57 protein-coding genes and 1 pseudogene are annotated in these 57,671 nt (G+C 36.9%); 37 read left to right on the top strand and 21 right to left on the bottom strand.

Translation table 11 applies throughout. From position 1 onward, the window contains the following. Positions 1 to 25: 25 nt before the first annotated feature. From BR72_RS12035 to BR72_RS12010, 6 genes are all read left to right on the top strand, one after another. Positions 26 to 265, top strand: coding sequence for a YuzB family protein (locus BR72_RS12035; protein WP_035433351.1), 240 nt, complete (start codon positions 26 to 28; stop codon positions 263 to 265). 221 nt (positions 266 to 486) lie between these two features. Continuing rightward, on the top strand, positions 487 to 1,353 hold the full coding sequence (gene dapF / locus BR72_RS12030) for a diaminopimelate epimerase (protein WP_035433350.1): 867 nt from the start codon (positions 487 to 489) through the stop codon (positions 1,351 to 1,353). 41 nt (positions 1,354 to 1,394) lie between these two features. Then, positions 1,395 to 1,748: a HesB/IscA family protein gene (locus BR72_RS12025; protein WP_035433349.1), complete on the top strand. Its 354-nt coding sequence runs from the start codon at positions 1,395 to 1,397 to the stop codon at positions 1,746 to 1,748. Between the two features lie 455 nt (positions 1,749 to 2,203). Continuing rightward, complete coding sequence (locus tag BR72_RS12015; protein WP_035433347.1) at positions 2,204 to 3,457, top strand: ATP-binding protein; 1,254 nt, start codon at positions 2,204 to 2,206, stop codon at positions 3,455 to 3,457. Between the two features lie 86 nt (positions 3,458 to 3,543). Continuing rightward, entirely contained in the window at positions 3,544 to 3,714 is a 171-nt protein-coding gene (locus BR72_RS26730) for a hypothetical protein (RefSeq protein WP_177206951.1), read from the top strand. A 482-nt stretch (positions 3,715 to 4,196) separates the two neighbouring features. After that, on the top strand, positions 4,197 to 5,534 hold the full coding sequence (locus tag BR72_RS12010) for an amino acid permease (protein WP_035433345.1): 1,338 nt from the start codon (positions 4,197 to 4,199) through the stop codon (positions 5,532 to 5,534). 160 nt (positions 5,535 to 5,694) lie between these two features. Here BR72_RS12010 and BR72_RS27670 read toward each other — a convergent pair. Continuing rightward, positions 5,695 to 5,831: pseudogene (locus tag BR72_RS27670) on the bottom strand (IS4 family transposase); the annotation flags it as partial. A gap of 252 nt (positions 5,832 to 6,083) precedes the next feature. On the opposite strand from BR72_RS27670, the gene BR72_RS25605 reads away from it, so the two are divergent. Then, a complete protein-coding gene (locus BR72_RS25605; protein ID WP_081904872.1) occupies positions 6,084 to 6,230 on the top strand; it encodes an FbpB family small basic protein in 147 nt (48 codons plus the stop codon). A gap of 245 nt (positions 6,231 to 6,475) precedes the next feature. On the opposite strand, the gene BR72_RS12005 is transcribed toward BR72_RS25605, so the two are convergent. After that, positions 6,476 to 6,928, bottom strand: a complete 453-nt coding sequence (locus BR72_RS12005) for a 2-thiouracil desulfurase family protein (protein ID WP_035433344.1) — start codon at positions 6,926 to 6,928, stop codon at positions 6,476 to 6,478. Between the two features lie 98 nt (positions 6,929 to 7,026). Between BR72_RS12005 and BR72_RS12000 the strand changes: the two genes are divergently transcribed. Next, positions 7,027 to 7,917 carry a helix-turn-helix domain-containing protein gene (locus tag BR72_RS12000; RefSeq protein ID WP_035433343.1) on the top strand — a complete coding sequence of 297 codons (891 nt, stop codon included), beginning with the start codon at positions 7,027 to 7,029 and terminating at the stop codon, positions 7,915 to 7,917. Between the two features lie 16 nt (positions 7,918 to 7,933). On the opposite strand, the gene BR72_RS11995 is transcribed toward BR72_RS12000, so the two are convergent. The 4 genes from BR72_RS11995 to BR72_RS11980 form a co-directional block, all read right to left on the bottom strand. Then, complete coding sequence (locus tag BR72_RS11995) at positions 7,934 to 9,184, bottom strand: MFS transporter (RefSeq protein WP_035433342.1); 1,251 nt, start codon at positions 9,182 to 9,184, stop codon at positions 7,934 to 7,936. 172 nt (positions 9,185 to 9,356) lie between these two features. Next, positions 9,357 to 9,674: a magnetosome magnetite crystal formation protein family gene (locus tag BR72_RS11990; RefSeq protein ID WP_035433341.1), complete on the bottom strand. Its 318-nt coding sequence runs from the start codon at positions 9,672 to 9,674 to the stop codon at positions 9,357 to 9,359. A 183-nt stretch (positions 9,675 to 9,857) separates the two neighbouring features. Next, on the bottom strand, positions 9,858 to 10,334 hold the full coding sequence (locus tag BR72_RS11985; RefSeq protein WP_420482255.1) for a GyrI-like domain-containing protein: 477 nt from the start codon (positions 10,332 to 10,334) through the stop codon (positions 9,858 to 9,860). Between the two features lie 262 nt (positions 10,335 to 10,596). Further along, the gene (locus BR72_RS11980) at positions 10,597 to 11,586 is read right to left on the bottom strand and encodes an NAD(P)/FAD-dependent oxidoreductase (protein WP_035433339.1); all 990 of its coding nucleotides are present in this window, start codon (positions 11,584 to 11,586) and stop codon (positions 10,597 to 10,599) included. 572 nt (positions 11,587 to 12,158) lie between these two features. Between BR72_RS11980 and BR72_RS11975 the strand changes: the two genes are divergently transcribed. From BR72_RS11975 to BR72_RS11920, 12 genes are all read left to right on the top strand, one after another. Further along, a complete protein-coding gene (locus BR72_RS11975; protein WP_035433338.1) occupies positions 12,159 to 13,367 on the top strand; it encodes an NAD(P)/FAD-dependent oxidoreductase in 1,209 nt (402 codons plus the stop codon). A 187-nt stretch (positions 13,368 to 13,554) separates the two neighbouring features. Then, positions 13,555 to 14,052, top strand: a complete 498-nt coding sequence (locus BR72_RS11970; RefSeq protein ID WP_035433337.1) for an NUDIX hydrolase — start codon at positions 13,555 to 13,557, stop codon at positions 14,050 to 14,052. A gap of 15 nt (positions 14,053 to 14,067) precedes the next feature. Further along, positions 14,068 to 14,385 carry a YuiB family protein gene (locus BR72_RS11965; protein ID WP_035433336.1) on the top strand — a complete coding sequence of 106 codons (318 nt, stop codon included), beginning with the start codon at positions 14,068 to 14,070 and terminating at the stop codon, positions 14,383 to 14,385. 85 nt (positions 14,386 to 14,470) lie between these two features. Next, the gene (locus tag BR72_RS11960; RefSeq protein WP_035433334.1) at positions 14,471 to 15,097 is read left to right on the top strand and encodes a 3D domain-containing protein; all 627 of its coding nucleotides are present in this window, start codon (positions 14,471 to 14,473) and stop codon (positions 15,095 to 15,097) included. Positions 15,098 to 15,184: 87 nt separating this feature from the next. Further along, positions 15,185 to 15,565, top strand: a complete 381-nt coding sequence (locus BR72_RS11955) for a DUF309 domain-containing protein (RefSeq protein ID WP_035433332.1) — start codon at positions 15,185 to 15,187, stop codon at positions 15,563 to 15,565. Positions 15,566 to 15,627: 62 nt separating this feature from the next. Beyond that, positions 15,628 to 17,115: a leucyl aminopeptidase gene (locus BR72_RS11950; protein ID WP_035433330.1), complete on the top strand. Its 1,488-nt coding sequence runs from the start codon at positions 15,628 to 15,630 to the stop codon at positions 17,113 to 17,115. A gap of 163 nt (positions 17,116 to 17,278) precedes the next feature. Continuing rightward, positions 17,279 to 19,006, top strand: a complete 1,728-nt coding sequence (locus BR72_RS11945; RefSeq protein WP_035433328.1) for a phospho-sugar mutase — start codon at positions 17,279 to 17,281, stop codon at positions 19,004 to 19,006. 486 nt (positions 19,007 to 19,492) lie between these two features. Then, entirely contained in the window at positions 19,493 to 20,377 is an 885-nt protein-coding gene (galU, locus tag BR72_RS11940; RefSeq protein WP_035433327.1) for a UTP--glucose-1-phosphate uridylyltransferase GalU, read from the top strand. Between the two features lie 140 nt (positions 20,378 to 20,517). Then, positions 20,518 to 21,522 carry a glycosyltransferase family 2 protein gene (locus tag BR72_RS11935; protein WP_035433324.1) on the top strand — a complete coding sequence of 335 codons (1,005 nt, stop codon included), beginning with the start codon at positions 20,518 to 20,520 and terminating at the stop codon, positions 21,520 to 21,522. A 12-nt stretch (positions 21,523 to 21,534) separates the two neighbouring features. Further along, complete coding sequence (locus tag BR72_RS11930) at positions 21,535 to 21,957, top strand: GtrA family protein (RefSeq protein WP_035433322.1); 423 nt, start codon at positions 21,535 to 21,537, stop codon at positions 21,955 to 21,957. Between the two features lie 80 nt (positions 21,958 to 22,037). After that, positions 22,038 to 24,734, top strand: a complete 2,697-nt coding sequence (locus tag BR72_RS11925; RefSeq protein ID WP_035433320.1) for a YfhO family protein — start codon at positions 22,038 to 22,040, stop codon at positions 24,732 to 24,734. 128 nt (positions 24,735 to 24,862) lie between these two features. Then, complete coding sequence (locus BR72_RS11920; protein WP_035433319.1) at positions 24,863 to 27,409, top strand: YfhO family protein; 2,547 nt, start codon at positions 24,863 to 24,865, stop codon at positions 27,407 to 27,409. 28 nt (positions 27,410 to 27,437) lie between these two features. On the opposite strand, the gene BR72_RS11915 is transcribed toward BR72_RS11920, so the two are convergent. From BR72_RS11915 to BR72_RS11895, 5 genes are all read right to left on the bottom strand, one after another. Further along, positions 27,438 to 28,814, bottom strand: a complete 1,377-nt coding sequence (locus BR72_RS11915; RefSeq protein WP_035433318.1) for an O-antigen ligase family protein — start codon at positions 28,812 to 28,814, stop codon at positions 27,438 to 27,440. A gap of 12 nt (positions 28,815 to 28,826) precedes the next feature. Then, on the bottom strand, positions 28,827 to 29,894 hold the full coding sequence (locus BR72_RS11910) for a glycosyltransferase family 4 protein (RefSeq protein ID WP_035433316.1): 1,068 nt from the start codon (positions 29,892 to 29,894) through the stop codon (positions 28,827 to 28,829). Further along, positions 29,887 to 31,443, bottom strand: coding sequence for a murein biosynthesis integral membrane protein MurJ (gene murJ / locus BR72_RS11905; RefSeq protein ID WP_035433314.1), 1,557 nt, complete (start codon positions 31,441 to 31,443; stop codon positions 29,887 to 29,889). Before murJ ends, BR72_RS11910 begins: the two co-directional genes overlap by 8 nt. A gap of 226 nt (positions 31,444 to 31,669) precedes the next feature. Further along, positions 31,670 to 32,260, bottom strand: coding sequence for a biotin transporter BioY (locus BR72_RS11900; RefSeq protein ID WP_035433312.1), 591 nt, complete (start codon positions 32,258 to 32,260; stop codon positions 31,670 to 31,672). A gap of 49 nt (positions 32,261 to 32,309) precedes the next feature. Then, positions 32,310 to 33,053, bottom strand: coding sequence for a DUF3298 and DUF4163 domain-containing protein (locus BR72_RS11895; RefSeq protein WP_035433310.1), 744 nt, complete (start codon positions 33,051 to 33,053; stop codon positions 32,310 to 32,312). Between the two features lie 91 nt (positions 33,054 to 33,144). Between BR72_RS11895 and BR72_RS11890 the strand changes: the two genes are divergently transcribed. After that, positions 33,145 to 33,522: a hotdog fold thioesterase gene (locus BR72_RS11890; protein WP_035433309.1), complete on the top strand. Its 378-nt coding sequence runs from the start codon at positions 33,145 to 33,147 to the stop codon at positions 33,520 to 33,522. 140 nt (positions 33,523 to 33,662) lie between these two features. Here BR72_RS11890 and BR72_RS11885 read toward each other — a convergent pair whose 3' ends face one another. After that, on the bottom strand, positions 33,663 to 35,039 hold the full coding sequence (locus tag BR72_RS11885; RefSeq protein ID WP_035433307.1) for a glycine--tRNA ligase: 1,377 nt from the start codon (positions 35,037 to 35,039) through the stop codon (positions 33,663 to 33,665). A gap of 403 nt (positions 35,040 to 35,442) precedes the next feature. Continuing rightward, positions 35,443 to 36,126, bottom strand: coding sequence for a DNA alkylation repair protein (locus BR72_RS11880; RefSeq protein ID WP_035433306.1), 684 nt, complete (start codon positions 36,124 to 36,126; stop codon positions 35,443 to 35,445). A 405-nt stretch (positions 36,127 to 36,531) separates the two neighbouring features. On the opposite strand from BR72_RS11880, the gene BR72_RS11875 reads away from it, so the two are divergent. After that, positions 36,532 to 37,020 (top strand): hypothetical protein, encoded by a 489-nt coding sequence (locus BR72_RS11875; protein WP_035433305.1) that lies wholly within the window; start codon positions 36,532 to 36,534, stop codon positions 37,018 to 37,020. Positions 37,021 to 37,062: 42 nt separating this feature from the next. Here BR72_RS11875 and BR72_RS11870 read toward each other — a convergent pair whose 3' ends face one another. Continuing rightward, entirely contained in the window at positions 37,063 to 38,388 is a 1,326-nt protein-coding gene (locus tag BR72_RS11870; RefSeq protein WP_035433301.1) for an ArsB/NhaD family transporter, read from the bottom strand. 401 nt (positions 38,389 to 38,789) lie between these two features. Here BR72_RS11870 and kapD point away from each other — a divergent pair, with 401 nt between their 5' ends. After that, positions 38,790 to 39,413, top strand: a complete 624-nt coding sequence (gene kapD, locus BR72_RS11865) for a 3'-5' exonuclease KapD (RefSeq protein WP_035433298.1) — start codon at positions 38,790 to 38,792, stop codon at positions 39,411 to 39,413. A 45-nt stretch (positions 39,414 to 39,458) separates the two neighbouring features. Here the strand turns inward: kapD and BR72_RS11860 are convergent, their stop codons facing one another. After that, a complete protein-coding gene (locus BR72_RS11860) occupies positions 39,459 to 39,842 on the bottom strand; it encodes a kinase-associated lipoprotein KapB (protein ID WP_035433295.1) in 384 nt (127 codons plus the stop codon). 212 nt (positions 39,843 to 40,054) lie between these two features. Between BR72_RS11860 and BR72_RS26725 the strand changes: the two genes are divergently transcribed. From BR72_RS26725 to BR72_RS11830, 7 genes are all read left to right on the top strand, one after another. Next, positions 40,055 to 40,222 (top strand): hypothetical protein, encoded by a 168-nt coding sequence (locus BR72_RS26725; RefSeq protein ID WP_177206990.1) that lies wholly within the window; start codon positions 40,055 to 40,057, stop codon positions 40,220 to 40,222. Positions 40,223 to 40,324: 102 nt separating this feature from the next. Then, complete coding sequence (locus BR72_RS11855; protein WP_035433294.1) at positions 40,325 to 40,879, top strand: superoxide dismutase family protein; 555 nt, start codon at positions 40,325 to 40,327, stop codon at positions 40,877 to 40,879. Positions 40,880 to 41,276: 397 nt separating this feature from the next. Continuing rightward, positions 41,277 to 41,951: a response regulator transcription factor gene (locus tag BR72_RS11850; protein WP_035433291.1), complete on the top strand. Its 675-nt coding sequence runs from the start codon at positions 41,277 to 41,279 to the stop codon at positions 41,949 to 41,951. Further along, positions 41,948 to 43,300, top strand: coding sequence for a HAMP domain-containing sensor histidine kinase (locus BR72_RS11845; protein WP_035433289.1), 1,353 nt, complete (start codon positions 41,948 to 41,950; stop codon positions 43,298 to 43,300). The genes BR72_RS11850 and BR72_RS11845 overlap by 4 nt, the downstream gene beginning before the upstream one ends. A gap of 195 nt (positions 43,301 to 43,495) precedes the next feature. Beyond that, positions 43,496 to 44,566: a hypothetical protein gene (locus BR72_RS11840; protein ID WP_051957308.1), complete on the top strand. Its 1,071-nt coding sequence runs from the start codon at positions 43,496 to 43,498 to the stop codon at positions 44,564 to 44,566. Positions 44,567 to 44,871: 305 nt separating this feature from the next. After that, positions 44,872 to 45,252, top strand: a complete 381-nt coding sequence (locus BR72_RS11835; RefSeq protein ID WP_035433288.1) for a hypothetical protein — start codon at positions 44,872 to 44,874, stop codon at positions 45,250 to 45,252. 218 nt (positions 45,253 to 45,470) lie between these two features. Beyond that, positions 45,471 to 45,965, top strand: a complete 495-nt coding sequence (locus BR72_RS11830; protein ID WP_035433286.1) for a GyrI-like domain-containing protein — start codon at positions 45,471 to 45,473, stop codon at positions 45,963 to 45,965. 40 nt (positions 45,966 to 46,005) lie between these two features. Here the strand turns inward: BR72_RS11830 and BR72_RS11825 are convergent, their stop codons facing one another. Further along, positions 46,006 to 47,184, bottom strand: coding sequence for a MalY/PatB family protein (locus BR72_RS11825; RefSeq protein ID WP_035433284.1), 1,179 nt, complete (start codon positions 47,182 to 47,184; stop codon positions 46,006 to 46,008). A gap of 115 nt (positions 47,185 to 47,299) precedes the next feature. Between BR72_RS11825 and BR72_RS11820 the strand changes: the two genes are divergently transcribed. Then, complete coding sequence (locus BR72_RS11820; RefSeq protein ID WP_035433281.1) at positions 47,300 to 47,551, top strand: DUF1871 family protein; 252 nt, start codon at positions 47,300 to 47,302, stop codon at positions 47,549 to 47,551. A gap of 69 nt (positions 47,552 to 47,620) precedes the next feature. Here BR72_RS11820 and BR72_RS11815 read toward each other — a convergent pair whose 3' ends face one another. Further along, the gene (locus BR72_RS11815; RefSeq protein ID WP_035433278.1) at positions 47,621 to 48,460 is read right to left on the bottom strand and encodes an alpha/beta fold hydrolase; all 840 of its coding nucleotides are present in this window, start codon (positions 48,458 to 48,460) and stop codon (positions 47,621 to 47,623) included. Between the two features lie 142 nt (positions 48,461 to 48,602). Here BR72_RS11815 and BR72_RS25600 point away from each other — a divergent pair, with 142 nt between their 5' ends. Further along, positions 48,603 to 49,514, top strand: a complete 912-nt coding sequence (locus BR72_RS25600) for an AraC family transcriptional regulator (RefSeq protein ID WP_081904870.1) — start codon at positions 48,603 to 48,605, stop codon at positions 49,512 to 49,514. A 163-nt stretch (positions 49,515 to 49,677) separates the two neighbouring features. On the opposite strand, the gene BR72_RS11805 is transcribed toward BR72_RS25600, so the two are convergent. Continuing rightward, positions 49,678 to 50,646, bottom strand: coding sequence for a 2-hydroxyacid dehydrogenase (locus BR72_RS11805; protein WP_035433276.1), 969 nt, complete (start codon positions 50,644 to 50,646; stop codon positions 49,678 to 49,680). A 113-nt stretch (positions 50,647 to 50,759) separates the two neighbouring features. Here BR72_RS11805 and BR72_RS11800 point away from each other — a divergent pair, with 113 nt between their 5' ends. The 3 genes from BR72_RS11800 to yugI all read left to right on the top strand — a co-directional run bounded on the left by BR72_RS11800 (position 50,760) and on the right by yugI (position 52,945). Beyond that, the gene (locus BR72_RS11800) at positions 50,760 to 51,257 is read left to right on the top strand and encodes an Lrp/AsnC family transcriptional regulator (protein WP_035433273.1); all 498 of its coding nucleotides are present in this window, start codon (positions 50,760 to 50,762) and stop codon (positions 51,255 to 51,257) included. Continuing rightward, the gene (locus BR72_RS11795) at positions 51,254 to 52,444 is read left to right on the top strand and encodes an aminotransferase (protein ID WP_035433271.1); all 1,191 of its coding nucleotides are present in this window, start codon (positions 51,254 to 51,256) and stop codon (positions 52,442 to 52,444) included. The genes BR72_RS11800 and BR72_RS11795 overlap by 4 nt, the downstream gene beginning before the upstream one ends. A gap of 156 nt (positions 52,445 to 52,600) precedes the next feature. Beyond that, positions 52,601 to 52,945 carry a S1 domain-containing post-transcriptional regulator GSP13 gene (gene yugI, locus BR72_RS11790; RefSeq protein ID WP_035433269.1) on the top strand — a complete coding sequence of 115 codons (345 nt, stop codon included), beginning with the start codon at positions 52,601 to 52,603 and terminating at the stop codon, positions 52,943 to 52,945. Positions 52,946 to 53,119: 174 nt separating this feature from the next. Here the strand turns inward: yugI and BR72_RS11785 are convergent, their stop codons facing one another. Further along, positions 53,120 to 53,353 (bottom strand): DUF378 domain-containing protein, encoded by a 234-nt coding sequence (locus BR72_RS11785; RefSeq protein ID WP_035433268.1) that lies wholly within the window; start codon positions 53,351 to 53,353, stop codon positions 53,120 to 53,122. A 262-nt stretch (positions 53,354 to 53,615) separates the two neighbouring features. Here BR72_RS11785 and BR72_RS11780 point away from each other — a divergent pair, with 262 nt between their 5' ends. Together BR72_RS11780 and BR72_RS11775 are read left to right on the top strand one after the other, a co-directional pair. Continuing rightward, a complete protein-coding gene (locus BR72_RS11780) occupies positions 53,616 to 54,968 on the top strand; it encodes a glucose-6-phosphate isomerase (protein ID WP_035433267.1) in 1,353 nt (450 codons plus the stop codon). Positions 54,969 to 55,157: 189 nt separating this feature from the next. Next, on the top strand, positions 55,158 to 55,568 hold the full coding sequence (locus BR72_RS11775) for a YugN-like family protein (RefSeq protein ID WP_035433265.1): 411 nt from the start codon (positions 55,158 to 55,160) through the stop codon (positions 55,566 to 55,568). Here BR72_RS11775 and BR72_RS11770 read toward each other — a convergent pair. Together BR72_RS11770 and BR72_RS11765 are read right to left on the bottom strand one after the other, a co-directional pair. Continuing rightward, positions 55,558 to 56,553: an ion channel gene (locus tag BR72_RS11770; RefSeq protein ID WP_035433262.1), complete on the bottom strand. Its 996-nt coding sequence runs from the start codon at positions 56,551 to 56,553 to the stop codon at positions 55,558 to 55,560. The genes BR72_RS11775 and BR72_RS11770 overlap by 11 nt on opposite strands. A 108-nt stretch (positions 56,554 to 56,661) precedes the next feature. Beyond that, the gene (locus BR72_RS11765) at positions 56,662 to 57,348 is read right to left on the bottom strand and encodes an MgtC/SapB family protein (protein ID WP_035433260.1); all 687 of its coding nucleotides are present in this window, start codon (positions 57,346 to 57,348) and stop codon (positions 56,662 to 56,664) included. Positions 57,349 to 57,671 lie beyond the last annotated feature (323 nt).

Raw genomic sequence — 57,671 nt, 5'->3', positions numbered from 1 at the left:
GAAATAGATACAGGAGGGATTAAGGTTGATTAAACCGTTAATTGAATTTTGTGTTGGCAACCTTGCGAGCGGTGCACAAAAGGCACGTGAACAATTGGAGAAAGATCCAAATTTAGATGTGATTGAGTACGGGTGTCTTGGGTATTGTGGCGTTTGCTTTGAAGGACCATATGCACTTGTAAACGGTGAAGTTGTCAAAGGCGAAACACCGGATGAACTTGTGAAAAATATATATGATTATTTAGATGAAAACCCAATGTTTTAGGGCGTTGCAATGAGGCAGCGTCTTTTTCAATTGAATGTATTAGGAGATATAAAAAAAGAAAGCCCTTTTGTTGAAGGGCTTTTTGCTTACACTATATGTGTAAGCACGACATTGTTACACCAAAATTGTCGTTGAATATGAGAAACGGGGGACATTCTTATTGTTTTCCAAAAGCGCTCATTTTATACTTATAACAATCAAAAATTTTGGAGTGAAAAACAATGGCACAATTTTCTTTCACAAAAATGCACGGACTTGGGAATAACTACATTTATGTAAATATGTTTGAAGAACAAATTGCAGAAGAGCATCTTGCACAAGTTGCTGAAAAAGTATCGGATGTGAATACTGGAATTGGTTCTGACGGAATGATTTTGATTTGCCCATCTGACGTTGCGCCTGTGAAAATGCGTATTTTTAATAAAGACGGTTCAGAAGGAAAAAGCTGCGGGAATGGACTGCGCTGCGTTGCAAAGTACGCATACGAGCATAAACTAGTAGAAGAGACTGTTTTCACAATCGAAACATTAGCAGGAATCGTCACAGCAAAAGTAAAAGTTGAAGGTGAAATTGTAACTTCGGCTACAGTTGATATGGGGGCACCTAGGTTAAAACGCGTTGATTTACCGATGTTAGGTGAAGGGGAAACGCCGTTTATTCGTGAAGATTTCCTTTATAATAATCACCGCTATACATTTACAGCTGCCTCAATGGGAAATCCGCATGCTGTTATTTTTGTAGAGGATATTGAAGAAGCACCGCTGACAACGTTAGGACCTGTATTAGAAACACATGAGATGTTTCCAGAAAGCGTAAACGTCGAATTTATTGAGGTACTGAATGATCGTGAAATGCATTTTCGTGTATGGGAACGCGGCTCTGGCATTACACAAGCATGCGGAACAGGAGCATGTGCTGCAGTTGTAGCGGCAATCTTAAATGGAAAGATGAAGCGAGGCCAAGAAATCACGGTTCATTTAGCCGGCGGAGATTTAATGATTACATGGACAGAAGAAGGAACAGTTCTTATGAATGGTCCAGCAGAAGTCACTTGCAGCGGTGTATATTATTATAAGATTGAAGAGTAAAGATGTATAATAGAACGAGAGAAGAAAGGAAGGTGGATTCTATGATTACTGTAACAGAACAAGCAGCATATCAAATTAAAGATATGTTAAAAGACGCTGAAGAAGGAGAAAGATACGTTCGCCTTGCTGTACACGGCGGTGGATGTAGCGGTCTTTCTTACGGTTTAGGATTTGAAAGAGAACCAAATGAAGACGACACAGTACTTGAGTTTTTCGGTGTTGAATTTGTTATTGATAAAGAAAGTACTCCAATTGTAAAAGGAGTAAAAATCGATTATAAACAATCGATGCTTGGCGGCGGATTTACAATCGATAATCCAAATGCTATCGCATCATGCGGCTGCGGATCATCATTCCGCACAGCGACGAATGCTGGTAAGCCTGAGGAATGTTAGCACCAGATAACATTTGCATAGTGTGCATTTATAATGATTGATCATACAAACCTTCTTGACGGTGAATGACAAAATTCATTCGTTAAGAGGGTTTTTATTTTGCTTAGAACGAAAAGGGGGAAAATGGCGAAAAAAGTAGAAATTCGAGCTTTTTTGTTGTTATTTGCTTATTTTCATGTTAAGATGAATAATCATATAGAAGAGAAGATGGTTTTTCTTTTTAAATTGACAGAATTTTCTGTAATTATTTCCGTGTGGCTTTTCCCGTTTCCTCTTCCTTGTATGTCTCTACACCGAATGAATATAAACAATAAAAAGCACTTATACCTATCTATTATTTTTAACATCAGAAAACATAACGAACTAGCAAATTCGAATAACATAATATAGAATTAAAGGAGTTTTCAGGGAAGAGTACATGGTCCCCCTTACAAAAAATTAGGAAGGTACAGAGTATGGGAATTTCTACACTATTATTAAATGCATTTATTATTATCATTTGTATCCTTAGTTATCAAGTATTTTGGTTGGATAAGGCAGAAAGAAAACCACTTAATCATATATTAATTTCTTTTTTTTCATCGATTGCAATTGTTCTTTGTATGACATTCCCTATTCATTTACATGATGGGTATATTTATGATTTGCGTTTTATTCCGTTTCTTTTAGTGATTCTATACGGAAATAAAAGAAGCATTGTTTTTACAGGTATTGTATATATTGCTTATCGATTTTACTTAGGTGGAAACGGTTTTTTTTCATCAGTTATTATATCTACTATCATTACAACGATTACGATCATATTACGTTATTTTCTTCCCGTTTATTTTAGACGAAACAAAGTATTATTTAACACACTATTGCTTTTAAGTTGTACTAGTTCTTTTTCTGCTTTTGCTATAATGAACGAAATTAAAATATATGGTAAAATCGAAACCGTTTTTATTTGGTTTTTGATTAATTATGTAGTGGTTAACGCCTTCACAGGATTATTATCTATTTATTTAATAGAGGGAATGATCGAGAAATTTAAAATGAAAGAAAAAATTCAAAGAGCTGAAAAATTTTATACAGCTAGTGAATTAGCGGCATCGATTGCACATGAAGTTCATAATCCGCTGACGACTGTATATGGATTCACTCAATTATTCCGTGAAAATGAGCTTTCAAAAACGTCTCAAGATGAATACTTGAAAATTATGTTGATGGAATTAGAAAAAGTACAATTGGTTATCAATGATTATTTATCTCTAACAAAACCACAAAATACAGTGAAAAAACCACTGAATATAAATTGTGTTTTTCGGGAAGTAACAAATATGATTTCTCCGCTAGCGCTTTCATATAACGTTGAAATACATAAAGATATTCCAGAGTGTTTGAATATAAATGCGAATCCTGAAAAATTAAAACAGTGCATCACTAATATTTTACAAAACGGAATTGAAGCTATGAAAGATGGCGGAGTATTACAAATTCATGCGCAAAAAATTAAGGGCAATCTTGTAATCGATATCATTGATTCGGGAGTTGGAATGTCCCAAACAGAAATAAAGCGGATTGCCACGCCATTTTATTCAACAAAAGAAAAAGGAACTGGGCTAGGCACCATGATTGCGTATAGCATTATTAGAGAGCTAAATGGAGATATAGAAATAGAGAGTACAAAAGGAAAAGGAACACGATTTTCTATCATTATACCTTGCTGATTAAAAACGAAATCAAGAGCTTTTTTTATTAGAGATTTTAAATAAAATCATGACAAAAATTCAATAATAAAAAAGAGGTGATTTTGATGGGAAAATGGAACGAACAGGCCACGCCGAATAATAATTTGCCATCCAGCACAATTCGGTCATCTGAACTACTGTTAGGAAAGAAAGCAGACCATGAATTTTCAGAGGAACTTTCCGATGCTGGAGAAAGAGACAAAAACATTCAAATACTCAAAAACAGTTCTAAATAGAAAAAATAGTGGTGATGAAAAAATCGCCACTATTTTTTTGTTTTAAGCAAAAATCAAGGGCTAAAAGTTAAAAACATCACGATACCTATAAAGTGAAACTTCCATCAGTGGGGGGTTTTTCATCCCCCACTGATGGTTAGTTGAACCAATCGGGCTTTTACGGGCAGTTATATCCCCACCTATCTTCTTTGCTTCTCTTTCAATCTTGAGGTGGGGGTCTTAATGCCCGTTAATGCGGGATAAAATCATTCATTCCATAAAAAGGTTCTTTTTACTAACTTAGGATGTTTCAAAAAACGTTCCCCGCCATATTCTCACAACATACGTTTCAAAAATATATGCCAAGATTAAAAAGATTATTGTATAGTTTAAATATTAAGACAATTCTACAGGACTATGCAGCAGTTAGTGATGTTACGTAATCACTTTCGAGAAAAAGATATTAACCTTGTTTCTATTTTATTACTAAAGGGGGAGTAGACATGGCACAACAAAGCTTGAAACGCGAACTGCAACCGCGCCATATTAGGCTTATGGCAATCGGTGGGATGATTGGGACAGGGATTTTCAAAGGAAGTGCAGATACAATTTCAGCTGCAGGACCCGGCATTGTTTTTTCTTATTTATTTGCAGGATTTCTTCTTCTCATTGTTATGAGTGCAATAGCGGAAATGGCGATTGCTTATCCTGGTTTAAACATTCAAGGGATGATTCAAAAAGCTTTCGGTTCACGTTTCGCCTTTGTCATTGGTTGGCTCTACTGGATCGACTGGATTTTAGTTATTATTGTTGAGGTTTTAGCTGGGGGGAGCTTTTTACAATATTGGATTCCATCCGCTCCTTTATGGTTGCTTAGTTTAGCATGTACTGCGCTTCTTCTTTTTATCAATTTGGTTAGCGTCAAACTTTACGGTGAAATAGAGTTTTGGCTTGCGAGTTTCAAAATCATTACTCTTGTTTTATTTATTTTGCTTGGTTTTGCCTTATTATTTGGCTTCATTCCAAATCATGAAGCAACATATTTTACAAACTATACGAGTCACGGCGGATTCTTTCCAAAAGGATGGGGAAGTATTTTCACAGCACTCCTAATAGTCGTCTTTTCTTTCGGAGGCTCAGAATTAATCGGGTTAACTGTAACAGAAACGAAAAACGTGGAACAGACACTTCCGAAAGTAATAAAAGGGGTCATGTTCCGAGTGGTTTTATTTTACACATTACCTATTCTCATCATCACTGGACTTATCCCTTGGGACGAAGTAGGAAAGCAAGGCAGTCCTTTTGTACAGGTTTTCTCTGCAACTGGATTACAAGGTATAGCGCATATTATGAACTTCATTTTATTGACCGCTGTGTTGTCGGCTGCCAATTCAGGAATGTATGCTACTTCTCGCATTTTGTACTCTCTGGCACAAAATAACGAAGCGCCTGCTCTATTCTCTCGTCTTACTAAGCGCGGTGTTCCTATATGGGGAGTTCTTGTCAGTTGTATTGGTTTATTAATTGGAGCTTTTATCGCGTTCCTCACACCAGAGCACGTCTTTGGTTATATGATGTCTATCCCAGGGTTTACTGTTCTGCTTATTTGGACTAGCATCTGCCTTGCGCAATTCAAGTTGCGTAAACAGTATTCTAAAATGCCGTATTTTCGTGTGTGGTTATTCCCGTACAGCACCTTGTTTGCGGCAGCAGCCTTGGCAATTATTTTTATTTTCTTCTTGTTCAATGCAGGCAATATAATTAACTCTATTGTATGCGTAAGTATTCTTCTCCTTTTATCTGGTTTATCTATTTTTATTGGAAGAAAGGAATCGAAATAATGATTCTTAGTTTAGGAGTATTCATTCTATAGGGGTATTGCTATCAACTTTAGAGAAATGCCCTTGATGCCATTGGCATCAGGGGCATTTTTTTACGGCCTTTGAGTAAAATCAATACGCAAAGACAACTTCCCTTGATCCGCTCTTGCTCCTATTTTGCGTCGTTACTAGTGCCGTGGTCTGTCTCCATTTCTAGAAATTCTCTAAAGAGTAGCTCATACTCCAACTGAATCTTCACACCTGCTTCAGAAGCACTCCCCCAGATCCTTTATAGCTCTCTGCATAGGAAGTTGACAATGGTCTAAAGATGGACACTCTTTTTGTGTGAAAACTAGTTTCGCGTCATCTGCATAGTATCGACTTCTATGATGGGAAAATAAATGTATTTTTTCGTCGGAGTTTATAGATTTCATGAAATGTTCAAATAATTATCCTTTGAAAACAAGAAAGTTATAGTATCATCTAATTAAGTAGAATTTTTCGACAAATAAAGACAAGTTTTTCATAAAGAGTGAAAAGTTTTATAGAAAATAAGGAGGAATGATTAAGATGAAAAAGCATAGTAAATTAGGAAATAAATCTTTTAAAGAATTGGTGCAAGAAAATAAACAAAATATATTGAATGATAAACAAGCGATGGAAAGAATCGAGCAACGAATTGAACAGCGTTATGAGACGAAAAAGTCGGCTTCGTAATAAAGCGAGTTTGTGTAAATAATGAAAATTTGATTCACAGATAGAAAATGAAAAGAAGATAACAATCTATATAAATGTAAACGAAATGAATTTATCCCGCTATTCGTGGACAGGAAGACCCCCACCTCAAAATTCCGAGAAAATCGAAGAAGATAGGTGGGGGATAACTGTCCGTAAAAGCCCGATTGGTGAGGGCTGATAATCAGTGGGGGATGAAGAAAACCCCCACTGATTAAAGTTTCACTTTATTCTTTTGTAAAATCCTCCTCGGAAATCACTGTAAACCCATGTCGTCTAAATAATGCAGTCGTAACGCCGTAACCATTTTGTTTTTGCCCATTAAAATCCCCAGTGTAAATAATAGAACTTCCGCATGACGGACTGCGTTCTTTCAAAATAATATATTCAGGATTTAAGTCTTTTATTTGATTCAATGCTTTATAAGCACCTGCAATAAAGATGTCTGTTACATCATTTCCGTCTCGGTCTATTACCTTTGCAGTTCCGTCCAAGACATCGTCTCCGTTTCCGCTGATAATTTCAGCAGGTGTACGGGGCGTTGGTAATCCGCCTAACACTTCCGGACAAATAAGAATTGTTTCTTCTTTTTCGAGTAGTTCCCCAATCTTTGCGACGAGATTATCGTTTCCGTCATAGCGGCACGCAACGCCGGCTAAACATGCACTAATTACGATCATTTTTTCACCTCAGTTTGATAAATTTTATTTTAATCATACAACAAAATCTTCAGCCACTTTTATGTTTTTACTCTTATTTATACATGGGGGCGATAAATATGAGTAAATTGTATTCATTAATGAAGCAACATAGTGAATTCCAAAATAAAGAAGAGTTTAATACATATCAAGAGCAGATTTTGATGCAGTATCAAACTGAGATTAACAAAACGGATTTCCTTGTCATTCGTTTGTTAGGGAGATATGCGGTGAATGAAAAACAAAAAACAGTTGGCGTTGCATGTCCGTTAATGGAAACAATCGCGGTGAAAATAGAAAAAAGTATTCGAACTGTGCGCCGCTCTGTTGCGAAGCTTGAACAACTTGAGATTATTAAGCGTGTGTTTACGAAAGAAAGACATAAGCGCGGCGGATATAGTGCGAATTTGTATGTGTTTTGTAAACAGGCTGTTGACCGCATGAGTGACCGCATGCAAATGACCGCATGTGAAAATGGCGAAAGTGCAGAAGACTGTAAGGAGGAGCGCTTGAATGAGGAGACGGAAACTAGTGTTTATGAAAACAATTTCAAAATACAACAGAAAACAAAAACGTATAACATGGATGCGACGTATTGTCGTCATGATATACCACAGCAATTTATAAATGCAATTGCACCGATGTCGCAAAATCCACAAACAATTAATTTTGCTTGGAGTAAAGTGGAACTCGCTTACAAAAAGAGTGGTTTGTACGAGGTAGGGCTGTTATGGGAGCAACTGATGATTCATGATGATATACAAGTGCAAATCATGCGGCGGACAAAAAGTGTTGTTAGGGCGTATAAGTGTGGTGAAATTCGCAAAGATTTTGGAGCGCTTTTATATAGTACGATGCAGGCGTTATTTCTAGATGTTGCACTAGATTGGGGGGCGGCAGCAAGGAGGAATAGCGGGATTGTTTTATATAATCCATTTGAAAGTGAAAAAAGAAAAGAGTTATGCGTCTGAGGCATAACTCCTACTTTTAATCAAATTTCCGTACAACTGGAACGCGAATTGCGATAAAGAGTACAAAGACAATGACCGCAATAGCGCCGCTTTTCATCACTGTAACAATCGGTATTCCGGCTGCTAAGGCAAGTGATGTAACTGCATAAGAAATCGGGATAAAGCCCATTGACGATAGCATGAGTAAGCTCATTACGCGGCCCATCATTTCTTCTTTTACAGTCGATTGAATCATAGCCATTAACGGCACAATTGCCATTGCGATTGTAATGCCGTAAAAGCAGCCGGAAAGAAGCGCTTGCCAAAGTGTTGTACTGAAATTAATAGACAAGAAGAAAACACCTGACAATAGCATCATAATAATGCAAAATAACCCGCGGCGGCGATTAATATTTCGCAGTCCAACGATAACAGCGCCAATGGCCATCCCGCCGCCAACTGCTGCTTCTAAATAACTAAATTGCAAAGAGTCACCGTGCAGTACATTTTTAATAAACAGCGGAAATCCAACTTGCATTGGCCCAATCAAAAATAAGTTTAAAAAGGCGCTGCAAATAAGAAACGTTGATAAAAACGATGATTCTTTCACATAAAGAATGCCTTCTTTAATAGAAGTGAACATGCTTTTATTTTCATTCTTTTCTTCTTGTCCTACATTTGAATGGACTTTTTGAATTAGTATGGCAGCGATAATTAATAATAGAATGGTTACTGTAAAGATTGTCTCGTAATTACTAAATTTAATCAGTATCCCGCCAAAGACGGGGCCGAAAATAACTGATGCTTGGTTTGTCATTTGTGTAAGTGAATTTGCTTGTGTAAGACGCTGCTTCGCTACGAGCTCAGGTAAGATAGAACCATCAGCGGACCAGAAAAAGGCATCAGCTAAGCCGAAGAAAAGTGCAAATAAAGCAAATGTGTATAGTGTGACGTGACCGACAATAAACCAAATGAGAATGATCGCAACAAGAAATGCCCGAATAATATTAGAATAAAACATAATATTTTTTTTCGGAAATTTGTCTGCGACAGCTCCGCCGATAATCATGAAGATGAGGCGTGGAACACTAAGAGCGACAAAAACAACGCCAAGTGATGCTTCTAAATTTAACGTTTTTGCTATGTACCACGTTTGAGAAAACGTAAAAAATGCTAAGGCAAAGCTTGAAAATAGAGTAGCTGCCCAAAGAAATAGGAAGTTTGTATTTTTTAATAAAGGTACTTCCGTTTCTTCTAAGGCGGGTTTACTTTTCTGTAATTCCTCCATATGAATCCCTTTCTGTCATATGTCTTTTTATCTTTGTTAACAGTTTCGAATCTTTCTATACAGATACTTTTTTATTGTATTCAAAAAATCGGGATTTGCCCAGCGGATTTTTTAGCTGAAAAAGGAAAAACCACCAAATGTCTCTTAGGGGAGGTATTGGGTGGTTGTATTTTTATCCTTTAATAACTTGAATTCCTTTTACCATATTCCAAATAAAGTAGTATAGGCTAATTAGGGCACAAATACATGCCACAATTACTGAGCCAATCGCAAGTGTCTCATCTGGTTGATTAAAACCAACACCCAGAACTCCTAATACTGCAAGTCCTATCAAGATTGCAATGCTTGGAAGAATATGTGTCCATAGAGCGCGTTTAGCATGACCTCTTGTTTCATAATCGCCTACAATCCAAACGATTACCGGGAACAAGATAGGGGCAAAAAGAACACTAAAGTAAGAAAGCGCAGATAATATTTTATTTCCATTCATATATATCACCTCATAAAGTTGTGTTTGCTTGTTGTTTATATGCTTATTATGTAGGAGAACTTGTTGGCTTACTATCGCCTAATCTTACAGAAACATAACAGTTTTGTAAGATTAGGCGATAGTAATGTAAGGTTTAAAACGAATGCACAAAAAGACACAGCCGCCGCTGTGTCTTTTTGTGCATTAAGATAGTGCAATGTAAATATCAACTTGAGCATCGTTTGGATCGAAAGCTCGTTCGTCATACAGTTCGAAGTCTGTTGTAAAGGCGCGGTTATTTTCTTTTGACCAGTCCCAAATGTCTTGCCATGTTTCTGCGATGATTTCGGATAGTGGTCCTCGGCGCGTTGTAAATACGGCGTACGTAGCAGCTGGGATTGTGAATGATGTCATGTTTTCTGGTGTATCAATGACAGTAGAAACAGGAACAGCAATTGTATACGTATAGCGACCTGTTTCATCAGATTCATAGTTGGAATATAGTGCAAGTGTTTCTGTTTGTGTAGCTTTGTTTGGAATTTGATTAGTGATTTGTTCTTGGAAGTATCGATTCCATAGGTGAGGGATGTTTCCAGCACTGGACATTTCCAGTTCGTTGTTTGTAGTAATAGAAATCCCGGTGGCTTGAAAAGCTTCTTTTTTTATAAGTGTAGGTTGCATTATTATATCATCCTCTCTTTTTTTTGTTGGGAACAAACGTTCTTATCGATTGTACCATAATTATACAGTGGGAGGGTAGTCGATTGTGTGTCGAACATCGTCGAGTGGTCTTTAAATTGTGTCGAAGCGCCGATAAACGTTCCAATTCCGTCGATATATCGTAAAAAGCGCCGATAAATGCCTCAATTCCGCCAATATATTGTTGGGCGCATAAAAAAGAGACTGATTCCAAATGTACATCTTTGGAATCAGTCTCTTTTTATTAAAACATGCTAGAACTATGCATTGGTTGCAGCTTTGCATTTGGATCGAAGTATGCTTTTGCGTTGTTTACTGCTGTTGGTGCTTCGCCAAATCCGCATGCGATTAGTTTTACTTTCCCCTCGTATGTGCAAATGTCACCAGCTGCGTAAATACCAGGGATGTTTGTTTCCATTTTGGAGTTTACAACGATGCTGTTCTTTTGGATATCTAATCCCCAGTCTTTAATTGGACCGAGAGAAGAGACGAATCCATAGTTAACGATGACATCATCAACATCAATGATAAATTTCTCTTCTGTTTTCACATGTTGTAGGACAACTTGTTCAATTTTCTTCTCACCGATCAGCTCAACTGGAACGTATGGTGTTTTTACTTGTGCGCGTGAGTTCATTAACGTTTCGACGCTATGCTCATGTGCGCGGAATTTATCACGGCGGTGAACGATTGTTACTTCTTCTGCGATTGGTTCTAACATCATTGTCCAGTCCACTGCAGAATCTCCGCCACCAAAGACGATAACGCGTTTGCCGGCAAATTTGTTCATATCATCAACGAAATAGTGTAAGTTTGTTTTTTCGAATTTTTCTGTACCTTCTAATTCTAAACGACGTGGCTGGAACGCACCATTTCCAGCTGTAATGATAACGGATTTAGAATAGTGTGTTTCTTTATTTGTTACAAGTTTGAACACGCCATCTTCTTGTTTTTCTAATGTTTGAACAGCCTCTTCTAAGCAAATGGTTGGTTCGAACTTTTTCATTTGTTCTTTTAAATTGTTAATCAGTTCTTGTGCACGAATTTTCGGAAAACCTGCGATATCATATATGTACTTTTCAGGATATAATGCGGATAATTGACCGCCGAGTTGTGGCAAGCTTTCAATAATTTTTACGCTTGCTTGTCTCATACCGCCATAAAAAGCTGTGAATAATCCAGTTGGGCCTCCACCAATAATAGTGATGTCGTATACCTTTTGATTTTCTGTCACTGTTTACTCCCCCTATAATTAGGAAATTTTTCGTGCGTATCCTATATACACTCGTATGTATGTTATACGAAACTTCCATGAGCGGAGTGCAAGCGCACTCAAGACAAATAATATCATATTTTATGAAAAAATACTGTAGAAACGACTGAATTGTGTATGCACTTCGTATAGATTTATTATATAGAAGAAACTCGCCAATAAGTAAGGATGTAATGTTTGGTAATTATGTGTATTTTTGTTGGTATTTCAGTATATATACGGCATAAGAGAAAGTGAAGGAATCCAGTAAGAAGCTGTATTTGCTTCGCAAATAAGCAAATGTCGAAAACTTAAAAAGACCATGTTATTTTAAAATATCGATAATTCTACAAGTGCTTGAAAAGTAAAGAGAAAACGACTAATATAGGAAAGTAAATGTGGTAATTTTTTGTGACAAATTTCGTAACATTTTTTGAACTTGTTATTGATTTTGTTAAGAATGTGAAAAAATCTACATTCTTAGCAGTTAATTTGTTTTAGCACTATTTTTATTATTTTTAAATATCTATATAAAGAAGAGGGGTGTGATTAGGTTGAAGAAGCCAAAAATCGTAGTTTTAGGCGCAGGTTATGGCGGAATGATTACTACTGTTCGTCTGCAAAAAACATTATCTGTAAGTGAAGCTGAAATCACATTAGTAAATAACAACAGCTATCATTATCAAGCAACTTGGTTACATGAAAGTGCAGCTGGTACGTTGCATCATGATAAGGTTCGTTTAGACATTAAGGATGTAATCGACACAAACAAAGTAAACTTCGTGCAAGACACAGTTGTAGAAATTAAAGCAGCTGAAAAGCGCATTATCTTAAAAAATGGCGAGCTAGAGTATGATTACTTAGTAATCGGTCTTGGTTTCGAGTCTGAAACGTTTGGAATTAAAGGATTAAAAGAGCATGCATTCTCTATCGCTAACATTAATGCAACTCGTCAAATTCGTGATCATATGGAGTACATGTTCTCTTTATATGCTTCAGAAAAACGCGATGAGTTAGTTACAATCATTGTCGGCGGTGCTGGATTTACAGGTATCGAGTATGTAGGTGAGCTTGCGAACCGTATTCCTGAGCTTTGCAAAGAGTATGATGTTCCACGCGAAAAAGCGCGTATTATCTGTGTTGAGGCTGCTCCAACAGCACTTCCAGGTTTCGATCCAGAGCTAGTTGAGTACGCTGTAAAACAATTAGAGAAAAAAGGTGTAGAATTCCGCATCGGTACAGCAATTAAAGAAGCAACTGAAGAAGGTATTATTGTTGCAAACGGCGACGATGTAGAATTATTGAAATCTGCAACTGTAGTTTGGGCTGCAGGTGTTCGCGGTAACGGTATTGTAGAAGAGTCTGGTTTTGAAGCAATGCGCGGCCGTGTAAAAGTGGATGAGTACATGCACGCTCCAGGTCATGAAGAAGTATTCATGGTTGGTGATGCAGCGTTAATTATTAACGAAGAAATTAATCGTCCATATCCACCGACAGCACAAATCGCAATTCAACAAGGTTACAACATTGCACATAACTTAGCTGTTCTTGTTCGCGGTAAAGGCGAAACGCAGAAGTTTGTATTCGATAACAAAGGTTCTGTATGTTCACTAGGTCATGATGATGCAATGGGCGTTGTAATGGGCAAAAAATTAACTGGTTGGAAAGCTTCATTCATGAAGAAAGTAATCGATAACCGTTACTTGTTCATGCTTGGCGGACCTTTATTAGTTCTGAAAAAAGGTAAATTAAAACTATTTTAATTTATAATTCAAAACAGAAATGGCTATCATAGCTATTTCTGTTTTTTATTTTTGATTTTACTGAATATTTGGATGTTTGTAAAGTTCTTTTTACAAAGGGGGTCTCATTCTCCTTTTGGAATCTTTATAGTATAATGAAAGAAAAGAATGAATATTCTGTTCGTTTGTCCGGAAGGGGTTTCTAGTAATGAGTAAACGTGGAAAGGTGTGGTTAGCTGTAAGTGGCCTTGTCATAACATCAGATGGAAGATGGCTTGTCGTTAAGAAGACATATGGCGGATTAAAAGGAAAATGGTCATTGCCTGCTGGTTTTGTTAATGAAGGCGAAACGGTCGATCAAGCAGTGCAACGCGAGGTGTTAGAAGAAACGGGAGTTGCTACGAGTGTAAAAGGAATCATGGGTGTTCGATCGGGTGTCATACAGGGTGAGATTAGTGATAATATGATTATTTTTCTTTTAGAGCCAAAAGGAGAAGACATTGTCATTCAAGAGCGAGAATTGTCTGAAGGAGCATTTTTGTTTCCAGAAGATATCATTCATGATGAAAATGCTTCTGTGTTAATAAAATATTTATTAGAAGCGATGCCAGCTCCGCTATTACAAATGGACGGGATGTTAAATCCAGGGGAACAGTTTGGTTATACAGCATATAACGTTTTTGTTGGAGATACAGAAAATAAGTAAGAAGGGATGGAAATAATGAGCATACCTGTTTTGTTAATTTCTATGATGTTATTCTTAGTTTTATTTTTTGGAATTGGTTTTTTATTAAATATGATTTTACGGGCAACATGGGTGATGCTTGTTGTATATCCGCTTATTTGTGTATTTATTATTGATAAAGTTGATTTCTTAGATTATTTTGTAAAGCCGAAAGAAGCATTTTCTTCATTAGGAACAAGTTTTCTTCATCTTGGACAAGCTGACATTTTCATTTTATCAACGGGTTTAGTTGGTGCTGCTCTGTCTGGTATTGTAATTAAATCATTGCGGCAACGTGGATATCAAATGTTTTGAAGTTCCTTTCTGAGGAGCTTTTTTTCATGAATATTTTCTTCATCGGTTGGGGCACAATAACGATGAAGGAGTGTGGAAAATAAAAATGATAAAACGATATAGCATTCGGATAATGATGGTTTGTTTATTTGTATTTGCATTGTGTGTAACTTGGCAAGCTATGTCAGGAATCTCTCTTTCTGAAATGATTCATATGTATAAGAAAAATGAAGTGAAAGTAGTACACGCAGCTGAACAAAATAAGCAGGCGATTCCAAGTACCGAAGTTATTCGTGCTTTAGAGAATGCAAAAGATTGGTCAAAGTATCGCCAGATGGAAGTTACGGCAACAGGATATACGGCTGGTATGGAGTCAACAGGAAAAACAAAAGGACATCCTGGGTACGGGATTACATATTCCGGTGTGAAAGTAAAGCGGGATATATATTCAACAATAGCAGCTGACCTTCGCGTATTTCCGATTGGGACAATCTTATTCATACCTGGATATGGATACGGGGTTGTGGCGGATAAAGGCGGTGCAATTAAAGGGAATCGTCTTGATTTATATTATGAAACCGTGCGAGATGTATACGATCAATGGGGAAAGAAAAAATTGAATGTTTACGTTGTAAAAACGGGAAATGGCAAACTTACTGAACAAGATTTAGTACTTTTAAATGAAGACGAAACAATGCAAGTGTTTCGCGCACAATATTTAAAACAACAGTAGTCTAGACGCTTGTGGCGCTAGACTATTTTTTGTTAGTTATTATAAAGTGAAATGGAGAAGAAAAAGCGCAGTAAGGGGAGAGAAGTCATGGAAGATTATCCTTTAGCGTATTATGAGTTTTTTATAAAGTATAACGAAGGCGATTATTATACGTGTCATGATTTATTAGAAGAAATGTGGCTTGAAGACCGAGAGAATTTGTTTTTAAAAGGTTTATTACAAATGACAGTCGCACAGTATCATTATAGCTACGGGAATATAAAGGGCGCACGAATGATGATGGAAGTAGCTGAAATGTATTTAACTCCGTATTGCAAGGTTTATTGGGATTTAAATGTTGAAAAAGTTGTACAATTCATTCAAACGTGTCGTAGAATGTTACCGAAAGAGATCGATCAAATTCCATATGAGCAAATTCAGGATTTGCCCAAATTCCCGCCATTTAATTTATATATGGAAGAAGTTTGAATTGTCGCATTTTCCTGAAAACAAGAGTATAATAGGACATAGAAAAAACAGGGGGTGCTGATATGTTTCAAGTACAAAAAGAATTAGCAAGCCATGAAGCAGTAGTTGTTGCTTTATTTGAAGATGAAGTAATGAGCAGTTTTGTAAACGAATTAAATCAAGCGTTCGATGGATATGTACAAGTGCTACTAGATGAAAAGGAACTTTCTCCAAAGAAGAAAGTCATTTCAAAAGTACATAGTTTAGGAAAAGCAAAAGCAAAGCGTTATTATTTTGTCGGTCTTGGCAAAAAAGAAAGATATACGACAGAAACGCTGCGCGGTGCACTTGGAAAATTAGCGAAAACATTGCAAAATGCGAAAGTGAAAAATGTTGCATTTATGTTAGATTCATTCGTTACAGATAAGATGGATGCTATTGATGTTGCGCATATTGCAGCAGAAACATATTCTCTTGGCACATATGAGTTAGTAACATATAAAACAGATAAAAAAGAAGCTCATCAATTAGAAAGCTTTGCTGTGATTACAAAGGAAGATTCGCAAGAAATTGAAGCTGCATTAACAGTTGGCTATGTGCACGGACAGGCTACAAACTCTGCGCGTACGCTTATCAATATGCCGCCAAATATGTTAACGGCAACAGCTTTAGCTGATTATGCGGTTGAACTAGCAGAAAAGTACGATATGGATTATAAAGTTCTTGAGAAAGAAGAGATGGAAGATCTTGGAATGGGCGCTCTGCTTGCGGTAAACCAAGGTTCTACAGAGCCGCCAAAAATGATTGCTCTTTTATATAAAGGGAAAGAAGAATGGACAGATGTAATTGGTTTAGTTGGTAAAGGGATTACATATGATACTGGTGGGTATTCTCTAAAACCGCGTGAAAGCATGGTTGGCATGAAAGGCGATATGGGCGGTGCGGCAGCTGTTCTTGGCGCAATGGAAGTTATCGGTGAACTTCGCCCAGAGCAAAACGTAGTGGCTGTTATTCCTTCTACAGACAATGTGGTGAGCGGCACTGCATTTAAACCAGATGATGTGATTACATCGATGAGCGGTAAAACGATTGAAGTATTAAATACGGATGCAGAAGGTCGTTTAGCGTTAGCGGACGGTATTACGTATGCGAAGAAGCTTGGAGCAAATTATCTTGTTGATGTTGCAACATTAACAGGTGGTGTGATTGTTGCTCTTGGAAATCATACAACAGGTGCTATGACAAATAATGAAGCATTTTATGAACAAGTGTTAGAAGCATCGATGGAAACAGATGAGACAGTTTGGCAATTACCAATTTTTGAACGCGATAAAGAACGTGTTCGAAATAGTAAGTTAGCCGATTTAAATAACTCGCCAGGACGTGAGGGCCATGCGATTATGGCAGGTGTATTCATTGGAGAATTTGCAGAAGAAACACCTTGGGTACATTTAGACATCGCAGGAACATCTGATACAACGAGCGCACATGACTTAGGTCCGAGCGGAGCAACAGGGGTAATGGTACGTACATTGGCAACACTTGTTGAGAGCTTTGGAGATGAAGAATAAATGAGGAAAGGATTGGCATTTGCCGATCCTTTTTTTTTTTGAGTGCGTTACTGTTTTTTTGTGATAAATAGGGAATTAAATGTTGTAAAAAAATAAAAAATATTGAGGGAAGCATAATTTTTTTCATATAATGGGACTATGCTGATTGAGAGGAGAAAACAACATGGAATGGAACAAAGAGTATGAACGCTGGATTTCCTTTGCAGATTTAGATGCAGAGTTAAAGCAGCAACTAGAAGAAATGAAAAGTGATGAAAAGAAAATTGAGGATAGTTTTTATAAAAATTTAGAATTTGGTACAGGGGGTATGCGCGGAGAATTAGGCGCTGGTACAAATCGCCTAAATGTGTATACTGTCCGTAAGGCAACTGAAGGTTTGGCTCGTTTCATTGAAAAACAAGGTGAAGAAGCAAAAGCACGCGGTGTTGTTGTTGCATACGATTCTCGCCATAAGTCTCCAGAGTTTGCGCTGGAAGTAGCAGCAACATTAGGTGCTCACGGAATTAAAACATACGTATTTGAAAGTCTGCGCCCAACGCCAGAATTGTCATTTGCAGTGCGTTATTTACATACGTACAGTGGTATCGTTCTTACAGCGAGCCATAATCCACCTGAATATAATGGCTATAAAGTGTACGGAGACGATGGGGGACAATTGCCTCCAAAAGAAGCGGATGAGTTAATTCATTATGTAAATCATGTAAGCGATGAATTGACAATAGAGGTTGCTGATGTAGAGCAACTGAAACAAAATGGTCTTTTACAGATTATCGGCCAAGAAGTTGACGATGCATATTTAGAGCAATTAAAAACAGTTATTCTAAATAAAGAGCTTGTGAAGGAAATTGGACAAGACTTAAAAATTGTCTTCTCGCCTTTACATGGAACATCTAACATCCCGGCTCGCCGCGGATTAGAAGCAGTTGGATTTAAAAATGTAACCGTTGTAAAAGAACAGGAACAGCCAGATCCAAACTTCTCAACAGTAAAATCACCAAACCCAGAAGAGCATGCTGCGTTTGAATTGGCAATAGGGTATGGTGAAGAAATTGATGCGGATGTCTTAATTGCAACAGATCCAGATGCGGATCGTCTTGGCGTTGCAGTTCGTAATCATGATGGCGAGTATCAAGTGTTAACAGGAAACCAAACGGGTGCTTTAATGCTGGATTACTTATTATCACAAAAGAAAGAACAAGGCATTTTAGCAGCAAACGGTGTTGTATTAAAAACAATCGTTACATCCGAGTTAGGACGTACAATCGCAAAATCTTACGGACTTGATACAATCGATACGTTAACGGGCTTTAAATTTATCGGTGAAAAAATTAAGCAATATGAAGCGAGCGGAGAATATGAATTCCAGTTCGGTTATGAAGAAAGTTACGGCTATTTGATTCGTCCGTTCTGCCGTGATAAAGATGCGGTACAATCTGTATTATTTGCATGTGAAGTTGCCGCTTATTATAAAGCGCAAGGTAAAACATTATATGATGGTTTACTGGAAGTGTTTGAAAAGTACGGATATTTCCGTGAAGGACTAGTTTCCTTAACGTTAAAAGGAAAAGACGGAGCAGAACAAATTCAAAATATGATGACATCGTTCCGTGAGAATAGACCGACAGAAGTGGCTAATTTAGAAATAACGATTGCAGAAGATTATAAAGCTAGCGTTAGAACAAAAGTAGAAGAAAATGTGACGGAAGAAATCAAATTACCAAAATCAAATGTATTAAAGTATTATTTGGCAGATGGTTCTTGGTTCTGCTTACGCCCATCTGGAACAGAGCCGAAAATCAAGTTTTACTTCGGTGTACAAGGAGATTCCTTACAACATAGTGAAGAGAAGCTTGAAGCGATTAAAGAAGATATTATGAATCGAGTACAATAAAAAAGGGAGAAATCCCTTTTTTTTGTTGTATAAAGATGTGATAAATTAGTAAAAGGTAAAGATATTAAGAATTTTTTCATTGTAGAAAATGGTGGAAATAAGGAATGTGCATAGTAAACCGTTTCATGGGAAAGGACTTCTCAAAATAAAGGGTTTCTTTCGCAAAATCAGTTCACATATCGTTCGCTTATTATGTTATCAATCTATGACAAGTTTGAGGAAACCTTGACTAATGAAGAGACAATCATGTAAAATTTGTAGGGAATGTCACCTTGTCATAAAAAACAAGGGAATATTACAAAGCAAAAAGGGTGTAAGATTCCTAGAGCGAGATAATACAAGAGTTAATATGACGGGGTGTTTCGTATGTATGTTCTCTATATTAAGTGTGCTTTGTACAATAAATTTATCCTGTGTAGGATAAATTAACTGATAGGAAATAAAAAATGTTCGCCATGTAAAACCATAAAGAAAGAGGTTGTAAACATGAAAAAAGTAAGAAAAGCTATTATTCCTGCTGCTGGTCTTGGAACACGTTTTTTACCGGCAACGAAGGCAATGCCAAAAGAAATGTTACCGATTGTTGATAAACCAACAATTCAATATATCGTTGAAGAAGCAGTAGCTGCTGGTATTGAAGATATTATTATCGTTACAGGTAAAGGAAAACGTGCAATTGAAGATCATTTTGATAATGCTTTTGAATTAGAACAAAATTTATTAGAGAAGAAAAAGTATGAGTTACTTGAAAGAGTACAAGCTTCTTCTAAAATGGTTGATATTCACTATATCCGTCAAAAAGAACCAAAAGGTTTAGGGCATGCGGTATGGTGTGCGCGCAAATTCATTGGTGATGAGCCGTTTGCTGTATTACTTGGAGACGATATTGTGCAAGCAGAAACACCTTGCTTAAAACAATTGATCGATGAGTATGAAAAAACATTGTCATCTGTAATTGGTGTGCAAACAGTTCCGGAAAATGAAACACATCGCTACGGTATTATTGACCCATTAGAAAAAGAGGGTCGTCGTTACCAAGTAAAACAATTCGTTGAAAAACCAGCACAAGGTACAGCACCTTCAAATTTAGCGATTATGGGTCGTTATATTTTAACGCCTGAAATCTTCCGCTTCTTAGAAGAGCAACATATCGGTGCTGGCGGTGAAATTCAATTAACGGATGCAATTCAAAATCTAAACGAAATTCAACGTGTATTCGCTTACGATTTTGAAGGAACACGTTACGATGTTGGTGAGAAGCTTGGCTTTATTCAAACAACAATTGAAATGGCACTGCAACATGACGAATTAAAAGAAGATTTACTACAAATTATGCAAAAGTTAGTACAAGAACAAGCGGTTAAAAATTAATTATTTATAGATGTGCAAGATTAGACATAGTGAATTGGAGAATGAGGTATTCTAAGGGAAACGTCCAATTTACTATGTCTAATCTGTGCTTATAAATTGTTCTTTACTGAGAAAATTTGAAAAAGAAAGGGGTACCTTCTTTGAAGACTATTACAATTTTAGTGCCGGCATACAACGAAGAAGAAGTGTTAGATCAGCTGTATAGTCGGTTGACGGGCGTAATTGAGTCGGTGCCAAATTACAACTTCGAGATTTTATTTGTGAATGATGGAAGTAAAGATAATACATTAAATATGATTAAAGAGTTCCGAGTACGCGATAATCGTATTTCTTATGTAGATTTATCTCGTAACTTTGGAAAAGAAACAGCGATGATCGCAGGACTTGATCATGCGGCAGGTGATGCAGTTATCATTATTGATGCTGATTTACAAGACCCGCCAGAATTAATCCCAGAAATGATTCAATATTGGGAGCAAGGCTATGATGATGTTTATGCAAAAAGACGTTCTCGTGCAGGCGAATCTTGGGCGAAAAAATGGACAGCTGGAAAATTCTATAGCCTATTAAAGAAAACGACAAGAATCCCAATTCAAGAAAATACAGGAGATTTCCGTTTATTAGATAGACGCTGCGTGGAAGCATTAAAGCAAATTCGTGAAACACAGCGTTATACAAAGGGAATGTTCAGTTGGATTGGTTACAATAAGAAAGAAATTTTATTTGACCGCGATCCACGTGCAGCTGGTGAAACGAAATGGAACTACTTTAAGCTAATCGATTTAGCAATTGAAGGAATCACATCCTTTACAACGGCTCCATTACGTCTTGCATCCTTCTTCGGATTCACCGTATCATTTGGTGCATTTTGTTACATGCTTTGGATTATTATTAAGACACTTATGCATGGGGAATCTGTAAGCGGATATCCATCAATGATGACAGCGATTTTATTCCTTGGCGGTGTACAATTAATTGCAGTTGGAATTATCGGTGAATATTTAGGGCGTATCTTTAACGAAACGAAAAATCGTCCACTATATTTTGTAGATGAGTATAACGATGATAAAGTAACAAATTTAGATGAAAAACCGGCAGCAAAGTTATATCGCGTAGAAGACCATAAAGTAAAATCAAATCGTTAGGGGATTAGAAACGTGAATAACAAAACGAAAGAAATCTTTAACTATTTGCTTTTTGGCGGTTTAACGACGCTTGTTAATATCGTTACGTATTTTGTTTGTGCAACTTTAGCAGGAATGGATTACAAAATTGCTACGACAATTGCATGGATTGTATCTGTGTTGTTTGCATATTTTACAAATAAAAAATACGTATTTAACAGTCAACCAACAAGCTTTGCCCACGCGCTGAAAGAATTTTTCTATTTTATGGGTTTCCGCGTATTATCATATTTTATTGATATTGCATCCATGGTTGTATTAATTGAATGGTTAGGTATCAATGATTTAGTGTCCAAAATTATTGCAAATGTTATTGTTGTAGTTGTTAACTATTTTGCAAGCAAATATATAATCTTTAAAAAGAAGGTCGACGTGAAACAAGGCCAAAATGCATAAAAAACAAATAGCTTGGCTTGATGCCGGCTATTGTTTTTTATATATATATTTTCGAACTAGGAATGATATGGAGGAGTGTAATGCAACAGCTGTTAGATTTATTTAAGAAAAAGAAATTTTTATATGCATTAGCTTTTTTCCTTCCGTTTTCTATTTATGGTGTAATGTTTATACTGATTGGTATTGCTCCATTTGGACAAAAGTCAATTCTTATTACTGATTTGCACACACAGTATGTACAGTTTTACACGTATTTATATGATGTTATAAAAAATGGAAAAAGCATTTTTTATAGTTGGGAAGGCGGAATGGGACTAAATTTTCTTGGCGTATTTGCCTACTATTTAGCAAGCCCGTTTTCTATTTTAATTCTCTTTTTTGATCGTGCTCATATTCCAGAAGCAATTATGGTTATGACATTATTGAAGGTTGGATTAGCTGGTGTGACAATGACGCATTATTTAAGTCATATGATGAAGCGTCGTGAGATTACAATCGTATCATTTTCAACTTTTTATGCATTAATGTCATTTGTAACAGTGTATTCCTTCTGTGTTATGTGGTTGGATGCAATTTACTTACTGCCACTCATTATGCTTGGAACTGAGAGGTTGTTGACAACTAAAAAATATGGATTGTTTATTTTTAGTTTAGCTCTTACGTTTATTACAAACTTCTATATTTCTTATATGGTAGGGGTCTTTACATTTATTTACTTTGTGGCGCGTTTCTGTGTCCTGTATGACGTTCGTAATGTAAAGCAATTTATGCGAAAATTTGTATGGTTCTGCATTGGGACAGGTTTAGCAGCTGGAATGTCAGCATGTATTGTACTGCCGACATATATGGACTTAAAGAGCAACTTTGCAGAACGTACGAAATTGCCATTTTCTACAGCGTTTAATTTCGATCCATTTGATTTTTATAGTCGTTTCTTTAATGGAATTACCGATACAACAGTTAATGGAATGCCAAATGTGTATGCTGGTGTATTAACGCTATTACTTGTTCCATTGTTCTTTGTAACAAAGAAAATTTCATTAAAAGAAAAAATTGTGTACGGGGCAGTAATGCTGCTTTTAGTTCTTTCTTTTGAAATACCGTTTTTAAATATTGCTTGGCATGGTTTTGAACCACCAACAAATTTCCCATATCGTTATTCGTTTGTATTGTCATTCTCACTTATTTATATGGCTGTTCGAACGTTTATGATCTTTGGAGAAGAATTGTTACCGGCATTGAAAAAGGTTGTTTTCTTTAACCTATTTATGATTGTTTTACTTGGGAAAGTAGCACCTTCTTATATGCAATCCAACAAAATGATGGCAAACATCTTTTTCGTTGTTGTGTATGCGCTGTTACTATATGCAAAAGTTCGAGTGAAAAAGAACAAAGCGCTCATATCTTTCGCATTAGTAGCTATCGCTTCGTTAGATATTGCACTCAACACAGTATATATGATTAAGTTAATGGGTTATGAGTATGGCTACATTAATCGTCAGGAATATGCATCTCCATATCCGAGATATGAAGAAACAATTCAAAAGGTAGCTGAAAAAGACAAAGGGCTATATCGCATGGAAACGACAATGGGAAGAACTTGGAATGACGCAATGCGCTTTGGGTATAAAGGACTTACTCATTTCAATTCTGTTGCGAATGGGCACTTGAATTTATATATGCAAGATTTAGGTTACGGTTATTTGGACGCATTAATTTTGCAAAACGGTCAAGGAATTGTTTCAACTGATACCTTATTTGGTATGAAGTATATGATTTCAGATCGTCCATTAAATAAATATGGTTTTGAAAAAGTCGATAATGTCGGCGATATTTCCGTATATGAGAATAAAAATGCTCTTCCGTTTGGATATATGGTCAATAAGGATGAGTTTGATACAAAAGGAAAAGCGAAATTAAAGGTTGAAAAAACGAACTATACAAACTCATTTGAAGAGCAAAATAAACTAATTGGTAAGTTAAATGGACAACCTGTTAGCTATTATAAACCGCTTGAACCAACTTCTGTTCAATATAATAACTTGGTGGTAGCAGATACAGAAAAAAGTAAAAAGCAACTTGCTGCCGAGAAGAAAAAAGAGGCTCTTACAAACCAAAAGCCAATTCAGTTAGTGAGACAACAAGATGATAAGACAGCGAGCATCAAATACGTGTTGGACGTTAAAGGAAAACAACAGCTATACACAAAATTACGTGTAGAACCAACTGGTGTAACAAAGGTTTACGTAAATGGAAAAACATTAGGTAAAACAATTGGTGAAGGACCAGACAGCGACGTATCTGATTATCCATCTTATTATTGGAACAATGGTATTCTTGATCTAGGCTATTTTGAAAATGAAAAAGTAGAAGTAGAAGTGAAGGTAAAACGTCAGTCCGTTGAATTAGATCAACAGTTGTTCTATGGACTTGACATAAATACATTTGAGAAGCGTGTAGATGAATTAAAACAACAACCACTAAACATAACAAACTTTACTGGCCGCAGTGTTCAAGGAAAGATTGATGTAAAACAAGATAATCTTCTTTTCTTATCTATCCCATATGATAAAGGATGGAAAGTAACAGTTGACGGAAAAGATGGGAAAGTACTGAAATTGAATGATGCATTTCTTGGAGTAGAACTACCAAAAGGAACACATACAATTGAATTGAAGTATACATCCCCTGGGTTTGTAGTAGGGGTCATCGTTTCTGTTATTAGCTTATTGGCAACGATTGTTCTTTGTTTTATCGTGTCAAAGAAGAGGAAGTAATGTGAAAGAGAATCCTTTCTAAGCAGGGGTAACAGAACCTGTTTAGGGAGGATTTTTTTTACATATATTCAATAATGTGAGAAAATAGAAAATATGCAAAAATAAAAATAAAACAGGAGCATAAAATAATGAAACAATTAAGAGGGTTGTATGGGATTCTGTTCTTTTTTATTCCATTCGGGATACTGCTTTTAAGTTATGCCATATTTGGTATGTATCCGTTTGGGAATTATTCAGTATTAATTAGTGATTTAAGCACACAATATGTTCAATTTTATTCTTATTTACATAGCGTATTTACAGAAGGTAACAGTTTACAATATACAGTAGAGTTAGGCGGGGGACTTAACTTTATTGGAACATTTGCTTATTACTTATCAAGTCCGTTTTCTGTTCTTCTTTATTTCTTTAATAAAGGAAACCTTCCAGAATTTATTTTTCTTATTACTCTTTTAAAAGTAGGATTCGCGGGAGTAACATGCGGCTTGTTTTTACGTTATGTGATAGGAAAACAGCATAAAGGGTTGTTATTGTTTTCAACTGCTTATGCATTATCAGGCTTTGTTATGGCCTACTCGTTTCATGTAATGTGGCTAGATGGCATTGTGTTTTTACCTGTTGTTTTACTAGGGGTTGAAAAACTTTTACGAGATAAAAAGATTATTTTCTTTACGTTTGCTTTAGCAATTATGTTTATCGCAAATTTCTATATTTCCTTTATGTTTGGGATTTTTACCTTCCTTTATTTTATGATTCGACTCTTTACACAATATGAGTTTCGAGATATAAAAACATGGGGAAAACATTTTCTTCTTTTCTGCATCGGAACGGGACTAGCTGCTGGAATAGGAGCGGTGATTATTCTTCCGACTTTTGAAGCATTAAAGAGTAATCCGTATAGTATCGGTTCAACGGAATTCAAATTAGAATGGAAACTTGATTTACTTCTTTTCTATTGGAAGCTATTATCTGGTGGATATGATTCAAGTTTATTTGGTACACCAAATGTATATGCATCCATATTAGTACTCGTACTATTACCTGTATACTTTGTTAATCAAGAAATTAACAAAAGAGAAAAATTCTTATCTATATTTGTATTTCTGTTCTTAATTTGTAGTTTTGCAATTCCATTTTTAAATTTAGCATGGCATGGAAATAAGTGGCCAAATGCATATCCATATCGTTTTGCGTTCGTCTTTGTGATGTTAGCTGTGTTTATGGCAGCGAGAGTATTTCAACATATTAGTCGAAAAGATGTATTGCCGTTATGGATTAGTTATATCATCCATTTGATTTTATTGTATGCATTGTCAGTGAAACATTATGAAGTAGTTCATAGTAAGATACTGATCATAAACGCTATCCTGATTACATTTATTGTAGTCGTATTGCATATTCGCATGATGAAACCGTCATTAACAAAAATAACGACAGGATTATTACTTCTTTGTTTAATATGCGATATAGGTTTTAATACAAGAAAATATATTCATGGACTACATAGAGAAATGGCTTATACAAAGCGTGACGAGTACGAAGTGAACAAAGATGCCAAACAAGCTATTCAATATGTAAATGAAATGAATACAGAGCGATATCGTGTAAGTTCTAAATATCAGCGAACGCTAAATGATTCCCTGCAATATGATTATCCATCTTTCCAAACATTTAACTCGATGGCAAATGGATCATTTCATCGCTTTTTAAAGCTAACGGGCTATTCAACGTCTCCGGACTTTTTAGTAGCCAATAACCATGGTGATACGTTGCTCATGGATGCGATTTTAAAAATTGGATATAAAATTGAAGAAGGCATCGTACCAAAATATGGACATGAAAAAATAAATCAATTTGGTATTGCGAATGTGTTTAAGGTTAACAATATGATTCCATTTGGTTATCCAATCGAACATATACCTTCTAAAAAAGAAGAAAATCCTTTTGTTTTCCAGGAAAAATTGATTAATATAAAAGAGGGAACACTCTTTAAAAAGCTAGAAGATCCAAAAATTTCTCTTCAAAACATGGCGGCTATTTCAGGACAAGAAGGGAAATATGAACGAGTTAACAAGGAAAAACCGGGATATATTACGGTTCAAGTAAATATACCAAAAGAGGTTCAATTATACGGATTAGCTACAGGGATTGAAAATTGGAAAGACGTTATGGTGAATGATCAGTATCCATGTTATTTACCACCAGATATCGAAAAAACTTTGATTGATTTTGGGTACTTCCCCAAAAATGGGGTCACAACGATGAAAATCAAGGTTGAACAGGAAGATGTCTTTTCATTGAGAGGTTTACAGTTCTATGGATTAGACATAGACAAATTTAATGAGACAATAAAAGCATTACAAAAAAGTAGTATGAAGGTTACTGAAAATCACGGAAAAATGGTTAAAGGAAATATTGCATTAAAGAATGATGCTACATTCGTATTCCCGATTCCTTATGATGCTGGTTGGTCAGTTACAATCGACGGGAAAGAGCAGCCTACTACAGCAGTTGTGGATGGATTGCTAGGAGTGAAGGCGGAAGCTGGTAATCATGAAGTTGTACTTTCTTATCATTCGCCAGGATTAAAACTTGGTATGATAATTTCTGGTGTGAGCATCATCCTTACGATATTGTTTACGATTGTGCAGGTAAGAACGTTACGGAAAAAGTAATATAAGAAAGAAAAAAGCTACTGAACTCTCAGTAGCTTTTTTTCGTGGCATGCTGTATATACCCGGCTGTTAAAAAGAAATACATCATAAATGAAGCATTTTCTAATATGTTATAAAATGCGCTGCCAATAATCGCTCCAACTATTAAATATAAAGTAAGAGGAGCGAACGGTACTTTTCTCCTATATTTCCAAAGAAGAGAAAGGAATCCAAAGGTAAATCCTGCACATAAGAGCACGCCGATTATACCTGTCTCAGCGAGTATTTGAATGTATTGATTATCAGAATAAAAATTCCATGTAATCTCATATTTTTTGTAAATAGGCGATGAGAAAGTTTGCGTAGCAGCATCCCCAAATGTCCCGAATCCATAGCCAGTAATTGGTTTATCCTGAAAGATTTCAACAGCTTTTTTGACGTAGTAAATGCGTCCGTCTTGTTTACTAAGTTCAACTGTGTCTTCTGATAATGCCTCTGTAAATCGTTTTACGCCTACTTGGTCTCCCTCTAAATAGTTCGTCATTTTTGAGATGCCTACCGCACATAGGGATGACAAAAGGGAAATGACTAGCAATGATCTCCAAATTGGAATCTTTCGGTGAATACATAGATAGATAAGCCCAAAGACGATAACTGTTAAAAAGGCACCACGTGAATACGTAAGCCATAATGTTGTGGCTATAAGTGTAAGCCCTATATATGTGACATATTTCATTTTCCCTGATACGTGTTGAAGAACGTATAAAGAAATAAGAAGAGCTAACGTCAAATATAATGCCAATTCATTTGGACCGCCTGCCATTCCGTATATCCGGATTTTATTTGTCGGAGCAAGCACAAGATCTTTCCAAGCTTCTGGTAATAAAATGGTGCGTAGTGATAGTTTTTCAATTAAACCTTGCACGGATATAATGCTAGACGCTATAAAGGTAATCTTCGCAAAAAATGTGATATCCTCATGCTGAATAGTGATGCGCGAAACGATATAGTATAAAAAATAAAATAGAAGCAATGTGTGTAATTGCATAGCAATTGCAATGATTGAAACGCCGTTTAATAGACCGACCCCAGCGCCAAACAAGCAGAAAATAAAATATAATATTTCAAAGTAACGGAATGAAAAAAGCTTTGAAATATTATTTCGATATTGCAATAACAGACGCACTAAGAGCGCAATGATAATAAATAGACCGATAAACTTTAACCCGGAATTAAAAGCAACGAGAAAAGGGCGCATCGGAATAAATAGTAATAAATAAGCAATACCGAGCTTTTCATCTCGAAAAGTAGCACATGCTAGTACGAAAGAAATGAAAAGCCCGGTATAAACTGATGGAAACAGTAAGCCCAATATAATGAAGAAGATACTTGCCCATATATAGTAGAATCGAGTTGAATGTGTCATATATATTCTCCTTTAACATGATGATGGTATGCGATAAATTGTTGTAACTTCGTTCACCATTTTTGAGAAAGTGAAGTTTTGTAAGTAATGCTCGCGCCCGCATTCTGCTAAGGAATGATATAATTTTTCATCTTGTAATAATTTTGCTAAGGAGGCAGCTAATGTTTCTTCCGCTCCGTACGGTATTAATAGCCCTGACTGATTATGAACAATTACTTCTGGCAAGCCGCCAACATTTGTTGCAATCACAGGTTTTTTCATAGCAATTGCTTCAATTGCGACATAGGATAATCCTTCATTTTCTGATGGAATCACAATAATATCATGTTCTGTATACTCTTTTATAATATCGTCTCGAAATCCTTTTAATGATACATGTTCATTTAGTGATAACTCTTGAATCATAGTTGATAACTCTGTTTTCAATGGCCCTTCACCGATAATATCGCAGTGCCACTGTAAAGATGGGTGCAAAGCTTTTAATTTTTGCAAGCTTGTTAATAAGAACGGTTGTCCTTTTTCTCTGCTCAGCCTCCCGATCACAGCAATTTTTCTCGGGCCATGCTGAGAAAGAGGGGCATCTGTATATGGATCGGCAACGCCGTTATAAATAACATGTATCTTTTTTTCTGGTACGCCCTTTTGGCATAGTTCCTGCTTCATAAATTGAGAGATGCAAATGATTGCATCGTTATAGCGAGTAAAAAAGGAATTGCTGCACTTTAGGTGAAATGGCATCGGCACATTGACGTGATATGTCCAAATAACCCGAACAGGAGCACCTAATAGTTTAGCTAAAATCGCAATATAGTTTTCACGTAAAAATTGTGCATGAACAATATCGATTTTTTCTTTTTTTATAATCTTCTTTAATTGCATAGCAGCTTGTATATCAAAAGGATGACGCATGTTAATGCGGTACATTGGTACGTTTAGTTGTTCAAATTTTTTTAAGAAAGGACCAGGGATAGAGTATACAAGGATACAGTGCTCTGGACCAATAGATTCCATTAAATCTAGAACATATTTTTCTGATCCTCCATCCCCGATATAATTTAAAAGGTACATAATTTTATTCATTTATATCCTTCCTTCTACCTAAAAATAGCGATAGCAATTGTTGTAGCTCTTTTATCTTTAATGTGTAAGTGACGAGTAAGTAAACGATGGCACCAATTGCTATTGCTAATAAGATAAGCAACTTTGTATCATGTAAGAAATGAAGCAGCAGTTTGGAAGTATACAAACTTACAAAAGATGCAACAATACATTTGAATAAAAAGCCACCGTAGCGTAAGTTCACCTGTTCTTTCTCTTTCATGAATTTTTGGAGCATCCATAATAGCATCAGTACAGTGCTCACCGATGCTATTGAAGTGGAAAGAGCTGCACCAGCTAAACCAATCTGGTTAACAAGTATAATACATAATATAACATTTATAATCATGGATATAATCGATGCATACATAATGTATCGATTTAGCTTCAAAGAAAAAAGCAAACGATCAAGTAAGTCTTTTAATGGCTGCATAAGGGCAGCTAACGCATAAAATTGCAATGCGGTTGCGGTCATCATAATAGAATCTTTCCCAAATGCCCCGTAGTTATAAATAACTTTAACAATTTCCTCTGTAAAAAAAGTGAAATAAATAAAGACAGGGATAAATAAATATAAGAGCACTTTTATATTTGTTTCCATTAATTTTGCGAAATCTTTCCAGTTCGATTGATTGACGTATTCAACAAATTTAGGATACATAACTGTTAAGACAGGAGCAGCAATTAACCCAAGCGGAATAAAGTATAGCTTTTGGGAATAATTAAGCGCCGCAATCGATCCTTCATTTAATCCAGAGACTAGTGTACGATCAACAAGTAGATTAATTTGAACAGACGTACTTGTAATAAAAGCAGGGATGCTCAAAGAAATCATCGTTTTTAAAGAAGGGTCTTTAAAGTCGATTATAAATTGATAACGATATCCTTCCCTCTTGGAAGCGACATAAACAAGTATATTTTGCACGATGTTTCCGATAATAACACCGAGTGCAAGTGCATAAATTCCAATCCATTGTACAAGGGCCACAAAAATAATAAGGGTAATTCCGTTTAATACAACCCATTGCATACTTGTAATACGAAATTTATGTAAACTGTTTAAATAAGCATTAAAAATATCAATCATGAATGTACAAAATACGGTCGGAAAAATAATTTGTATTAAATAAGCTGATAACAAAGCTGTTTGCTCAGGAAGCCCGTGCGCAAATAGTGAAATGAAGAAGCGGGGCTGTAATTCAATGAGCAAAAGCGGAATCAAAAAAATAAGTAGAACAATGTTTAAAAAATTATTCATGAATCGATATGCTTTAACCGGATCTTTTCCCTTTAACTCCATAAAAATTGGAATGAAAGAAAAGGCGAAAGCCCCTGTAATACCAGTGAAAACAATCGTAGGTATATTTAAAGCGACAACGTATGCATCAACTGCATAATTTGTACCGAAATAAGCTCCAAGTGTTACTTCTTTTGCGAATCCAAGTAGTTTTCCTAAAGCTGTCCCAAGTGTGAAAAATAGTGTTACAATGAGAAATTTTTTTGTCTGATCTTGAGAGGCTTCCCTACTCATTTCTAATCAAATCCTTACTTTAATTTAATTCTTTTTCAAGCATAATTTATTTGTATGTAAAAATCAAATATATATCTTAGCAACAGAAAATGTTTCCTATGAAAAAGAGGATATCATCCAATAGGAGAATATCCTCTTTAGTTCGTAATAAAAGACAATAACGATTCCCGTCTTTTATAGCAAAACAACAGTATACGATTCGCGAGAAATAAGCCCCTGCTGATGGTTATGATGCAAGGCGACTATTTTGATACGCAGAACGGCGAACTGCATAGTATATACGAGGTGCAATGACTGCACCAATAATTGTAAAGATAATATCTTTTACAGCAAACCACATCATAACTTTCCAGGCAGCTGCATAGCTAATGTTGCCGTGCATCCAGTAATTGATAGCTAAGTACATATAAGTTGTTCCAATCACATAGGTAAGAATGATGCCGACAGTAGAAGCTGTAAAGAATGTCCCGAATTTGGGAGTTCTCACTTGCTCAACAATCTTACCTGTTACATAAGCAACAATAATGAAAGCAATGATAAACCCGCCAGTTGGACTTAATAATTGACTAAATCCAGCTTTAAATCCAGCGAATACAGGTGCTCCGGCAACTCCAACTAATGTATAAACGATCATAGATAAGGCCCCAAGGCGGCTTCCAAGAAGAAGACCAGCTAAAATAGCGAAAAATGGCTGCATAGAAAGCGGAACACCTGCAACTTGTAGAAACGGTGCCCAAGATGTAATATTGGCACCAATCGCCATAAGTGCGACAAACATCGCGGCGAAAGCTAAGTCTAATGCACGAAGTTTACTCAAAATGTTAACCCCCCGTTATTAAAAGTTAACATTATAGTACTGAATTCATCTAGGCATTGTCAATTAAAATAGTTTGATATTTCGGTTCTAATACTTCCCGAAGTAGCGTATACGGAATACGGAATTGTGGAATGCCGCTGACGTACGGTGCAATTTCATACAACGGGAAATAAATCATTAAATTGTCTTGTTCTAAAACGTATTTTAAATTCTTTTCATTCATTACTTTCTCGGCAGCGTCTGGAAAGTAATTCTCCTTATTTTGTTCAATTTGTCTAACGATCTCGGTCTTAATAATGCTTTCATATGGACTATCTTTTTGAAATAAATCTGCTAAGCGAAGCGGTTTATTTTGCCGAAGATCGAACGTATTTGCTTTCCATTCATACATGCCATGTGCACCGCCTGTGTATTGATAATAATTTACATACAGACTGAGTAATGGAAATGTATTGAATGGGACCTTGTAGTCAACATTCGCAACATATGGATGAAACGGAGCATCAGTTTCTTGCGATTGTTCATAATACGTTTTTGCATCTTTTTCTAATTTCTTTTTGAACTTATCTATACTTTTCTCATAATACGTATTTAACTTCTTTTGAAATTGTCCATCTGGAATGTTACGAAATTGCGGGTAATTGATTTGATATTCAAAATATGGTTTCTTACCTTTTTGGGTTGCAGTATGAATTTCAATTGTAATGTTAGATGTTTGGGCTCTTATTGTTTCTTTTGGTACAATAGCAATTGAGAAGAAAAAAAGTAACATGATATATAATAGTTTCTTCATATAATAGACCTCCATATATGATATTACTAATAGTTTGAAAAGAAATAGATTATATTATGCGTTTTTTGGTAAATTGAAAGGGGACAGCCGTATGTCTAAAACATTAATGGAAGCGTTAGGTATTGAATTATTAGAAATGACAGATGATAAAGTTGTAGCGACGATGCCAGTACATGGAAGTACGCATCAACCATTGGGTTATTTACACGGAGGAGCCTCTGTTGCTTTAGCAGAAACAGTTGCTAGTGTCGGTACATACAATTTAATTGATCAAGAGAAATATATTTGTTTCGGTCTTGAAATTAATGCAAATCATTTGCTGTCTAAACGAGACGGTATCGTCACGGCGATTGGAACGCCGCTTCATAAAGGGAAAACGACAATGGTATGGGACATTCGCATTATCGATGAAGACAATAATTTAATTTGTATTTCAAGATGTACAGTTGCGGTGAAAGCGAAAAGATAAATGTGAAGAAATGGACTATCCGCGTGTCGAATACCGCCGAGTGGTCTTTAAATTGTGTCGAAGCGCCGATATATCGCAAAAAGCGCCGATATATCGGTGGGCAATAAAAAAACGACTGCTTGAAGCAGTCGTTTTTTTCATTAGAATTGAATTTTCTTTTCTAAGAATCCTTTTAGTTCGCTAATTGGCATACGTACTTGTTCCATTGTGTCACGGTCACGTACTGTTACTGCATTGTCTTCAACAGAATCGAAGTCATATGTGATACAGAATGGTGTACCGATTTCGTCTTGGCGGCGGTAACGTTTACCGATAGAGCCTGTTTCGTCGAAGTCTACCATAAAGTCTTTCGCAAGTTCTGCGAACACTTCACCAGCACCTTCAGATAGCTTTTTAGAAAGCGGCAGGATCGCTGCTTTAAATGGTGCCAATGCTGGGTGGAAACGAAGAACTGTACGAGAATCGTTTTCTAATTGTTCCTCTTCATATGCATCACATAAGAATGCTAATGTTACGCGATCTGCGCCAAGAGATGGCTCGATGCAGTATGGTACGTAACGCTCATTCGTTTGTGGATCTACATAGTTAAAGTCTTCAGTAGAATGTTCCATATGACGGTTTAAGTCAAAGTCAGTACGAGATGCAATACCCCAAAGCTCGCCCCAGCCAAATGGGAATCTAAATTCGATATCAGTTGTTGCGTTACTATAGTGAGATAATTCTTCTTCACCATGGTCACGAAGACGCATGCTTTCTTCGTTCATACCAAGTGAAAGAAGCCAGTTTTTACAAGTGCTGCGCCAGAATGTGAACCATTCTAAATCGTCGCCAGGTTTGCAGAAGAATTCAAGTTCCATTTGTTCGAATTCACGCGTACGGAACGTAAAGTTACCAGGCGTAATTTCGTTACGGAAGCTTTTACCGATTTGGCCGATACCAAATGGAAGCTTTTTACGCATAGAGCGCTGTACGTTTTTGAAGTTTACGAAAATACCTTGTGCTGTTTCAGGACGAAGGAAAATTTCGTTTGTGCTAGATTCTGTCACGCCTTGGAATGTCTTGAACATTAAGTTGAACTGACGAATTTCAGTGAAGTCTTCGCTGCCGCAATCTGGGCATTTTACTTCGTGTTCTTTCATTAATCCAGCCATTTGATCGAAAGTAAGACCATCAACGATCATTTCGATACCTTTTGCTTCTAGTGCATCTTCAATTAATTTATCAGCACGATGGCGTGCTTTACATTTTTTACAGTCGATCATTGGATCGTTGAAGTTTCCAACGTGTCCAGATGCTATCCAAGTTTTTGGATTCATTAAAATTGCTGCATCTAAACCTACATTATACGGAGATTCTTGAATGAATTTTTTCCACCAAGCTTTTTTCACGTTGTTTTTTAATTCGATACCAAGTGGACCGTAGTCCCAAGTATTTGCAAGACCGCCGTAAATTTCAGAACCAGGGAAAACAAAACCACGATGTTTTGCTAAGTTTACGATTTGCTCCATTGAAGCCATTTTTAATTCCTCCTTAAAAGATAACGTATTGGCGATGAAAGATAGTGTAGTACTTGGAGAAGCGATTAGGTGAGCAAGCCGCTTCCGCTTTTCAAAATAAAAAACGCTCATCCCAAGGCTTATTTGCCTAGGGACGAGCGTTTGCCCGCGGTTCCACCCTAGTTGACACACAAAAGTGTATGTCCACTTTATATTGTATTGCTCGGGACTGCCGTTTCCTTGCAGTTTCAGGCTTGCACCATCCCTGAATCGCTTCTTCTTTACAAGTACTTATTTGTCCTTCATCGCTACCATATTTAAAAAATAGATGACCATATTCTATCATGTTCTTTTCTAATTCACAATAGAGAGCGTGTGTTTAGGTTAGTATATGCAGTGTCTGTTATGTAGTATAGCCCAAAACTTATTGCGCAAATCCATTTCTAATATGTTTAGTAGCTTCACGTTTACTAAGCGGTGCGAGCTCATGTGTTTGGACGAATTCCCATACAGCTGGAGGATTTGTTTTTGCGTATTCACGAAGTGCCCAGCCGATTGCTTTTTGAATAAAAAATTCTTTAGAGTGACTTAGCTGTTTGATGAATGAGAAGAGAAGTTTCGTATCTGTTTTTTCTTTATACTTGAGCTGGAATAGCAGGCATGTTCTTTGGAGCCACATATTATGAGATGCCATCCATTTTTGGACATACGGTTCGATTAAATGTGGATGTGCTGCTAAAATAAGGCCGACAAAATGACTTGCGAGCATATCCACGGAATCCCACCATGATTTTGTCGTAATGAGCTCTTCTAAAAGCGGGATATGAGTTTCATCTAAATGTTTTCGATATTTATCCAGTAGCGTTAAAGCAACCATTTGAAATTCTCGTTCTGGCAGTGCCCAAAGTTCGCGAACAATTACGGGAAGATCTGCTGCTTTCGGTGCTTCATTGTTTTGCAGTACTTCACGAATTAATTGCTTTCGTTCTGGTGTTTGAATGCCGAGAAAGGGAAAGTGGTTTTTCATATAACGTTCCATTGATTCTGCTTTTTCACGGTTTCGATGTGCTTCAAAGTGTTCTTGTATGCTTACGGTAAAAGGATGCATAAGGCTCACTCCACATTCATATTTTTCAATTTAAGTGTAGCATAGATAAAGTGAAACTTTAATCAGTGGGGGGGGTTTTTCATCCTCCACTGATTATTAGTTGAACCAATCGGGCTTTTACGGGCAATTTATCTCCCACCTAACTTCTTCAGAAAAGCGGAAGCGGCTTGCTCAGAATCGCAGGACGCCCACGCCCCTGACAGAGAGGCGCTTTTTGCCTCGTCCGAGGGGGCGAAACGACCGGAGATTCTAGCCGCTGGAGCTGGACAATGCTTTTGCTGAATTTTGAGGTGGGAGTATTACTGCCCGTTAATGCGGGATAAAAAATTTTTTAGCCGCTTCTTAAAACTTTCCGTGGCGAATATATAGAAAAAGAACGGAATTAAGACAGAAGGGGGTATTAGAATGGATAGTCAAATTGTAATAGACGGTGTACCGAATGATGGGATTATCGCTGCATTTTTAGCGCTAGGACTTATTTTTATTATTATCTTTTTAGTTTGGGCTGTGGTGGCGTATTTGTTAACAGCATTTGCTCTGTATAACATGGCAAAAGCGGATGGGGTGGAAGATGCTTTCTTTGCATTTATTCCGTTTTTAAATTGTAAAACATGGGGAGATTTAATTGGGAAGAAATTACCGCAATTTATGCAGCCGCAATCAGGCTGGAAGTTAATTGGTGTATATGCAGCCTGTATTATTATTGGATGGATTCCTTTTTTACATTTCATATCTTCAGTTCTCTTATTTGCGTTAGGGGTTTATATCATATATTTATTATTTGAAAGATATACAACAAATGCAGTACTATATACGGTTTTACACGTGATTACATGTTCTATTTTTCTTCCGATTCATTTATTTGTAATCCGAAACAATGAACCGAGATATTGAAAGAACGAAAAAACGGAAGGGGCTCCCCCTTCCGTTTTTTTGTTACATTAAGTAACGTAAATAAATGTAAATGTTCGAAATGATTAATGAAACAATGGTAATTGGGAAACCGACTTTTAAGAATTCCATATAGCTAAAGCCATGTCCTTCACGGTTTGCGATACCTGCAACAATTACGTTTGCAGATGCCCCGATTAATGTTCCGTTTCCGCCTAAACAAGCACCGAGTGCTAATGCCCACCAAAGTACATCAACTTGTGCATCGGATGGTGTTAAGCCAAGTCCAACTGCCATATCGTTAATAAGTGGAATCATTGTTGCAACGAATGGGATGTTATCAATCGTTGCAGAAGCGATACCGGATACCCATAAAATAAGTACAGAAGCAAAGGAAATATCACCGCCAGTTATGCTTAATACTTGCTGTGCTAACGACTTAATTAAACCGATATCAATAAGACCACCAACGAGAACGAATAAACCAGCAAAAAAGAATATCGTAACCCATTCTACATGTGCAAATACATCTTCAATTTCATGTTCTTTCACGCCGATTAACATTAATACCGTTGCTCCTGTTAAGGCGATAACTGCTGCATCAATGTGAAAAATAGAATGCGTCATAAAGCCGACGATTGTAAGACCAAGTACTGTTAACGATTTTTTCATCAGCAATGGATCTTTAATATATTGCTTTTCATTTAAACTCATTAATTTTTTAATTTGAATTGGATCAGCTACCAATTGTTTTCTGTATATGAAGTACAACATAACCGCTGTTACAGCGATAATAATAATTACAATTGGAGCTAAGTTTACTAAAAAGGCATTAAAATCTAAATGTTTGTTTGATGAGCCAATCATAATGTTTGGCGGGTCACCAATAAGTGTAGCTGTTCCTCCGATATTTGAGAAAATAATTTCTGATAGTAAATATGGAACAGGATTCACTTGTAAAATACGTGTGATAGATAGTGTAACTGGTACAACGAGAAGTACAGTTGTCACGTTGTCTAAAAAGGCAGAACCAACTGCAGTCAGTAAGGAAAGAATAATTAAAATGCGAATTGGATTTCCCTTTGCTTTCTTAGCGGATTTAATCGCAACGTACTGAAAGACTCCCGATTTACTTGTGATGTTAACTAAAATCATCATACCGATAAGTAAGGTAATTGTTCCCCATTCAATATGCTTTGTAAAAGCGTTGTGTAAATCAACAACGCCTACAATGACCATTAAGGCTGCACCGAGCAGCGCGATGACAGCACGATTAATTTTTTCAGAAATGATAATGGCATATGTAACCAAAAAGACCACAATTGCAAAGTAATATTGCCAATTTGCAATTTCTTGTGTTGTTTCGTGCAAAAATCTCATCTCCTCTCAGTAGTTTTTCTTATTATTTGATACAATTGCGAAATAAACACAATTAAAGCCATTATAAAGTAGAAAAATGTATGATGTAAATGAAAGCCCTTGTTTTGTCATATTTTCTGCAAAAATGAATTAAGCTATTTTCTTGTTTTTGAAAATATTTGCTGCTATTTGACATATATATAAGATACATCTTATGGAATGTATGAAGTGGAATGTTCAGTTGGATTTGGTCTCTGTGTTAAAATTTGTAAATTCAAAAGTGTTCGTCATTAGTTGTTATGGTATACTGGATGGATATGGAAGAATGAATTCCACTATTTGCGGGCTAACCATCAGTGGGGAACGAAAAAACTTCCGCTGATGGAAGTTTCACTTTATAAGGAAGGGATCGTATGGATGAACAACAACTTTTATTTTTAGATTTTGAGTTCACAATGCCTCAAAATCGCAAAAAGCCAAAAGGATTTTTCCCAGAAATTATTGAAGTAGGAATTGTCTCAGTTGTGGATCATGTTGTAGTTGATACGTATTCTTCTTATGTAAAACCAGCAACTTTTTCGGTATTAACAGAGCGATGCAAAACATTTTTAGGCATTCAGCAAGAAGCGGTGGACAATGGGATTTCATTTGAAATGCTTGTTGAACGATTAGCAAACTATGAAAAACGTTGCGCTACAACAGTTGTGACATGGGGGAATATGGATATGAAAGTGCTGAAGAAAAATTGCGAAGTAGCGAATATCCATTATCCATTTGCAGGACAATGTCGTGACTTATCATTAGAGTATAAGCGTTTTTTTGGAGAGCGAAATCAAACCGGATTATGGAAAGCCATTGAAGCGTACGGAAAGGTCGGGACAGGTAAGCATCATTGTGCGTTAGATGATGCGATGACGACATATAATATTTTTAAACTTGTGGAGAAAGATAAACAATATTTAGTAAAACCAGCTCCGCCGACACTCGGTGAGCTAGTAGACTTTTCAAAAGTATTAAAAAGAGTAAGTGCACAATAACGACCAAATTACAATTTTAATTGTAGTTTGGTCGTTTTGTTGTTTTTACAATTGATAATCACGTTGTAATTGTTCGAGCATTTGTAAGCTGCGCTGCGCGAATGGAGTATCGTCTTCTTGCAACTGCTTTATTTGTTCTGTTAATGCTTTTTGCAGTGATTCTTTATAATCTGGCACATCACCATCATAACGCTTCACCATTGGCTGCGGGATATTCGTTTGTTCGCGAAATGCTAAGGCACGGCGTTCATGGAAAAAAGGTACGTCAGCTTGTTTTACGTTATGGAGGTCGCCTTGCGTAGGGTGTTTCACAACAGCGAGCACTTTCACAAGATAATGCTGCGGACGAACGTTTGTAATTTCTCCGATGTACTTCCCTGTTTTATAAATCCCTGTTACAACATCACCGATTCGGAATGTTTCGTTCATATTTTTTCACCTCAATTTTATAGTAAGGAATATAAAGGGGTGAGTCAAAGAAATCATTTGTTAGAAATTCACTTTATGTAAGGTTGCTTGTGAATCTGTAGAAGTTTATAATTTACAGTGAAATGACAGAATGTTCAGATGAATAGAGTGGAGTAAGGCTAGTAGAGGAAAGGCAAGGTTGTAGATAGTAAAACCAAAAGGAGTGATCAATTATGATGCCTTTATACTTTCCAGAAGATAAGACAGAATATATTATACCTGCCATTGTATGTGTACTATTTATTATCGGTGCAATTGCGACGTGGCGTATGTTTATTAAATCATCAGAGCGAGAAGCGAAAAATTTGAAAGAGATGGAAAAACGGATTATGAGAAAATGATAAAAGTTAGCTAGCTGAAATTGTCTTTCGTACAGGAGCTTTTGTATGTTTCCTTCTAGGCTCGGACAATATAAGAACAGAATGAGTTTGGAGGGAACACGGATGAAAAAGCAACTCGTATTGGGATGTTTTGCAGCGATCCTCTTTGCTGGATGTGCGAAAGAGAACCCAAAAGAAATAGATGTAAAGCTGTATAATGCTTCTGGAGATCAAGTAGGCACGGCGAAGGTTGCCCAGCAATCAAGTGGAGTAAAGATTTCGATTAAAGCAGAGGGGCTTACACCTGGTGTACACGGATTACATATTCATGAAGTAGGGCAATGCCAAGCGCCGGACTTTACTTCTGCCGGGAATCATTTTAATCCTAATAACAAGAAGCATGGGTTATTAAATCCAAAAGGATTTGAAAACGGAGATTTGCCGAATGTGATTGCGGATGGCGAAGGGAAGATTAAGGTGAATATTACGGCGCCGCAAGTGGCTTTAAAAGAAGGAAAAACAACGATGAATAGAAAAGACGGTGCGTCGCTTATTATTACAGAAAATGCAGACGATGGGATGACACAACCAGCTGGAAATTCGGGGAAACGAATGGTATGCGGTGTAATTGTGAAAAAAGCCTCGGAGCTAAAAAAAGAGAAGGAAAAAGGGAAATGAAGAAAACCACACGTTTTAAAGGCTGCCAGGAGAGTCTCGGCGGCCTTTGTATATTTTGATATTAAAATTACCGATACAAGTTCTTGGATGCGGGCACAAAGTGTTTCAATAAAATTTGATCCTTTGTGTAAGGTGACTCATATTCGCGTGCGACATCTGCTAAAGTATGGACAAGTTTACGAAGATAAGTAGCCGCCGAAGAACAAACGTGAAAGCTTTACTTTATAATTTTATCACCTGAAAATATTTGTTTTACTACTTGATACCTCAGTTTGTATTCTTATAACCTATTAATATACGATATTACCATTTTATCCCGAAATTTATGAACGGCAGGGCCCTCACCTTAAGGTTCAGAGAGAAGAGAAGAAGATAGCGGATTAAGAAAGGGGATTACATGAAAAAGAAGCTTTTATATATTGAAGACAATAAGGAAATTGGTGCTTGGGTGTGTGAAGATTTATTTGAACGGGGTTATCAGGTAACTTGGATTACCACAGGCGAAGGTGCTATTGAACATATGGCGGAAATCGATCTAGTAATCCTTGATATTATGCTTCCAGGATTGGATGGTTTTTCAGTTGGACAGCGGTTGAAAAAGGAATTTCCCAAGACCCCTATTTTAATGCTATCCGCCAGATCATCGATTGATGATAAATTGCAAGGGCTGCAGTTCGCGGATGATTATATGACAAAGCCTTTTCACCCCGATGAACTCGCGGCACGGGTGGAAGTGCTTCTCAGACGGTTTGACAAGATATGTGCCCCACTCATTGTACTATCACATCTCCGCATTTATTTGAACGAGAACCGCATTGTGGATTCCAGATCGAATGGTGATATCATACTTACGGCTAAGCAGTTTCAAATTTTCACCTATTTACTCCGCCATCCAAACCAAATTTTAACAAAAGAACAAATTTATGAGGCCGTATGGGAAAATCCATATATCGAAGGAGATAAAACCTTAATGGTACATATCCGCCATTTACGTGAAAAAATAGAGCAGGAGTCAAGTAAACCACAAATAATTGAGACAATTCGCGGTATTGGATACAGGGTGAAACAATGAAATTCCGCCATTCGCTGTTAGTTAGATATTTGTTGCTTATTACGGCTGCGCTCGTTTTATGGCCGTTTGTTTTACCTCTTTATTATTTACCGAAATATACCCTAGACAAGGAGATGCAACAAAAAGTCAAGTATATAGATACAAAAAAGTTGGAACAAATGTGGAATGATGAGGCGGAAAAGTTGGACGGGGCGTCACCAGATCAAGTGGACAAACGAATTCATTCGTTAAAAGAACGATATTCAATGGCGACAATGTTTTGGGTTGACGCCGCGGGAAAAACACAGATCAAGCTTCCCGAAAAAAAGAGTATACCTGACCAATGGACGTTTCAGGAAAGCGCTAAGTTTATGAAAGAAAATGTTGATAATGACCTGTTCACAATTGTTGCCTTTATTGGCGGTGATCAGAGCCAAGGCTTTATGGTTTTTCAAGTCCCTCTTTTCGTTACACAACCACCCAGTTTCTCCTTCATTGATGATAAGTTTTTGCTAGTATATAGTGTGCTTGTCTTTGCAATTTTTTTAATTGCATCTTGGGTATTTTTCTCGAAAATTCGCAGGCGTCTCGTTCAACTACAAACCGCAATGGCCGAAGTCGATAAGGACGGCATTCCTAAGAAAATTCTCGTTCGTAAAAAGGACGAAATCGCGCAACTAGGGTCGGTATTCAATCATATGATTGACGAGTTGAAAAGCAGTAGGAAACGTGAACTGGAGGAGGAAGCTCTTCGTAAACAATTGATTGCTAATATATCACATGATTTGCGGACGCCGCTCACCACCATCCGTGGGCATGCTTATTCATTGCAAAAGGAAACTTTATCTCCTAAAGGGAAGGCATCGCTTCACTTGATTGAAAGAAAGGTAGATGCTCTTAGCCAATTGCTCGAAAATCTTCTTTCCTACACGTTATTATCGGCGGGGAAATATACTTTGCAACAGAAGGAGACAGATATTATCCGCTTAACCCGGACTTCCGTTGCAGGGTGGTTTCCTGTATTTGAAAAGGAAGGATTTGAAGTAGAGGTTCATTTGACAGAAAAAGCTTTCATGTGGAATGTTGATCCGCACTGGTTTACCCGTATATTAGATAATCTATTCCAGAACGTTGTTAGACACGCAAAAGCAGGACGGTATGTTGGTGTAAGTTTGGAAGAGTTAGATGGAAGGATCGCTATTGTTGTTGAGGACAAGGGCCCCGGAATGGATAGCATCTCTAATGAAAAAGGAGCCGGGATCGGTTTATCGATTGTTTCATTGATGCTCCAAGAAATGAATCTTGACTGGAAAATAACAAGTTCGATGAACGGCACTCACGTTTATCTATATGAAAAAGTTGGACTGTAAACGAAATAAGCACTGTACATACATTAGCCCGCCTGACAAAAGTTAAACGAAATTTAAACTAGACCCCACCGTTATTTTAATCTTCACTGATTAGAATGATGGTGGGGTTGAATTTTGAAATATAAATAAGTGCCAATACCCCATTCGTTTCGTTTCGTAGGTATTTAAAATAGTAAAGAAAAGAGGAGAATTTCAATGGAAACTTCATCGCCGATAATTGAAGAAAAGATTGGAAAAGGCTTTAAACGATGGCCCTTATGGATTGGATATGGCGCTGCGGGGTGGTCACTGCTTTACGGCGTTGTACAGCTCTACTGGTTACTTGGAGGGGCGGGGTATCCCTTCAAACATGCTGAAATGGACTTGTTTGCGGCTATGGTTACTTATCTTCCGTCTAAAGCTGGTGGCCTCATTTTTGTGATTTTTTGTTTATTAGGAACAGTGATTGGTGTAGCTATGCAAAAAATGTGGAGAGGTGTTCTTCTTAGGTGGCTATTCCTTACTTTTGCTTGGTGTTTTGCTGTTGTCTTGCTTCTTTTTATTCCTGATATTAGCTTAATCGCAGTTATGGCTTATGCCTTTTTATTTAAGTTTGCTTTTAACTGGATTATGTTCAATCAGATTATTTGTATTATAGGTGCTCTGCTTTGGATCTTGACTGCTATTGCATATCAACGTAGGACCCGTGATGCTTGTGAATATTGCGGGCGGACAGAGAACGGAAACACATTCTTATTGGTGCGCTGGGGAAGATGGCTAACCATTATCGCGGCTCTTGCGCCTATTCCTTATGCCCTGACACGTTTTGCGTGGGCACTTAATATCCCTTTAGGGGTGGATCAGCAGTTCTTTCACGATTTTTCAAAGGTTAATTCTATGGCACAGATAACAGAATGGGTATTTGGGTCTGTTTGCGTAGGTGGAGGAATTCTTACACTTGGCTTGATTCAAAAATGGGGTGAAATATTTCCCTGTTGGTTTCCATTCATTGGCGGTAAAAGAGTTCCTATCATGCTCGCGGTAGTTCCAGCTTCTATTGTAGCCATTGCGGTAACTGCGGCTGGATTTGTCTTTACCTTTAATTTTCTTGCTGTGATATTACACTTTATGCCAGCTGATATCCTCCTTCTCAGTCAGATATGGGGAACGATTGGACCCATGATTTTCTGGGTGCCATGGGGAGTAGCACTTGGTCTTGCTGCCATTGCTTACTATTATCGCCGGCGTGGTAAGTGTACGCATTGTGGAAGAGACGATCAAAATTGAGACAGAAAAAGGGAGTTGTATGAATAGGAACAAAGTAACTAATTATGAGCAAGTCTCCGGTGTTCGCTATAATTTTTGACTTTGGAAAATTTTAATTGCCGTTACTGCGTCGAACATTTTATGAATCTATTATCATACAGATTCTGGTTTGGCGCAGCAGCGGATTTTCATGAAAGGATATACGTCATATATTTTCTAAATTACGGTTAATTTTCCTCGCTTGTATATCCTTAAGTTGATTTTTGGAAACAATTATCTGAAAACCCTTTATAATAGAACATGTACATACACAAAAGGGGGATTCTATGAAATTATTACGTTCACTTCTTATTCTTACGCTTGTTGTATTGTTAAGCGCATGCAATGTAGCAACAAAAGTTACAAAGGTTCAAAACAACGGCGAAACTACTTTGAAAATTGGCTCTCTGCAAGGTTCTCACGAGGTGCAAACGATTAAAGTTGAAAATGGAAATGTGGAAATTCCTTATGAAGCATCCGTTGAAGAAGGTACAATTTTATTGCAAGTCATAAAAGGTGATAAGGTTATTCAGGAAGAAGAAATCACTTCCAAAAAAGAAGGTCTGCTTTCTTTTGAAGCACCGAAACCTGGCTCATATGAATTGAGTGTATGTGTGAAGGGTGAAAAAGAGAAAGCAAAAGGAATTCGAATACATACGAAGCTATAAAGTGAAACTTTAATCAGTGGGGGTTTTCTTCATCCCCCACTTAACTTCTTAAGAAAAGCGGAAGCGGCCTGCGATTCTAGCCGCTAGAGCTGGACAATGCTTTCGCTGAATTTTGAGGTGGGAGTATTACTGCCCACGAATAGCGGGATAAATCCTAATCGAACTTCTAGTATAGCTAGAAGTTATGTTAAATCGTAATGATGAGAGGAAAGAAGAGAATGGAACCTAAAATAATAAGTATTCCAGCGAAAAAAATTGTTGGAATTAGGAAAGAAACAACTTTTGCAAAAGATCCTGAAGTTACAATGGGGATATGGAAGACATTTATGCCATTAAGAAATCGTATCCCTTACAGAAGTAACTCGTGTTTTCTTTCTGTAAAGGTGTTAAACACTCCTTTAAATTTGAATGATATAAACTATAGTTATGAAAAATGGGCTGCTGTTGAGGTGGAACATTTCGAAACAGATACTGTTTCAGAACTATCGACACATACGCTAGCAGGCGGCTTATATGCTGTTTTCATCCATCAAGGAACAGCTTCTGATTTGAGTACATTCCAGTATATTTTTCAAGAGTGGTTACCGAATTCAAACTATAGCTTAGATGTAAGGGAGCATTTTGAAGTTATGGATGATAATTATCGCCCGGACGATTTGGACGCAAAAGAAGAAGTTTGGATACCAATAAAAGTCAAAACAACTGATAAATAAAAGAGCTGGAATGAACATTTCCAGCTCTTTTATATTCAAGTTACATAGATAGCTTTTCCTTAGAATTACACGCAAATGCACATTGTAAGCGGCGGAGCGCATCTTCTAATACGGAGCGCGGACAGCCGAGATTTAAACGAATATGATGATCACCGCCAGCACCGAATTTTTCTCCAGGTTCTACAATGATTTTACCTTTTGTCTCTAATAATTCCATTCGTTCACTTTGTGTGAGTCCAAGCTTGGAGCAGTCAATCCAAAGTAAGAACGTACCATCTGGCTCGCTGACAGATAGATTTGGAATATGTTTCTTAATAAAATCACATGCGAATTTTGCATTTTCTTCTATATAATGTAATAGCTCTGATAGCCATTCCGTGCATTCTGTGTATGCACTTTGTATGGCTACGTAAGCGAATGTGTTTAAGCCATGAAAACCTTGCCGATTTTGTACACCCGTAAAAGCATTTCGCAATTTTTCATTTGGAATAATAATGACTGATGCTTGCAGTCCGGCAATATTAAATGTCTTACTTGGCGCGATGCATGTTACAGTTCGCTTCGCTAAGCTTGATGATAAAGAAGCAAGTGGGATATGCTTACGTCCTTTGAAGATAATATCAGCATGAATTTCGTCTGCAACGACGGTCACATCATACAGTTCGCAAAGCTTGCCGAGTTTTGTTAACTCATCTTCTGTCCATACGCGCCCAATCGGATTGTGCGGACTACAGAGAAGCATTAATTTTACACCTTGCTGAAATTGTTGTTCTAGCTGATTAAGGTTCATTTTATAAACGCCGTTTTCGATCTGTAATGGATTGGCGAGTATTTGGCGTCCATTCGCTGTTACCATTTCGAAAAACGGCGGATATACAGGCGGCTGCACGATTACGGAATCTGCTTGTTCTGTGAAAGCTTGCACAGAAGTACTAAGTGCAGGAACGATGCCAGCGCTAAAGACAAGCCATTCTTTTTCAATGACCCAATTGTATTGTGTTTGTACCCAATGACAAATTGCTTCTTTTACTTGTTCACTTGTAGTGTTATAACCGAAAATAGGGTGTTGTAAACGTTTTGTTAAAGCATCTTGAATTGGTGAGGGAACAGGGAAGTCCATGTCTGCAATCCAGGCATGAAGAAGTTCCTCGTTTTTATGTGTATCCCATTTAACGGAGTTTGTTCCGCGGCGATTTATCATTTCGTTAAAGTTCCCCATATTTGTTACTCCTTTCAATAATAACTAAAAAAACTGAATGTTCTTCCATTTCTTCTAGCATAGCTGATATGATACGATAAAGAAAAGTGGAAAATAAGAAAAAGGCGGGAAGCGTATGGGAACATATGAGAAGATGATAGACTTTGTGAAGCAGTGGGATCCGTTTCAAATGGGCGCGGAATTTTATGAAACAGAAGCAAGTGACATCGTCTACATTGTAAGTACATTTGATGACGCAAAATATATCGCAAAAAAAATACAGCACGTTTATTTAATATCATTTGATAGGACGTTACCGATTGAAAAATGCCAATGGCTAGCAGAACAATTGTTATTATTAAAAGGCGGCGGTAGCTGTAGTTTATAGTTTTTTCTGTAGAGGCGGATATCGAAAAGTTTATGAATGTGAACTTTTTGATATCCGCCTTTTGTTTTCTTAATTTGCTAGGAAGGTCATAATCTCTTCGCATACATGCTCTGGTTTTTCTTCAGGTAATAAATGTCCTGTGTTTTCATAAGAAATAAAGTGTGAATAGGGCAAATCATTGTGCAAACGGTGTCCAACTTCAATAGGAACAACACGATCTTTTTCTCCCCAAATGAGCAAAGTAGGTGTTGTGATTGCTTGTAACTCTTTTGACGTTAAGTCTCCTTCGCGATCTCGAATCATGCGGGTTAGTGCCGGAAAGATGCGATTATCATAAAAAGGCGCTGCATAACCTTGCATCATTTCTTCATCGATTAAAGAGTGATCGTGAACTACATTCATTAAATTATGGATGATGCCTCGCCTTACAATCCAATTCTTTACGTATAAATGAAAGAACGGTAAATAAGAAGTATAGATAAGCGGCAGTTTCGCTCTTGATAAATAACTAGAACTGCATAAAAGAACCGTCTTTTGAATGAAGTCAGGCCGCAATTTGTTTATATATAACGCAATTTGTCCCCCCATCGAATGTCCTACTAAAATAACATTTTTTGTCTGTAAATGTTCCATAAGTTCAATGACAATCGTTGCGAGGTTCTGGTAAGAATATGTGAAATGATAGGATTTATCGCTTTTTCCAAATGGCGGTAGGTCCAGAGCAATCACGTTCCCTTGCTTTGTTAAAAGGGGAATGAGACGCCGATAGCTAAATGTTGAAGAGAGAAATCCGTGAATTAAAACAAATGTTGGCCTTTCTTCGGCATTGAAAGACTGGTAGAGCTCATAATGAATCGTCATCCCTCTTGTAGAAAAGGTGAAGTGAGGGAGTTGAACTTCGTTTTCCATCTTCATCACTCCGTTGTTTTTTGTTCATATCATCTCCTTTTTAGGTAGGAATTATCCTAGAGGACCGCGAAGGAAAAGCGGTAGTAATGCGGAATTTTTTATAGGGGAATAAAAAGTTTTTTGTAATAAAGGAGAGTTCATAATGAACAGTGATTATCAAACACGAATGGAAACGGTTATAAGATATATTGAAGACCACTACGCTGAAAAAATTGATCTTGATTCATTAGCCCAAGTATCACATTTTTCTAAGTATCATTTTAGCCGGATTTTTAAAGCGATTATCGGTGAAACCCCGATGTCGTTTGTGAATAAAAAACGTCTTCAAAAATCGATATACTACTTAACAGAAACGAATAAATCAATATTAGAGATAAGCAGTCTCTGTGGTTTTGAATCAGCCTCGACATTTCATGCATTGTTTAAAAAACACTTTCATGTCGTTCCTACTGATGTTAGGAAAAATAATTTTCATCATAGCAATATTTCGTTATATATGAGCAAGAATCAAGAAGAGATGTCCACCTCGGTTTGCTACGCTAATGATAGCAACAATAACTTGTTAAGGAGGATATGGACTATGAACATTACGATTAAGGAATTACCTGATTATGAAGTAGCGTATGTGAGACACGTTGGGAGTTATTTAGAAACTTTTCATGCATGGGGGAAATTAGGAGAATGGGCTCATAAACATGGAATTGATCAAACAAAATATTCGATTGGAATTTCATTGGATGATCCTAATTTTGTTGATGAATATGCTTGTCGCTATGATGCATGCGTAACAATTCCGAAAGACTTCCGCAAAGAAGATCACGATGTTATACAATATAAAACTTTGCAAGGCGGCACTTATGCTTTGTATCAGTTTTATGATACTCTCGATAAATTTGCTCTTGCTTATCAAAGCATTTTTGGACAATGGCTCCCTAATAGTGAGTACGATGCAGATGATAAACCGTGCCTTGAATTTTGTATGAATAACCCGGCAACTGATCCAGAAGGGAAGGCTAAGGTTGACTTGTATATTCCTATTAAAAAAGTAGTATGAATCGACTACTAGTATGTTGAATATCGTCGAAGAATCTTTAAATCGTGTCGAAGCGCCGATATATTGTGAAAAGCGCTGATATATTGAAAAAGAACGGTCGATAACGGGAAAAAGGAATGCCCCCAAAGGTACTTATGTGCCTTTGGGGGCAGTTTGTTTCTCATTATTTTAGTTCATTCACAACGTTCGGCGGTGTATGCCCTTGCAGTCCAGCTACTAAATTTTTTGCTGCTGTCATTGCCATAGTCCGGCGTGTTTTTAACGTTGCCGAACCAATGTGAGGGAGCGTTACGACATTTTGCAAAGATAACAATGGGTTATCCTTTTCGATTGGTTCTTGTGTAAATGTATCAATGCCTGCCGCAAAGATTTTCTTTTGCTGCAATGCTTCAATTAATGCAGTTTCATTTACTGTTTTCCCGCGGGATGCATTAATAAAAATAGCTGTTTCTTTCATTAAATCAAATTCTTTTTCTCCAATTAGATGATATGTTTCTTCTGTTAATGGTGTGAGAAGAACGATAAAATCTGCGCTTTGCAGTAACGTTTCTAATTCGCAATATGTTGCGCCGAGTTCTTGTTCTGCTTTTTCTTTTCGGCTTCGATTGTAGTATAAAACATCCATATCGAAGCCGAATTTTGCGCGTTTTGCAACGACTTCACCGATGCGCCCCATACCGATAATTCCGATTGTTTGGTGGTGAACATCTAATCCGAAATGTTCTTTTCCAATTTCCCCATTCCACTCTCCTGATTTTACGTAACGATCGAGTTCACAAACGCGGCGCGATGCCGATAACATTAACGCAAAGATAAGATCAGCGACAGTATCATCCAATACGTATGGTGTATTCGTTCCGATTACGTTTCTTTGCTTCATGGCTTCGGTATTGAAGTTATCATAACCGACAGAAATGTTACTTACTACTTTCAACTGCGGAGCTGCTTCGAGTAGTTCATCATCAATAATAGCCCCAAAATTTAATAGTCCTTGTTTATCTTTTACTTTCTCTAATAAGATGTGGCGCGGGATTTTTTCATTACCATCCCACTTCTCGTATTCATAATGCTGTCCAATATATTCTTCAACAAATCTAGGCACTTTTTCTGCAATGTAGACTCTTTGTTTCATAGATCCAGCCCCTCTCTAAATGTATTGTCACATAATTCCTTAAAAAAATCTTCTTTTCAAATCGGAAAAGCTGTCTGTATAATTTAGAAATATCCAAAAAGGAAAGGGAGATTGTGATGACAGAAAAAGAATTAGAATTGTTAGCTTGTCTTGAAAAAAGTAGCCGATTATCTGAAGAAACATTAGCCAAAATGTTAAACATAGATGTAGAAGAAGTAATAGCAATCCTTGAGAAATTAGAAAGAGAAAAAGTGATTGTCGATTATGTAACACTGATTGATTGGACAAAGGTGAAAGAACATACAGGTCTAACGGCAATGATTGATGTGAAAGTTACACCGAAGCATGGTGTTGGGTTTGATGCGGTAGCGGAACAAATTTATCGATATCCAGAAGTGAAGTCTGTGTATTTAATGTCAGGGACATATGACCTTTCTATTACAATAGAAGGAAAAGGGATGGCTGAAGTGGCAACGTTTGTAGCAGAGAAGTTAGCAACAATTGAATCTGTCGTATCAACGACAACACATTTTATTTTGAAAAAGTATAAACATGAGGGAATTATATATGAAAATAAAGATGATGATAAACGAATTGTGGTGACTCCATGAGTAAATTTGAACTATCAAAAGTAGCACAATCTTTACAACCATCCGGTATTCGTAAGTTCTTTGATTTGGCTGCCGGTATGAAAGGGGTTATTTCATTAGGTGTTGGAGAGCCTGACTTCGTGACGCCTTGGAATGTAAGACAAGCATGTATTCGTTCGTTAGAAGAAGGATATACAGCATATACAGCGAATGCTGGGTTATTAGAGCTGCGCGAAGAAATTTCAAAATATTTACACAAGCAATTTTCGGTCGATTATGATCCGCAAGAAGAAATCATTGTAACAGTTGGGGCGAGTCAGGCGTTAGATGTGGCAATGCGCGCCATTGTTAATCCTGGTGATGAAGTCATTATTATTGAACCAAGTTTTGTATCGTATGCACCGCTTGTTACGTTAGCGGGCGGAGTACCGGTACCTGTGTCTACATCTTCAGAGGATGAATTTAAAGTGCAGCCAGGGCAGATTGAATCGGCGATTACATCGAATACGAAAGCAATCTTATTATGTTCTCCAAACAATCCGACTGGAACACTCTTAAATAAAGAAGAATTAGAGAAACTTGCTGTGATTGTCGAGAAATACAATTTAATTGTTTTATCAGATGAGATTTATGCTGAGCTTGTTTACGATGAAACATACACAAGTTTTGCAAGTGTGAAACATATGCGGGATCATACGATTTTAATCTCTGGTTTTTCAAAAGGCTTTGCGATGACAGGCTGGCGCCTCGGTTTAATTGCAGCTCCCAAGCATTTTGCGGCTATTATGTTAAAAATTCATCAATATTCAATGATGTGCGCGCCGACGATGTCTCAATTCGCAGCATTAGAAGCATTGCGCTCAGGAGAACAAGAGGTTATTCGGATGCGTGAGAGCTATAAACAACGCCGAAACTTTATGACAACTTCATTTAATGAAATGGGATTAGATTGTCATATGCCTGGCGGAGCATTTTACGTCTTTCCTTCGATTCGTTCAACGGGATTATCTTCAGCGGAATTTGCAGAACGTTTATTGTTAGCAGAAAAAGTCGCTGTTGTACCTGGAAGTGTATTTGGTGAGAGCGGAGAAGGATTTATTCGCTGTTCGTATGCAACGTCACTTGAACAGCTTATGGAAGCGATGAAACGTATGAAGCGGTTTGTAGAGAATGAAAAAAGGACAAAACGTAATACGTTTTGTCCATAAAAGGGGGGGAATACTAGAAAGCCATGTGTTAGTATTTTATCCCCGTATTTGAAGATTTATACATCTTTAAGGAATTTTTTTCATGAATTTTGAATGAAACCCAACTAGGTGGTATAATTTACTAATACAAAAGGTAAACATATGGGAGTGTTTCTTATGTTAAATCAATATACAACTGGAGTGGTTGTGAAGGGAAAAGTAACAGGGATTCAAGATTACGGAGCATTCGTTGCATTAGATGAAGAAACACAAGGACTTGTACACATATCTGAAATTACAAATGGGTATGTAAAAGATATTCATGATTTTTTAAAAGTTGGAGATGAAGTGGAGGTAAAGGTGCTTTCAGTTGATGAGAAGAACGGAAAGATGAGTTTGTCATTGAAGGCTGCCAAGCGAAAACAAGGGAAAGTACGTATTCCAAATCTGTCCGCAAATGGATTTAACACATTACGAGACAAGTTAACAGAGTGGATTGAAGAATCGCAGATTACAAAATAAAAGCAGGGAGTTATGCTCCCTGCTTTTATTCGTATTACATTATGATATGAAGTAATCAAACGTTTCTTTTACTAAGATTGTAATCGAAATAAAGAAACGTCCGTATGTCGGAAGGTATGCACATCTCCACTTGTTTATAAATAAGCGGAGACGTGTGTTTTATAATATCATAAGTTATCGAACTTGACGTGCTTCTGGGTGTGTTCCAAGCTCTTCAGAAGGTTTAAATAATAAACCAAGGTTAATTAAACCTGAAATACCTACAATGCCGTAGATAATTCGAGCAAGTGCTGTATCTTGTCCGCCAAAGATAGCTGCTACTAAATCGAATTGAAAGAAACCAATGAGTCCCCAGTTTACTGCGCCAATAATCGTAAATACTAAAGCGATGCGTTGTAATGTACTCATTTTAAGCAGTCCCTCCTTAAATGATGAAGCACAAACGAGCTATGCTTACTCGCTTAATCAAGCTTCCTTTATAGAATGGATACCTTTTGTCCTTCTTATACAAAAAAATTTAATTTCTCATCGAAAAAACAGGAGTTATGACAATTTTGTAAAAAAAACGAAATGAGTACGCTTACAATTCGTAGTTCGCTTGATTTACAACGGTGGTTTCGCTAAAGTGAAGACAGAAATACATATACATACTGTATTGGAGGCAAAAAAAATGAGCACACATGTAACGTTTGATTATTCAAAAGCATTATCGTTCATTAATGAACACGAGCTAACATACTTACGTGATGCAGTAAAAGTATCACATCATGCAATTCATGAAAAAACAGGAGCAGGGAACGATTTCTTAGGTTGGATTGAACTTCCCCTTGCATACGATAAAGAAGAATTTTCTCGCATTCAAAAGTGTGCGGAGAAAATTAAAAATGACTCTGACATTTTACTTGTTGTTGGTATTGGTGGTTCTTACTTAGGAGCACGAGCAGCGATTGAAATGCTAAATCATTCCTTCTACAATATACTGTCTAAAGAACAGCGTAAAACTCCACAAGTGCTATTTGTTGGACAAAACATTAGCTCCACTTATATGAAAGATTTAATGGATGTATTAGAAGGTAAGGACTTCTCGATTAACGTTATTTCCAAATCAGGTACAACAACAGAACCTGCAATTGCATTCCGTGTTTTCCGTAAGTTATTAGAAGAGAAATACGGAAAAGAAGAGGCGCGTAAACGCATTTATGCAACAACAGATAAAGCACGTGGTGCTTTAAAAACATTAGCCGATGAGGAAGGATACGAAACATTCGTGATTCCAGATGATGTTGGCGGCCGTTTCTCTGTATTAACACCAGTTGGTTTATTACCGATTGCTGTAAGTGGTTTAAATATTGAAGAAATGATGCAAGGTGCAGCTGCAGGTCATGATGATTTTGCAAAATCAGAGCTTGAAGAAAATCCAGCTTACCAATATGCAGTTGTACGTAATGCTTTATATAATAAAGGAAAAACAATTGAAATGCTTGTGAACTACGAACCAGCACTTCAATATTTTTCTGAATGGTGGAAACAATTATTTGGTGAAAGTGAAGGGAAAGATCAAAAAGGTATTTTCCCAGCTTCTGCAAACTTTTCAACTGACCTTCATTCTTTAGGTCAATACATTCAAGAAGGACGTCGTGACCTATTTGAAACAGTTCTAAAAGTAGGAAAATCTACACATGAACTAAAAATTGAATTAGATGAGAACGATTTAGATGGATTAAACTACCTTGCTGGTGAAACAGTAGACTTCGTTAACACAAAAGCATACGAAGGAACATTACTTGCACACAGCGATGGCGGCGTACCAAACTTAATCATAAACATTCCTGAATTAAATGAGTATACATTCGGTTATCTTGTATACTTCTTCGAAAAAGCATGTGCGATGAGCGGCTACCTACTAGGCGTAAATCCATTCGACCAACCAGGCGTAGAAGCATACAAGAAAAACATGTTTGCATTGCTTGGAAAACCAGGATTCGAAGAACTAAAAGCAGAATTAGAAGAGCGTTTGAAATAAGAAAAACGAAGCTGTTGGGACCATCCCAACAGCTTTTTTGTGATGAATTCTCGTCGAATCGTGTCGAGGAATCTTTAAATCATGTCGAAGCGCCGATATATTAGAAAAGTCGCCGATATATGCTGTGTTTCCGCCGATATATGGAGTGCGAATGGGGTATGCTAAAAAAAATTAGAAAGGATGATCCATTTGATTCGGATTCATTCGAAGTTAGAAGGCCAGACTTTCGCACTTTTTCAATTGGAAGAAACATTAAAGCCGCTTGGCTATACAATCGGTGGAAATTGGGATTATGAGAAAGGCTGTTTCGATTATAAAATAGATGAAGAGGAAGGATATCAATTTTTACGATTGCCCTTTACAGCTGTTGAAGGGGAGCTTGATGTAAATGGAGTTATCGTTCGCCTTGATACACCGTATCTTCTTTCGCATGTGTATCAAGACGAATTAGATGATGGAGTGAATACATTTGCAGCAGGGATGACGTCTTTTGATCAGTTTGCAGAACCGAAAGATCCAGATGGAGATATTCAAGCAAAATATATTGATATTGGAAAGGCTTTAGTTCGGGAATTGGAAGCATATCTTCTTAATGTTTAATGACAATCAGTAAATCAGTTTTTTTCAGAGTAAATGAATGGACAGGATTTATATGATAGTGCTCGTCACGCTGTAGACCGAGTAAGAGTATATTTTGTTTTAATAAAGCGCAGTTACAGTATTCGAATGTTTCACCATCATATTGCTCTGGAACGTGCAGGAGCTGTAATTTATTCGCAGTAATTTCATTGTAAATTGTAAATAGTACTTCTGAAATCGAAGGAAATAATAAGGAAGCGGCAAATACATAACTCGTTAATTTATTTCCTTCAATAATCTCTGTCGCACCGGCTCGTTTCGCATTATGAATTTGATCCGAAGTTAACATTTCAACAATACAATATATATTTGGATTTAATCCTTTCGCCGTTAAGATGGTTAAAATAGACTGCGTATCAGCAGAACTCTCGCTTTTTTCTTTGTCAGCTGTAATCAAAATAGTATGTGCAGTACGAATATTTGCTTTGAGTAAAATTTGATCATGATGAGGACACCCCTTAATAAATTGTAGATGATGAAATGATTTTGGCAGCAGAGGGAGTGTCTCATCTATAAGAACGATATCAAGATTTGGTTGTAATACGCGCATTTGGCTTACTACGTGTTTTACTCGTTCGTTCCAGCCGACAACAATCATATGTTCATGGCAAGAGGCGGCCTCCTCACCTTTTATTTTCATATATTGTTTACTAATCATTTCGGTAGCAAATGAAACCATATAATAAGAACCAAATCCGGTTCCTAACAAAATGAGAATAATTGCGAGAATTCTTCCTTGTACACTATGAGGAACGTAATCGCCGTATCCAACAGTAAATGTTGTGACAAGTGCCCACCATATACCGTCGAACCATGTTTGAAAGTGAACGGGCTCTAATTTGTGAATAAGAAATCCAAAGAAGAGAATGAATAAGGTAATTAATGTGACTAGTCGTAAAATAATAGAATTGCGAAATGTATCTAGAATACTGCTTCTTGCATTCAATGTTTGTAGCTCCTCCCGCATCAATAATAGTTATGTAAAACACCCACTGATGTTTATATTGTTGCCATTATGAAATAAAGAAAAACCCCCTCATTCATGAGGCGGTTCCTAGATACTTTCTACTTCGGTTTTTTGGACGCTATCAAGCTGTTGAATTGCATAGTATACATTAGCTGTACGTATTTTTTGATCAACAGAGAGTTTCATTTGTAGAAAATGAGCTCCATTTTCTAATGTTTTAAGTTTCATATTTTTAACTTTTATATCCATCTTTTTTATATCATCGATGACGATAGGGATATTTTCCATACTATTTACGACAAGATTCACCGCAATGTCGCGCTGCCTAAGGGATTTTGGGCCTAAAATATTCATAACAAAAGGAATAAGTTCTACACTAATCATAAGGAAACACATGCCAGAAATAGCTTCTAAATAAAAACCAGCTCCCACTGCGATGCCAATTCCTGATGCTCCCCAAATCATAGCAGCAGTAGTTAAACCTGCGATACTATCGTTACCTCTACGTAAAATAACTCCTGCTCCTAAAAAACCAATTCCTGATACAACTTGAGCTGCTAAGCGGAGAGGATCCATAGTGATTCTGTTTGAGACAGAACTCGGTAGATTATAAGCTGCTTTAATTGAAACAATAGTAAGCAAACAACTTATTATAGAAATAACTAAGCAAGTTTTTAAACCTAACGGCTTTCGTTTTAGTTCACGTTCTAAACCAATTGCAAATCCTAAAATAGCAGAGAGGCCTATCTTTAGTAATAAATCGAAGTGTTCCAATTTGTATTCCTCCCCGTAATTTGATGTAATAGATAAACTGATATTTTTAGTATATGGTACAAGAAAGGAATGATGGACACTTTTTATAAAAAATATTGAAAAAAGGTGTTGCATTTCGAAAATCACCATGCTATATTAATAAACGTCGCTGATGCACGAAAGCAGAAAGCGAAATGAAAAAAAGAAGTAAAAAACAATGTTGACATCGAAAAACAAAGATGTTAACATGAGAAAGTCGCAAATGAGCGACGGACAAGTTCTTTGAAAACTGAACGAAACAAACAACGTGAAACGTCAATTTTTATTTATGATGCTAGACAAAC

Origin of the sequence: Bacillus sp. UNC322MFChir4.1, assembly GCF_000746135.1 — a bacterium.
Lineage (GTDB): Bacteria > Bacillota > Bacilli > Bacillales > Bacillaceae_G > Bacillus_A.
This window is presented reverse-complemented; position numbering and strand designations above follow the sequence as displayed.

What these genes read in the sequence shown, in the direction of transcription:
- dapF (WP_035433350.1), top strand. Translation starts at nt 487, where the DNA reads ATGGCACAATTTTCTTTCACAAAAATGCACGGACTTGGGAATAACTAC.
- BR72_RS12025 (WP_035433349.1), top strand. Translation starts at nt 1,395, where the DNA reads ATGATTACTGTAACAGAACAAGCAGCATATCAAATTAAAGATATGTTA.
- BR72_RS12015 (WP_035433347.1), top strand. Translation starts at nt 2,204, where the DNA reads ATGGGAATTTCTACACTATTATTAAATGCATTTATTATTATCATTTGT.
- BR72_RS26730 (WP_177206951.1), top strand. Translation starts at nt 3,544, where the DNA reads ATGGGAAAATGGAACGAACAGGCCACGCCGAATAATAATTTGCCATCC.
- BR72_RS12010 (WP_035433345.1), top strand. Translation starts at nt 4,197, where the DNA reads ATGGCACAACAAAGCTTGAAACGCGAACTGCAACCGCGCCATATTAGG.
- BR72_RS25605 (WP_081904872.1), top strand. Translation starts at nt 6,084, where the DNA reads ATGAAAAAGCATAGTAAATTAGGAAATAAATCTTTTAAAGAATTGGTG.
- BR72_RS12005 (WP_035433344.1), bottom strand. Translation starts at nt 6,928, where the DNA reads ATGATCGTAATTAGTGCATGTTTAGCCGGCGTTGCGTGCCGCTATGAC.
- BR72_RS12000 (WP_035433343.1), top strand. Translation starts at nt 7,027, where the DNA reads ATGAGTAAATTGTATTCATTAATGAAGCAACATAGTGAATTCCAAAAT.
- BR72_RS11995 (WP_035433342.1), bottom strand. Translation starts at nt 9,184, where the DNA reads ATGGAGGAATTACAGAAAAGTAAACCCGCCTTAGAAGAAACGGAAGTA.
- BR72_RS11990 (WP_035433341.1), bottom strand. Translation starts at nt 9,674, where the DNA reads ATGAATGGAAATAAAATATTATCTGCGCTTTCTTACTTTAGTGTTCTT.
- BR72_RS11985 (WP_420482255.1), bottom strand. Translation starts at nt 10,334, where the DNA reads ATGCAACCTACACTTATAAAAAAAGAAGCTTTTCAAGCCACCGGGATT.
- BR72_RS11970 (WP_035433337.1), top strand. Translation starts at nt 13,555, where the DNA reads ATGAGTAAACGTGGAAAGGTGTGGTTAGCTGTAAGTGGCCTTGTCATA.
- BR72_RS11965 (WP_035433336.1), top strand. Translation starts at nt 14,068, where the DNA reads ATGAGCATACCTGTTTTGTTAATTTCTATGATGTTATTCTTAGTTTTA.
- BR72_RS11960 (WP_035433334.1), top strand. Translation starts at nt 14,471, where the DNA reads ATGATAAAACGATATAGCATTCGGATAATGATGGTTTGTTTATTTGTA.
- BR72_RS11955 (WP_035433332.1), top strand. Translation starts at nt 15,185, where the DNA reads ATGGAAGATTATCCTTTAGCGTATTATGAGTTTTTTATAAAGTATAAC.
- BR72_RS11950 (WP_035433330.1), top strand. Translation starts at nt 15,628, where the DNA reads ATGTTTCAAGTACAAAAAGAATTAGCAAGCCATGAAGCAGTAGTTGTT.
- BR72_RS11945 (WP_035433328.1), top strand. Translation starts at nt 17,279, where the DNA reads ATGGAATGGAACAAAGAGTATGAACGCTGGATTTCCTTTGCAGATTTA.
- galU (WP_035433327.1), top strand. Translation starts at nt 19,493, where the DNA reads ATGAAAAAAGTAAGAAAAGCTATTATTCCTGCTGCTGGTCTTGGAACA.
- BR72_RS11925 (WP_035433320.1), top strand. Translation starts at nt 22,038, where the DNA reads ATGCAACAGCTGTTAGATTTATTTAAGAAAAAGAAATTTTTATATGCA.
- BR72_RS11920 (WP_035433319.1), top strand. Translation starts at nt 24,863, where the DNA reads ATGAAACAATTAAGAGGGTTGTATGGGATTCTGTTCTTTTTTATTCCA.
- BR72_RS11915 (WP_035433318.1), bottom strand. Translation starts at nt 28,814, where the DNA reads ATGACACATTCAACTCGATTCTACTATATATGGGCAAGTATCTTCTTC.
- BR72_RS11910 (WP_035433316.1), bottom strand. Translation starts at nt 29,894, where the DNA reads ATGAATAAAATTATGTACCTTTTAAATTATATCGGGGATGGAGGATCA.
- murJ (WP_035433314.1), bottom strand. Translation starts at nt 31,443, where the DNA reads ATGAGTAGGGAAGCCTCTCAAGATCAGACAAAAAAATTTCTCATTGTA.
- BR72_RS11895 (WP_035433310.1), bottom strand. Translation starts at nt 33,053, where the DNA reads ATGAAGAAACTATTATATATCATGTTACTTTTTTTCTTCTCAATTGCT.
- BR72_RS11890 (WP_035433309.1), top strand. Translation starts at nt 33,145, where the DNA reads ATGTCTAAAACATTAATGGAAGCGTTAGGTATTGAATTATTAGAAATG.
- BR72_RS11885 (WP_035433307.1), bottom strand. Translation starts at nt 35,039, where the DNA reads ATGGCTTCAATGGAGCAAATCGTAAACTTAGCAAAACATCGTGGTTTT.
- BR72_RS11880 (WP_035433306.1), bottom strand. Translation starts at nt 36,126, where the DNA reads ATGCATCCTTTTACCGTAAGCATACAAGAACACTTTGAAGCACATCGA.
- BR72_RS11875 (WP_035433305.1), top strand. Translation starts at nt 36,532, where the DNA reads ATGGATAGTCAAATTGTAATAGACGGTGTACCGAATGATGGGATTATC.
- kapD (WP_035433298.1), top strand. Translation starts at nt 38,790, where the DNA reads ATGGATGAACAACAACTTTTATTTTTAGATTTTGAGTTCACAATGCCT.
- BR72_RS11860 (WP_035433295.1), bottom strand. Translation starts at nt 39,842, where the DNA reads ATGAACGAAACATTCCGAATCGGTGATGTTGTAACAGGGATTTATAAA.
- BR72_RS26725 (WP_177206990.1), top strand. Translation starts at nt 40,055, where the DNA reads ATGATGCCTTTATACTTTCCAGAAGATAAGACAGAATATATTATACCT.
- BR72_RS11855 (WP_035433294.1), top strand. Translation starts at nt 40,325, where the DNA reads ATGAAAAAGCAACTCGTATTGGGATGTTTTGCAGCGATCCTCTTTGCT.
- BR72_RS11850 (WP_035433291.1), top strand. Translation starts at nt 41,277, where the DNA reads ATGAAAAAGAAGCTTTTATATATTGAAGACAATAAGGAAATTGGTGCT.
- BR72_RS11845 (WP_035433289.1), top strand. Translation starts at nt 41,948, where the DNA reads ATGAAATTCCGCCATTCGCTGTTAGTTAGATATTTGTTGCTTATTACG.
- BR72_RS11840 (WP_051957308.1), top strand. Translation starts at nt 43,496, where the DNA reads ATGGAAACTTCATCGCCGATAATTGAAGAAAAGATTGGAAAAGGCTTT.
- BR72_RS11835 (WP_035433288.1), top strand. Translation starts at nt 44,872, where the DNA reads ATGAAATTATTACGTTCACTTCTTATTCTTACGCTTGTTGTATTGTTA.
- BR72_RS11830 (WP_035433286.1), top strand. Translation starts at nt 45,471, where the DNA reads ATGGAACCTAAAATAATAAGTATTCCAGCGAAAAAAATTGTTGGAATT.
- BR72_RS11825 (WP_035433284.1), bottom strand. Translation starts at nt 47,184, where the DNA reads ATGGGGAACTTTAACGAAATGATAAATCGCCGCGGAACAAACTCCGTT.
- BR72_RS11820 (WP_035433281.1), top strand. Translation starts at nt 47,300, where the DNA reads ATGGGAACATATGAGAAGATGATAGACTTTGTGAAGCAGTGGGATCCG.
- BR72_RS11815 (WP_035433278.1), bottom strand. Translation starts at nt 48,460, where the DNA reads ATGGAAAACGAAGTTCAACTCCCTCACTTCACCTTTTCTACAAGAGGG.
- BR72_RS25600 (WP_081904870.1), top strand. Translation starts at nt 48,603, where the DNA reads ATGAACAGTGATTATCAAACACGAATGGAAACGGTTATAAGATATATT.
- BR72_RS11805 (WP_035433276.1), bottom strand. Translation starts at nt 50,646, where the DNA reads ATGAAACAAAGAGTCTACATTGCAGAAAAAGTGCCTAGATTTGTTGAA.
- BR72_RS11795 (WP_035433271.1), top strand. Translation starts at nt 51,254, where the DNA reads ATGAGTAAATTTGAACTATCAAAAGTAGCACAATCTTTACAACCATCC.
- yugI (WP_035433269.1), top strand. Translation starts at nt 52,601, where the DNA reads ATGTTAAATCAATATACAACTGGAGTGGTTGTGAAGGGAAAAGTAACA.
- BR72_RS11785 (WP_035433268.1), bottom strand. Translation starts at nt 53,353, where the DNA reads ATGAGTACATTACAACGCATCGCTTTAGTATTTACGATTATTGGCGCA.
- BR72_RS11780 (WP_035433267.1), top strand. Translation starts at nt 53,616, where the DNA reads ATGAGCACACATGTAACGTTTGATTATTCAAAAGCATTATCGTTCATT.